Raw genomic sequence first — 44,225 nt, 5'->3', positions numbered from 1 at the left:
CTTACGAAACAGTGTTTCTCAGGACATAAGCGTCTAGCAGTAGGAATCACCCTCATTTAAGGGGGTGAGGATGTCAATTGAATCAATGGTGATCATCTCGCTACAGTATGCGTTGTAGCGATATAAAAATCATAGCGTAATATTATGCTACGTCATTTCAATAAATACAGAACATATGGGGTAGGGTAAGTTACTTTAATGTGGTGTACGCATATCAACAAACAATCCCACAAAACGGCGTACCAAAGGCAGAATGACTAAAACAATTGGAAAGGCAAACATCCATGAGACTAACCAAGCGGATAGCCAGAGTCCAAAGAAGCCATCAATAAAACCTAAGTTCTTGATCATATTAATCATGGAAATGATTGCACTCATTAAGCATGACAAGAAGAAGGGAATGAGAATGCCCGCATATTTCAATGGTAGCTTTGGAATATCACCAATAATTTTTGGGGCCTGTTTGTCCATACTGTACTTTTTTGTGTTTAAGGACGGCCAATTTTAAAGGATTTAATAGGAGATAAATAGTCTTGCTATGAGTAAAAAAGGAGTTTTAATTCTTCTCTAAGCGCTTGTCTAATATATACATTGTGTATAGTTATATGCATTGAACTGATATGAATAGATAAAAACGCTGAGCTTTGTGGTAAAAAGTAGTTTATTTTTATTGGAATCTTTACGATGTCGCAATATATGAAAAAAATGAAGATTGAAAAGAAAGCTAATTGGTTGCGTACATCATTGTTCGCAGCAGCATTATTGGGTACAACACAAATGGCTGTTGCAGGCCCAACGGTAGACCAGTTAAGTGATTGTTTGGTTAAGGCAACAACAGCCACAGATAAGACCACAGTATTACAATGGACTTTTGTTGCTTTATCAACACATCCTGATTTAAAGGCCTTTAGCCAAGTAACAGAAGAGCAGCGCGGCCAGCTAGATCAAAAATTTGCACAAGTATTACAACGTGTGATTACAGAGCAATGTGCTGTGCAAACCAAGGCTGTTATTCAGGCAGAAGGCATTCAAGCAGTGGGAGATAGTTTCCAACAACTAGGCCGTTCTACTGGTGAGGAAATTATTTCTAATCCAGAGGTGAAAAAGCAGTTACGTGGAGTGGTACGTCATCTGGACTTAAATAAACTGATAGCGACTTTTCTCACACCAGATATCTTTTCAAAATTAGGCTTATCTAAATAGCGTGTTAATTAACTTTGGTTTTTAGATGATAAGTTAAAAGCTAAACAGGTTGAGCTTTATTTAAAATGGTATTGGGCAATGAATTAAATGATACCCAGTCTTTTGTAGATATCTTTACGCTGTTTAGCATTTGCTTTGTCACGGCCAATTTTTAGATATTCTTTTTCTAGAATCATGGCGGCTTGTTGCTCAGAAAGTGGTTTTCTCATCACGATCATTGATGCTAATAAAATATTATAAATTCCATAACGGTCTTCCGAATATTCACAGCTTTCATTTAGGGTTTGGATGAGCTGCTTTTGATCAATATTCGGGTACATGGTTTTAAGCTTGGCGGTTGTTTCCCCAATACAGTGTTCATAAAGTAAGCTGCTTAGATCTGCGCCTTCATACACTTCTTTTTCAGTCAGTATATTGTTAGCTAAGTCTGCTTTTACATTTGCACCGAGTTCATGATTGGCATCAGCCCATGCATTAGGTAATGTGCTAATACTAAAAAAACTACAGAGTAAAATTTTTTTGATCATGATGATTTTATACAAGTAGAAATATTTACAAGTATCATAAATAGGTCTGATTTATAAAGTAAAAAGCAATTTCATTCTATATTTGGCTCAAATTTTTCTGATATAAAAATACTTTAAATAAAATGCAGAAGCTGTGCCGTGAAAACAATTGGTTTACTGGGTGGTATGAGTTGGGAATCAACGTCTTTGTATTATCGACAAATGAATCAATTGGTTCAGCAGCAGCTAGGTGGATTACACTCAGCTCAAATCGTGATGATAAGTGTGGATTTTGCACAAATTAGCCAGTGGCAGCAACAAGGAGATTGGCAACAGGCAGGGCGGTATTTAGCTGAGCAAGCTCAGTATCTACAACGTGCTGGAGCGGACTGCATTGTATTATGTACCAATACCATGCATAAGGTTGCAGATGAGATTGTAGCTGCAATTGATATTCCTTTTATCCATATTGCTGATGCTACTGCGCAAGTGATTCATAAACAGGAAATAAGCAAGGTTGGGTTGTTGGGAACAGCTTTTACCATGCAACAAGACTTTTATACAGGACGATTAAAGCAGCAGGGCATTGAGGTGATGGTTCCAGATTTGGCTGCTCAAGAAATCGTACATCAAGTAATATTTAATGAATTATGCAAAGGGCAGATTAGAGCTGAATCGAAACAACAGTATATTGAAATTGTAGAGTCGCTTATTCGTGATGGAGCACAAGGGATTATTTTCGGATGTACTGAAATTTGTATGCTCATTGGTGATGTACAGTTTAGCGTTCCTGTATTTGATACAACTACGATTCATGCTCAGGCAGCAGTGGAGTTTGCATTGGCTTAGATTAAATATGATCGCTGTATAGATTAAAAATAAAATATATTTTTTAGGATAGCTGATCATAAAAAAAGTCCCCGCATGTGCGGGGACTTTTTGTGTCTAATTAAAACTTAAACACGTTCAATAATGGTTGCGATACCTTGACCAAGACCAATACACATTGTGGCAAGACCAAATTGAGTGTCTTGTTGTTCCATAACGTTAAGAAGGGTCGTTGTGATACGCGCACCAGAACAACCAAGTGGATGACCCAGTGCAATTGCACCACCGTTAAGGTTGATCATGTCTTGTTTGTCGTAGATATTTAAACCTTTCATTACTGATAGGCCTTGCGCAGCAAAAGCTTCATTCAGTTCAATGGTTTGGATATCAGTCATAGATAAGCCAGCACGTTTTAATGCTTTTTGTGTAGCAGGAACTGGACCATAGCCCATAATCGCTGCGTCACAACCTGCAATCGCCATAGAGCGAATGACAGCACGTGGTTTTAGGCCAAGTGCTTGAGCACGTTCTGCTGACATGACGAGCATTGCAGATGCACCATCAGACAAAGCTGAAGATGTTGCTGCAGTTACTGTACCGCCTTTCGGATCAAATACAGGTCGTAAGGCTTTAAATGCGTCAATGTTGGCATCTGGACGAATGACTTCATCGACATCACATAAGATTTTAAAGCCATTTGCATCATGGCCTTCAATGCCAATGATTTCATTTTTAAAACGGCCTTCTTGTGTTGCAGCCCAAGCACGACGATGAGATTCAACACCAAAAGCATCTTGTTCTTCACGGCTGATTTGGTTCATACGACCCAACATTTCAGCAGTTAAGCCCATCATGTTTGATGCTTTCGCATAGTGTTTAGAAGCTTCTGGGTTAAGGTCGATACCATGCATCATACCTACATGGCCCATATGCTCTACACCACCAATGATAAAAATTTCACCTTGGTTTGTTGCAATTTGTGCTGCTGCAGTATGTAGTGCTTGCATTGAAGAACCACATAAACGGTTTACCGTCTGACCGCCAACAGTTTTTGGTAGATCTGCCAATAACACAATGTTACGGCCAATGTTCATACCTTGTTCTAGGGTTTGATTCACACAGCCCCAGATGACATCTTCAACTTCGTTAACGTCAAATTGGTTACGAGCAACTAAAGCACGTACCAACTCTGCAGACAGACTGTCGGCACGTACATTACGGAACATACCGTTTTTTGTTTTGCCCATGGCGCTACGCACACCATCAACAATCACAACGTCACGTGGATTTAAAGTAGCCATTCACGTCGCTCCTTAACCGTAGAATTTTTTGTTATTTTCAGCCATGTCACGCAACATTTGTGGCGCTTCATAAGCCTTGCCTAAGTGTGCGTACTTGTTGCAAAGTGCAACGTATTCAGCAACACCTGTTTGGTCGATGTAACGACATGGACCACCACGGAATGGAGGGAAACCAATACCCATGATCATTGCCATATCTGCTTCAGCAGGTGTAGCAACAATGTTGTCTTCTAAGCAACGTACTGTTTCGTTACAAAGAGCAAGCATCATACGATCAATGATTTCTTGTGGATCAAACTCACGTTTTTCACCAGTCACCATAGGTGCAATCACTTCATAAGCGGTTGGATCGATGGTTTTTGCTTTCTTACCTTTACGATCAAGTTCGTATTTGTAGAAACCAACATCGTTCTTTTGACCTAGGCGTTTGTTTTCGTACATGATCTCAACCGCGCCTTTAAAGCTTGGTTTCATTCGATCAGGGAAGCCTTCAGACATTACTTCAGCGCCGTGAACACCTGTATCAATACCGACAACGTCGAGTAGATAAGCAGGACCCATAGGCCAGCCGAATTTTTCCATTACTTTATCAACTTGTTGGAAGTCTGCACCATCTTTGAGTAAAAGATCGAAAGCACCAAAGTAAGGGAACAATACACGGTTTACAAGGAAGCCTGGGCAGTCGTTTACAACGATTGGCGTTTTACCCATTTTTTGTGCCAATACGACAGTCGTTGCAACAGCTTCTTCAGAACTCTGTTCGCCACGGATGACTTCAACTAGAGGCATCATGTGTACTGGGTTAAAGAAGTGCATTCCTACAAAGTTCTCTGGACGCGCCAAAGATTTTGCTAAACGAGTAATTGAAATTGTCGATGTGTTCGATGCAATGATGGTGTTGTCACGAACTTTGCTTTCAGTATCTTTAAGTACAGCTTCTTTAACTTTTGGATTTTCAGTTACTGCTTCGATGACGATATCAACTTCTTTAAACTCGTCATAGCTTAAAGTTGGGCGGATACGTGCAAGTGTGTCACCCATTTGAGCAGGTTTTAATTTTTTACGTTCAACTTGCTTAGTGAGTAATTTGTTCGCTTCAGACATACCCAATGCCAATTGAGCATTGCCGATGTCTTTCATGATGATTGGTGTACCTTTGCTGGCAGATTGGTAAGCAATACCGCCACCCATAATACCTGCTCCTAATACAGCAGCTTGGTTTACAGGATGTGCACCTTTTTCATGATGTTTAGATGTTTTTTTCACAACTTGGTCATTGAGGAATAGACCAATTAAAGCTTCAGCTTGTGGTGTTACTGCTGCTTTAGCAAAGCTTTGGGCCTCTGCTTTTAATGCCTCATCGCGGGTTAAGCTAACAGAAGCTTGCAATGAGTCGATCATTAATTTTGGTGCAGGGTATTGAGCTGGATTCGCTTTAGCGAGTACAACACCTTTTGCCGAATTAAATGCCATCATTTGCTCAAGCATATCAAGCTTAACTGGATCTAGTTTTTCTTGACGTTTTGTTTTCCAATCTAGACGACCATCAATCGCTTGTTGTACTAGATGTAATGCTGCGTCTTGTAATTTATCCGCAGTAACAACTGCATCAACTGCACCATCTTTCAGTGCTGCAGCTGGACGTTTTGGTGCAGCCATTGCGATCCATTCAATCGCATTGTCAATACCAATAATACGACTTAAACGTACAGTGCCACCAAAGCCAGGAATGATACCAAGTTTAATTTCTGGTAGGCCAACTTGTGCCGCTTCTGACATCACACGATAGTCACAAACGAGACACATTTCAAAACCACCACCTAAAGCCATGCCGTTAATTGCAGCAACTTTAGGAATTTCTAAGTCTTCAAAACTGTTGAAAATCTCATGAACAGGCATTGCCCATTCTACGATTGCATTTTCACCTAGAGCAAAATTATCACCAAACTCAGTAATGTCTGCGCCTACAATAAATGTAGATTTGGCACTAGTCACGATCAAGCCTTTAATACTTTGATCAGCTTTTACAGCTTGGATCGCAGCTTGAAAATCTTCTAATGTTGCACGGTTAAACTTATTGACCGACTCACCTTGTAAGTCAAAGCGGAATTCTGCAATTCCGTCCTTAAGCATCTGGACGGTAATGGCATTGCCAGCGTGGATCATGCCCTGATCTCCTTTTCTTGGAGGACTTGTACGTTGATGTTGTTGGTTTAGCGTGGTGCAAGTTGCGCACACAAGTATGCTTCACTCATATTACGATAACTATATCTAAAAAGAATACAACAAGTTGTATCAAGCCGTGACGCAAGGGTCACCTAAATTATTTGCTCGAAGTTTAAGTTTTGCTTGATACGACATAGTTATATAAGCATGAAAAAACTGAACACTATGTTTAAATTAGGTTTTTTCTTATGAAGTGTTGAAAAAATATATTTTTATTTGGCTTTAAAAAATTATTTTATTCTTTGAATTTTGTCAGAAATGTCAATTGATGGAAAATGAGCAGAGTACGGCACTTGGTTTTTTCACAAGCTGCACTATGTTAGAATTCAATTTACTTAAAATATATGACAGTTTGGCGAAACGGTCTTATGAATGGATCATTAGAGTCCGTGAATTGTATCTAGGTGTTAATATGGTGAAGTGGATTATTCTGGCTATTTTCGTGCTGTCTGCGATTTATGTCCAGTATCGTGGAAAAGTGCGACACTCGTTTTATCGTCAGTTTTTTGATCATTCGACTTTGTTTGCACCAGTGAACTTTATTATGTACTTGTTTTCTAAAGTACCCAATCAACCGTATATTGAGAGTCAGTATTTTAAAGACTTAAAAGTGTTGGATGAGAATTGGGAAATGATTCGTGATGAAGCCCAAGCACTTTACCAACAAGGCGGTATTAAAGCAGCCAGTAGTTATAATGATTTAGGTTTTAACTCTTTTTTTAAAACAGGCTGGAAACGTTTTTACTTGAAATGGTATGACACTGCGCATCCGTCAGCAGCAGAGTTATGTCCTAAAACCACAGCATTGTTAAAAACATTACCGAGTATTAAAGCTGCAATGTTTACTGAGCTTGCACCAGATAGTCGTTTAGTCAGTCATCGTGACCCGTATGCAGGTTCGTTACGTTATCACTTAGGTCTATTAACACCAAACGATGATCGTTGTTTTATTGATGTTGATGGACAAAAATATTCTTGGCGTGATGGACAAAGTGTAGTTTTTGATGAAACTTATATTCATTATGCAGAGAATAGAACAGATCAAAACCGTATTATTTTGTTCTGTGATGTTGAGCGTCCTTTGAGTAGCCGTATAGTACAAGGTTTTAATCGCTGGTTTGGTAAAAACGTAATGACAGCAGCAAGTTCACCAAATAGTGAAGAAGACCGCACAGGTGTATTGAATAAACTTTTTGCTTATGTGTATCAAGTTCGCTTAAAAGCCAAAGCATTGAAGAAAACCAATCGAACGCTGTACTATGTATTGAAGTGGGTTCTTATGTTGGGTGCCTTCTTTATGATCTTTATTCGTCCCTATTTAATGACAACCTAAGCAAATTGAAGTGTGAGGGGGCTAACTCACCAGATCACATCTGAATTTATATTAGAAATGCTCGATAAGACTTATCGAGCATTTTTTTTTTGAAAAGCTAAACTGGTTTTAGAAAGCGTACATAAATCTTAGGTTAATGCGCTGATCTTCTTTAAAGCCATTTTCTACATCAATGTCCCGTCCATAAGCAACAATCATATTGGTGGCAGGTGTGGGTGAGTAAGCTGCACCAAGCCAAAATTTACTTTGTTTTGTACTCGCACTTTCTACACCATTGAGTTTGGTTTTCCCTGCATCGCTGTAAGAAATCCCCGCACGCAAATCAACTTGATCATTGAGAAAATAACGCGTATTACCTTGTACTTGATAGCCAATATCTTGTTTGAGTGTACCACCCTTTGGCGCATCATCATTTTTACCATAAACAGTAAAGTCACCTGCTACATCTACAGCCCATTTAGGGGTTATATGTGTGGTATAAGCAGACTGTAATGTGAGTTTGAAGCGATTCTCACCAAGATTTATATCATCATGTTTAGAATATTGCCCTGTGGGTAAATATAAATAGGGGGTTATACCCCATTGACTCTTCGATTCAGGGTTATGGTAAAGAAAAAAGGCATTGGCCAGTATGACATCACCAATACCACTGCTAGAACCCATATTTGATAGATCTTTACCTGCTTCTAAACGACCAAAAGGGACTAAAATCTGCGGTGCAATTTGTATGCTCCCTAAATCTCTATAGTTTACATAACGCGCAATACCAATATCTGAACTTAATTCATTGTTTCCAGAAGCTTTATTGCTACCTTGATAGAGTGCATCACGATTGGCATGCTGATAATACAACAGGGCCAAATGAGTACCACTTGGGGCATAGTCATAATCGCCAGCATCAAGATCCATGGCTTGGGTAGGGCCAATGAAAAGGCCCAAGGTGCAGCTGAGTAGAGTAAAACGGTTTAATATTTTATTGGTGTACATAGATCATTCCTTGATTGTGTCACAGAGGGGCATACAACGCGTTTGTCCGTTGTATAACTTAAAAAATTGACTCCGATTGCGTTACTTAAAATCGGCAAAAAAAGGCGCTATTCGGCATTTATTTGTACAGATTCATTGCAGATCTATCCTTGATCTACCGTATTAAAAATAATCGATCTAAAAATTTATAAATTGATATTGGTTTGATTAAGGTAGGTTGATTAATGACTTATTATTTTCGAACACAGTGTAGGAGAGAGCATTTTAATAAACAGTAAGTGTAGTGATACTTTTTTTAAAGATGAGAACTCACATATTTATTTTGCTTGAAAATAACCCGATCACCTTCACATCATTCATAATGCGGTAAACCCAAATAAAAGGTTGGTTGTGAACGAGAACGCACGCGAACATATCGAAAAAATACTGTCGAATATGACCCTATTGCCTGGGGTTTATAAAATGTTAGATAAAGATGGAGAGCTTCTATACGTAGGAAAGGCAAAGAATTTAAAAAACCGTGTTTCTAGTTATTTTGTAAAAACGATTGAACACCCTAAAACTCAGGCTTTAGTTGCACGTATTTGTGATATTGAAACACTGGTGGTGCGTTCTGAAACCGAAGCTTTATTGCTTGAGCAAAATCTAATTAAGTTACATCGTCCACCATACAATATTATGCTGCGTGATGATAAATCGTATGTCTATATTTTTATTTCGGCAGATCGACCATATCCACGTATTGCGAGTGGTCGCGGTAAGGGGCGACATCAGGCAGGTAAGTTTTTTGGACCTTATCCAAGTGCTTATAATGCACGAGATACTTTATTGGTATTACAAAAACTATTTAATGTGCGTCAATGCGAAAATAGCTATTTTTCACAACGAAAGCGACCATGCTTACAGTATCAAATCAAACGTTGTTCAGCACCATGCGTTGGTTTAATTAGCCCAGAAGATTATCAGGCGGATGTTCAGAACTCGGTACGTTTTTTGCGTGGTGACACCAAAGAGCTAGACCAAGAGTTGATTGGCAAGATGGAAGCCGCAGCAGAACAATTGGCTTTTGAAAAAGCTGTTTTTTATCGTGATCGTTTAGCATTATTACGTGATATACAAGCACAGCAAGCAATTTATACCGTTAAAGGTGAGGCTGATATTTTGGCAATTGCTTATATGGCTGGAGTCACTTGTGTGCAGATTATGCATGTGCGTAATGGTAAAATGCTCGGAGGGAAATCTTATTTCCCTGATATGATTGGTGATGATCTAGAACAAATGTTAGCTGACTTTATTGCTAACTTTTATTTTCAGGTTGCGGATGAGTTACCAGCAGAGTTAATTGTTAATGTGGAATTGACTGAGCGAGTTCAATTAGAGCAAGCATTGGGTCAGCACTTTGAACAAAAGGTACAGATCAAACATAAAGTGCGTGAGACACGTGCGGAATGGCTAGAGCTGGCACAAATGAATGTGCAACATGCAATTAAGGGTAAATTAACGAATCATTTTGAGCTCAATGAGCGCTTTCATCAATTGGAGCAGGTTTTACAACGACCAATTGATCGTATTGAATGCTTCGATATTTCGCACACAATGGGAGAAGCGACCATTGCCTCTTGTGTGGTATTCGATAGTGGAGGTGCGCGAAAACGTGATTATCGCCAATTTGCAATTGAGGATATTACGGCTGGGGATGATTATGCCGCAATGCGTCAAGCACTTACTCGGCGTTATAAGAAAAATATGTTGCCAGATTTACTGTTAATTGATGGCGGAAAAGGGCAGCTTCATATGGCTATGGAAGTCATGCAAACCCTTGGACTTGACGCATATATGGTCGGGGTGTCTAAAGGAGAAGGGCGTAAGCCTGGACTTGAAACCTTACACTTTACTGATGGTACAAAAATTCAACTCGCCGAGGACCATAAAGCATTACATTTAATTCAACAGGTACGTGATGAGGCGCATCGTTTTGCGATTACTCGACATCGAGCTAAACGAGATAAACGCCGTGGTCGCTCTGTACTTGAGGTTATACCAGGGCTTGGTCCTAAACGTCGTCGAGATCTACTTACACATTTTGGTGGCATTCAAGGCGTACTCAAGGCCTCTGAAAAAGAGCTTACTTTGGTTCCTGGTCTTGGCGCAGTTATGGCACGTACTATTTATAAGATATTACATGAGTAAATCAGTACTACTGTGATTGAGCAGATAAAAGATACTTTTGCATTGGCAAAGTTGTACTTTGCTTAATTTTTGGTGACTAATACGAACATTGTGATCTGTCATATGCTGTGTAACAGTGTATTTTTACTCAGGACGAGATGTAACATGTCACTAGAAGTATTACTTACAAGTATTGAACAACAAGAATGGGTGGATATTCCTGAGGGATGGTTGCAAGGACGTACTTTATATGGCGGTTTAGTTGCAGGTATGATGTTGCATAAAGCACAACATCATATTAAAGCTGAGAATAAACAACTGCTAAGCTGTAGTATAACCTTTGTTGGCCCAGTACAAGCCAGTGCTGTTAAGCTCACAGTTGAAGTACTGAGGCAGGGTAAGTCTGTTACCAGTATAGAGGTACGTGTTTGGCAAAATGATGCGGTGCAAAGTATTTTAGTTGCAAGTTTTGGTAGCGCGCGCTCTTCTAAAATTACAGTTGCACAGCAACCAGAGGCTCCTGATTTTCTTGCAACTGAACAGCTTCCACGATTGCCCAATTTAGATTTAGCACCAGAATGCTTTACTCAGTTTGAAATCGCATGGGCTAATGGTCATGCTCCCTTTAGCGCAAGCCCTGTACCAGATTTTTCAGGTTGGTTTCGGTTTGATCCGAAAAAACATAACAATAGAGTAATGTCTGAAGCAGATTTACTGATGTTGGCTGATATCTGGCCACCTGGTGTACTGCCAATGTTTGACCAAGTTGCACCAGCAAGTTCGCTTACTTGGCACATGACATTGCTCAGACCAATGCAATACCAACTGCATGATTGGTTTAAATATCGAGTACATACAGAGTTTGCAGCCGATGGCTATAGTACAGAGCAAGCACAAATATGGGATGCTGAAAATCGTCTAATTGCACTTTCAAGACAAACAGTTACTATATTTAGCTAGTCGACAGTGCTCAGTGAATCGTTTAAAGTAAGCGCAATATATTTACCCAGAATAGAAGGGAACGACAAACGATGACGACAGGTCGTATATGGAATATTCCCAATATTTTGACGTTGGCGCGTATTGCATTGATTCCAGTGTTTTTGTTGGTTGCTTATTGGCCACCAGCAATCGGGGTGGGTGGTCATGAAGGTGGTATGACACGTCACCTTATTTTAACGGCTATTTTTGTGATTGCTGCTTTAACGGATTGGTTCGATGGTTATTTAGCACGAACTTTAAATCAGACTTCCGCTTTTGGGCGTTTCTTAGATCCCGTTGCCGATAAATTAATGGTTGCAACAGCACTTATTGTTTTAGTTCAGTGGCGTCCAAGTATTGCGATGGCATTTGCAGCAGTGGTTATTATTTCCAGAGAAATTACTGTTTCAGCGTTGCGTGAATGGATGGCTGAATTGGGAGCGCGTACCAGTGTGGCAGTTTCTGCAATTGGTAAATATAAAACAGCTTTCCAAATGATAGCAATTACGGTGTTCTTATTAAATTGGAAACCATTGGATCAATTGGCTTATGCCTTGTTATATACAGCAGTTGTATTAACTTTGTGGTCAATGTTTATTTATTTAAAAGCCGCTTGGCCATATTTAAAGCAACCCTAAATTAGTCGTTTTACTTAGATAAAAATAAGTGATTTTTATTTAAAGAGAAGCTCTGTTATTTTTAAGATAACAGAGCTTTTTTAATATTACTTCATTGTATTTGCTGAAGCAGGATTATCTACAACCGCCACGATATTGTTGTGAGTATCTAGGTTGAGCATAACGATAAGGTTGCTTCATTTCTCCATGCATTTTGTTAGACAGATTGTCTAAATCTTTAATCAAAGCTTGGCTTCTTTTATCATTTTCTTTTACACCTTGATCATAAAGTTTATTGAGCTCGGCTCTTTTCTGATCAAACTCTTGCATGATTTGAGGATCAACATTCGACATTTTCCCCATCATATAACCACCATTATGCATACCATCCATATGCATGCCGCCCATCATTGGGTGATCAGGTTGAGCATTACAGTAGGGAGCAGCAACAGAAAAGGCGGGGTAAAATAAGATAGGTAATAAAACAGCAAATTTTATTAATTTTTTCTTCATGTTATATTCTCCCACTTAGCAGTTTAAAACATCAAAATACATTAATTTAACTTCATAATAGCATAAACTGTGATCAATTTATTATATTGAATATCTAAGTTTTATACTGTTTATGCTTGAAGCGTTCATAGATTTTTCTTGAAATTTAAAAATACCAGCAAGTATTTATTTGATTAAAGTGCCGATTAAAAATTGACAATAAACCATGAGCTGATATTGTGAACGATAAAACTACCTACCGATCGGTAGTTTTATTTTTAGCACTAAATTTATCTTGAGTACATCATGAAATCGCAAACCTCTCATATCAAATTGGCAGCATCACTTGCACTAATTACGGTGCTTGGGCCTTTAGCTATTGATATGTATTTATCGTCTTTACCTGAAATTGCTATTGAATTGGGAAGTTCCTTTGCCAACGTGCAACTGACGCTTACGGTCTTTTTACTTTCTATGGGGTTGGGACAATTAATTTTTGGCCCAATTACAGATGCTTATGGAAGAAAAAGGCCCTTAATGGCTGGATTGGTTGTTTTTATATTAATGTCATTATGGGCTGCATCAGCAGATTCAATCCAAACCTTATTGTATGCACGTTTTGGGCAAGGTTTATCGGCATCATTAATATTGGTTGTGGCTTTAAGTACGGTACGTGATGTGAGTGAGGGGGCTCAAGCAGCACAGCTATTTGCATTATTAATGACGATCGAAGGTTTAGCACCTGTGTTAGCACCTGCAGTTGGTGGTGTGATTGATGGTCAATGGGGGTGGCGAGCCGTTTTTGTCGCTATGGCATTGATGGGTGTATTTGCTTTATTAAACAGTCAGCTAAACTTAAAAGAAAGCTTGGCAGCTGAGGATAGAATTGCGCTCAATAGTAAAAATGTCTTGGGTGCCTATAAAAATATTATTTGCACACGATCTTTTATATTGCCTGCCTTTTCATTATCGGCTGCTTTTTTCTTTTTATTTGCTTATATTGCTGGCGCCAGTTTGGTTTATCAAAAAACATTTTTGCTCTCAACAGAGCAGTTTGGCTTTACCTTTGGTGCAACAGGAACGGCGGTACTTTTAGGTGCTTTCTTATGTAATCGTCTTATTGGTGTATTAGGTATAGTTAAACTTAGCGTTTATGGTGCGATATTAATGGGCTTGGGTGCAGTTTGTGCAGCAGTAATGAATACTTTTGCATTCGGTGTTTATGCGATTGCTGCTAGCTTTTTTATTTCAATGATGGGGCTTGGTATTGCTGAATCGACATTTATGGCCTTGGCAATGTCTTCTCAGAAAACGGCACTTGGTTCAACAGCAGCAGTATTGGGAGCAATGCAATTGATGATTGCTTCATTTGCAACCCCTTTGGCTGGTTATATATCTGAGTTAGGCGCAATGCATTGGTTGCTATTACTCTGTATCATTGGGATTATATTAATCGCACTTACTTTATTTACTGTTGCTCGTTTGCCAAATACTGCGGATATGGCGGTAGAGCATTAATTGATGGTCTTATGAATATGTCACCTTCTACATTTGATAAAATCTGCGTAGTTGCCACTACGCACTTTGCAACGCATGGTTATGATGCTTCAAGCCTAAATACCATTGCAGAAGAGGTGGGTATTCGTAAGGCATCTTTATATAATCATTTCAAAAGTAAAAATGATTTGTTTGCTACTGTTTTTGTTAGCGCCTATCAACAAGAGCAGGTATTTATGCAGCAGTGCTTTGATGCGCAGCCTAAACAATATTTAGGGGGGGATTATTGTGCTTCACTCCCAGCACGTTTTTCGCAAGCTCAAAGTCTGGCATTGTTTTTAAAAGCGTCATTTATGGGGCCAGACTTTTTACAAACAGAGATAAAAGCAGCTTATTCAGATTATTTAACTGAGATTGGGCGGTATTTTATGCTACAGCTCAAAACAACTTTTCCTTATCTAAGTTTAGAGCAAGCCAGCACGCTTCATGAGGCCTATTTGGGAATTATTGATAGCTTACATATTGAGTTGATTTACTCAACACTCGATGCTTACGAAAAGAAAAGAACGGCAATGCTTGAAGTCCTTACCTGGGCTATTCAAGCATCAACTCATGCCTATGATCAGTCATGATGTTATTAAACGTTAAGATCAGCCATTGCTGGCATATTGATTTCTTTAACGCAACTTGCATAGCTTGTCGATAAAATAAATTTCAATGCTAACATGACATCTTGTAATGGAATGAGTTCAGCATTGCTTTGTTCAAGCACTTGTTCAATCGGCGTTGAAAGCGTAAATTCAGTTGCTAAATAACCTAGATTTAAAATGCTGACAGCGATTTTATCATCACGTAAATTTTCTCGTAGAGCATGAACCATACCACGTAAAGCATATTTACTAGTGGAGAACATGACTTCTTTACCATTATGGTTATCGAGTCCCCAAGTGGAACCGATTAAAATAATTTTAGCATTTTCAGATTGTCTTAAATTATCGAGTAGCGATTGAATTGCTAAAATACAGGCATGAATATTGGTGTTGAGCATTGCCGTAATTTCAATATCGCTACATTTTTCAAAGTCGTATGCTGGATTAAAAGCGAAGTGTTCCCAAATTCCTACGTTGTAAATAAGATAATCAATTTTTTGATTGGCAATCACGGCCTTGACTTGATCACGGGCTTGTTCTGGTTGAGAAAGATCAGCTGAAATCCAGTGTAGATTGGACTTTAAATACTGGGGCTGGCTGCGAGAAATACCATAGACCTGATCTTCTGTACCAGGGAGTGACTCTAACATGGCTTGACCAAGCCCTTTGCTTACACCATAAATTACATAAGTTTTAGACATAGTTTAACCACGTTAGCCGATTACAAAGATGTGTGTTTAAGGGGTGATGCCTGTTGGTTCACGATACCAACTTTCAATAAACAATACTGCTGCCAAGCTATCTGCAGAGAGTTTTTTAGCACGACCTTGCGATTGGTAGTGATCCAATTCATCTCGTGCTGCTCGAGTACTTAAACGTTCATCGACCATCCATGTCTTTATGTTTGTTTGATGGCGTAAACGTCGAGCGAATTTACGTGCCCGTGTCGATAGTTCTGACTCTGAGTCATCCATGTTTAGGGGTAGACCAATGAGAAATAAATTGGGTTGATGATGCTTAATGATGTCTAATAATGTTTCCCAGTGAGGTATACCATCTTTCATGGGAAATAATGCTAAAGGAGTTGCACTCTCAATTAAGCTAGACCCAATCGCCATGCCCATTTTTTGTGTGCCAAAGTCAAAGGCCATAATTAAAAGTGGGCTAGACTGAGGCTCTTTATTGATGATGTGTTGGTCTGTTTGGGTGGTAGTTATATTAGGCATGTCCAATCTCTGAGCTTAACCAAATCGGGTCTACACCTATTTTACGATAAGCAGCATCCCAGCGGTCATCGTAAGGAATATTAAAAATTAAATCCATATCGGAGTCACAGATAAGCCAATCACCACGGGCAATTTCCTGTTCAAGTTGATTCTTACTCCAACTTGCATAACCTAACGCAACTTGATATTTACCAACCCCTTGGTTGTGTGCAATCGCATCTAAAATATCTTTACTGGTGGTAATACATAAGTTTTCACCCACAGCAATGGATGAATGCCAAGTAGGTTGACCCGTATGCAATACAAAACCTGCTTCAGGACGCAGAGGCCCACCTTGTAGTACTTCATGTGGATTAACATTATCTGCTTCAATATCAAGATCATTGAGCAATTCTTTAATTTGAATCCCTGCAGGCCGATTGATGACAATTCCTTGCGCACCATCTTCGTCATGCCGAGCAAGATAAATTACTGTATTGGCGAAAAAGTTGTCGACCATATTGGGAGGGGCGATCAGGCAACGATGCGTCAAAAATTGTTTGGTCACTGAATTTCTTCTCCTTGTATCACTCAGTTGATTTAGTCATGCTGAAATTATCTTTTAATTTACCATAACTTAAATTTTGAAATTAAAGAAGAAGTTAATAAGAATAGTATATGTTTGTACTGCTCGATATTGATAATGGGCTATAAAATATACGTATGATGAATGAGTATAGCCAACTTTAGTAATTTTATCGTGTTTGCTCGCCAGCTAAAGTATGAACTTGTATTACGATCGAAAAGTTCAGTAGTCACACAGCACATCAAGTGTATTAAGTAGATACACTTGATGGAAAAAGTGTATCAGGGCATGGCTTGGAATTTAAGTTGTCTTAATTGCTTGGCATGAAGAATGGTTGTTTCATTAATTTCCACACCACCCGTCATGCGCGCTAATTCTAAAATGCGCGCCTCTTCTGCTAATTGAATAATGGTACTGCTGGCTGGATCAGTCTGTTGTTTTTTCACAAGTAAGTGCTGATCTGATTGTGCTGCGACTTGTGCTTGGTGGGTAATACACAGAACTTGTACATGCTGTGCCAAGTCTGAAAGTAAACGGCCAACCACTTCGGCTGTACCACCACTAATACCGACATCAATCTCATCAAATACAATTAATTCAGCGTCAGTTTTTTCAGCGTTCATAACCTGCATTACCAAGGCAATACGCGACAATTCACCGCCAGAAGCTACACGAGCCAAGGGCTGAGCAGGAATGCCTTTGTTAGCAGTAAAGAGTAATTGAATTGCACTTAAACCCTCAGCACTTGGTTGCTCTAAGGTTTCAAATTTAAACTCAAAATGAGCTTCTGGCAGAGCCAGTATTTTGACTTGTTCTGTTAACTGCACTGCAAGAGGTTCTGCTGCTTGGCGTCGAATTTGGTCTAGGTGTTGTGCCTGATTTAAAAATGCTTGGTGTGAGAGTTCTACTTGTTCTGCTAAGGTTTCAGGGTCTTCAAGTTGTTGAAGCTGTTCAAGTTCCTGTTGCCATTGGTGATATTGTTCAGTTAAGTGTTCAGGTTGAGTCCGATATTTTCGTGCCAAACGGTGAAAAATTTCAAGTTGACTATTGAGTTGCTCCATATGCTCAGGATCAAAGCTTTGTCGGTCGATGAATTGGCGTAGGTTGCTACTCGCATCTTGCATTTCACTTTGAGCATTGAGTAGTGAGTTGTAAATTTCACTCAGTTGTTCACTGCGTCCTGCATGCGTTTCAATGCGACGAATAATCGCAGCAATTTCTTGATTAATATTTTGCTCAGCATCATCAAGTGCATTTAGGCTATAACCGCAGTCTTGCATAATATGTTCATGATGGCTTAAACGATCAAACTCTTGTTCGATTTCACCATAGTTCATGCTGATAATTTCTTCAAGCTCTTCGAGTTGTAGTCCTAAGGTTTCCATGCGCTGTTGGCGATTGGCTTGAGCATCAATAGCTGCTTGGTGAAGGCGAATATTTTTTTGCCAACTTTGATGAGCCTGACGTACTGCTTGTGCATCTGCTGCAAAATTACTATGACGATCAATCCAGCGTCTTGGATAAGGAGGTTCTAATAATTGTTGTTGGCTATGTTGGCTATAGAGTTGAACCAATAAGCGACCGATTTCTTTGAGTTCTGAAAGACTGCTAGGACGACCATTAATCCAAGCTTTACTTCGGCCTGTTGCAAAAATTACCCGACGTAAGTGAATCTCTCCACTTTCATCATTCATTTCATGTTGCTTAAGCCAAGTTGATTCGGCACTATTTTCTTGATAACTAAATACTGCCGTAATATCGGCTTTTTCTGCACCATAACGCACATAGTTTGTATCTGTGCGTTCACCTAAACATGCGGAAAGGGCATCAAGTAATAATGATTTGCCCGCACCTGTTTCACCTGTTAAAACATTAAAACCTGTTTCGATATCCACAGCTAAATTATCAGCGAGCGCAAAATTAATAAGATTTAAATGTGTCAGCATAAACGCTTCCGAGGCACAAGAGTAATAGGGAATAGGTGTTTGACCGAATGACTCATGATAAATTTATCCTTACTGAGCACAGGCCATCTGATTTTGTTTTAGTACAATACAAGATTTGTTTCAACCGTGAATTTTGAATTATAACGATATCGCGCAGGACAAAAAAGGTGAATGCTGCAAAATTCATAACAATGTCACCTTGGGGTGTTGATCTTCTGCTAGCATTTTATTGAGACAACAAGTAATTTGTTTTTTCGCCTGAATTGATGGGCTATAAGGCAATGATAAATGTAGATTGTGACAGGCATTGAGCTAATCAATTAAATCTGATAAAAAACATAGATCAGAGATAGATTGATTCGATGATCGGGCACAATGTAAACTAGCCCGACAGTCATTTATATAAGTGCGCATTATCTGGAGTATACGCATGTCATCACAATTTGATCATGTTTCCGTTATAAAAAAATCAAATGTTTATTTTGGTGGTTTATGCATCAGCCATACCGTGCAATTTGAAGATGGTACAAAAAAAACATTAGGGGTGATTTTGCCATCTGAGCAAGCATTAACTTTTGAAACTCATGTACCTGAACGTATGGAAATTATATCGGGTGAGTGTCGTGTGACGATTGCGGATAGTGAAGCACATGAGTTGTTTCGTGCAGGACAATCATTTTATGTGCCTGGTAATAGCCGCTTCAAAATTGAAACTGATGATGTGCTTGATTATGTTTGCCATCTAGAAGGCTAAAGTTAGCATCTACTGATTTTCACGGAAATTTAAAAAGAATTTTATAGTGAAATCAGGTAAAATGGGCAGCATGGATTGATCCTGTAAAGTTGGCTTTGCAGGATTTTTCGTTTTTATCTTTGTTTGAATTACAGTTATCGAGGTTAAGCATGGCAAAGGCGGAACATTATTATGGCGTACATGCCGTAGAGTCATTATTGGAGCTTGAGCCAGAACGCGTCCTCACTTTATTTACGCTTAAAGGCCGAGATGATCAACGTTTGCAGCGGATTTTACAGCTAGCAGAGCCTTTTGGAATTAGTGTACAAAAAGCAAGTCGAGATACTCTAGAAAAATTAGCAGGTTTGCCTTTTCATCAAGGTGTGGTTGCAGCAGTACGTCCACATCCAACTTTAAATGAAAAAGATTTAGACCAACTTTTACAAACTCAGCCACAAGCAATGTTGTTGGCTCTTGATCACATTACTGATCCACATAATTTGGGCGCTTGTATTCGTTCAGCAGCAGCTATGGGTGTGAGTGCGGTCATTGTGCCACGCGATCGCTCAGCAACGCTTACTCCAACTGCACGTAAAGTTGCAGCGGGTGGGGCTGAAAAAGTGAAGTTTGTTCAAGTGACTAATTTAGCGCGTACGTTGGCACATATTAAAGAAGAGTTTAATGTACGTGTTATTGGGACAATGTTAGACGAACAGGCACTACCTTTACACCAATGTGATTTAAAGGGTGCAATTACCATTGTTATGGGGGCAGAAGATGTTGGTTTACGACCAATCACCCAAGCCCAATGTGATCAAACTGTTTATATTCCTATGGCAGGTAATTTACAGAGTTTAAACGTTAGTGTCGCCACGGGAATGGCGTTATATGAAGCAAACCGTCAGCGTCAGGGCTTTTAAATAGGATATTTAAATATGCGCTACCTTTGTAGCGCTTTGCCCTGATCAATGAGTGAAATTTCATGATGAGTTCTCGCACGCAAGGATATCTCTTTGTCGTGATTACCATGTGCATTTGGGGTGGTTTTACCATTACATCACGCCTTAATGCTGCTTGGCATATTAGTCCTTGGGATATAACCGCATTTCGATTTGGTTTAGCCTTTTTAATTTTATTTCCAATTCTCTTGATAAAAAAAGATACAGCTTTTCTATGGCGTAAAGAACCTTTTATCTTGGCCATGATTGGTGGTGTCTGTTATTGCTTAGTATCTTACAGTGCCTTTCATTATGCACCCGCAGCACACGCAGCTATTTTCTTAAATGGTTTTTTACCACTTTGTACTGCTGTTGCAGCATATGTCTTATTTAGAGAACCCTTTGAGCGTGATACTTGGATTAGTGTCGCGATTATGCTGAGTGCAATCGTGATCATGAGTTTTCTCATGTATCAAACGACCGGTAAAGCGTTTGGCTTGGGCGATTTATTGTTTTTTATTAGTGCTGTACTTTGGGCTATATTTACAGTTCTGTTACGGCATTGGAAGTTATCTGCTTGGCATTCAATGACTGCAGTGGCTATTTGGTCAGCAATTATTTATATCCCTATTTATCTATTGTTTTTGCCTCATCAATACAATCAAGTGCAGCCAATGCATATGCTGATGCAAACTCTATTTCACGGTATTTTTGTGGTCATGATTGCAACGATGGCTTATGTGGAGGCCATTAAGCGTTTAGGGGCATTCAAGACCGGAAGTATTGTGACATTAGCACCATTTATTGCTGCTGTGGTTGCAGTCCCTTTATTGAATGAGCCGTTAAGCCCTGCAATCATGTTTGGTCTTGTTGGTATGGGTATTGGGGCTTTACAACCTTGGCGTTGGTGGGGCCGAAAAAGTGCTTTAGATCAGGCACTAGCACAGCAGAAAGCCCAACAACGCAACATAGATTAATTGAATCAATTGATCAATTAGCTTTGTATTTGTTGTGCAAATTGAAGATAGTCTTGATGTAAAGGCAAAAGCTGGCCATGCAAATGAGACAGTAAGCCATCATTGAGTACAATATCATCCGCCAGCTGTTGCTTCTGCTGGCGTGACATTTGCGCAGCCATAATTTGTTTAATCTGTTCGATGTTTTGCAGATCACGTTCACTGGCGCGTTGGATTTGCAGCTGTTCGGATGCATCAATGAGTAATGTACGTTGAGTTAACTGGTGTTGATTGGTTTCGAAAAGTAGTGGCGAAACTAAAATCGCATAAGGGCTTTGCGCTGCATTTAATTGTTCAATAATAGAATGACGAATAGCAGGATGGGTGATGCTTTCTAAGGCTTTACGTGCTTCTGGGTATTTGAAAATATGTTCCCTTAAAGCACGTCGATTTAACTCACCCTCTGAATTAAGCACCCAAGCACCAAAATATTGTTCAATCGCAAGTAATGCAGCTTGTCCTTTCTCTACAACCTCACGTGCAACAATATCAGCATCTACAACGACGATTCCCTGTGATTCAAACCATTGACTTGCAGCCGATTTGCCACTTCCAATACCGCCCGTTAGACCTAATGTAAATTGTTGCATTGTGACTCCATATGCTTGTGATGTGTTTAGGGCAGTGTATAACCCCAGTAATAGTCCATTATCTTTTCTCCCCATAGAAATGCAATCCACCCTGCAATTGCTAAATAGGGACCAAAGGCAAAGGGCTGACTTTCTTTGTGAATTTTTAATAAAATAATGCCGATGATTGCACCTAGACTAGAGGAAAGCAAGATAATCAAGGCTAACATAGAAGGGCCCATCCAAGCGCCCAAGGCTGCCAGTAACTTAAAGTCACCATAGCCCATGCCTTCTTTACCTGTAAAATACTTAAAGCCTTGATAGACCAACCATAAGCTCAAGAAGCCAATAAGATAACCCCAAATTGCTTGCTGGGGAGAGGTATAGAGTGACCAGCTATTGAGTAATAGTCCTGCCATGGCAAGTGGAATCGTATAACTATCGGGTAAAAATTGGCTGTCAAAGTCAATAAAGGTGAGTGCGATCAAAGTCCAGGTTAATCCAAAACCAGCCAGCATTTCGAGACTTGGCCCATATACGTATGCAACAATCACTGTACAGCACATACTGATCAGTTCGACCAGTGGGTAACGTAGAGCAATTGACTGTTTACAATAAGCACAACGTCCGTTGAGGATTAACCAGCTGAATAATGGAATATTGTGATACCACTTAAGCTTATGTTGGCATTGGGGGCAATGAGAGGCAGGTAGACTTAAATTAAATTTCTGCTGTGGTTCTGGTTGGAAATTGGGGTCTAAATATTGTTTGCATTCATGAGTCCAACGCTGTTTTAAAATCAGAGGAGTACGGTAAATAACAACATTTAAAAAACTACCCATACATAAACCAAGTATGGCAATAATCAGATAAAACAACGTAGGAGAAGTTGTAAATAAAATAACAAGACTTTGCATCAGATGATTGAACCCATTTTGAATATTGGTAAATACATCGCAATCACTAAACTGCCTACAATGAGGCTTAAAAAAATTAAAAGACAGGGCTCAAGTAAGTTGCTGAGCCCTTCCGCTGTCAGTGTTACATCCGTTTCGAAGCGTTCTGCAACATGGTTAAACATCTCTGTGAGTGCTCCTGATTCTTCACCAATTGCTATCATCTGTATAGCGATATGTGGAAACAATTGTGTGTTTTGCATAGCAAGGTGAAGCTGTTGGCCACTGGCTATATCATCGTGGATCTTTATGACAGCTTTTTGATAGATTGAATTATGACTGAGCGCTGCAGCATATTTTAGGGCGGTCAGTAGAGGAACGCCAGCAGCAAAAGTAGTCGCTAAAGTACGATGGAAGCGAGCAAGAAGCGACTTTTTACAGAGTGAACCAAAAATAGGAAAGCTCAAGCAATATCGATCAACCTGATACTGTGCTTGAGGGCAATGTCGATAACCATAATAAATAACGATCGCAGTTATGACGCAGCTACACAGAAGAAAGAGATAACTATCTTGCAACCATTGTGAAAGTAGTAAGACCCATTGTGTAAATAGGGGGAGTTCGACTGCAAAAGAAGTAAAAAGCTCATGGAAAATTGGTACAACCTTTAGAATGAGAATCAAACTAATGCCACAAGCAACAATAAGGACTAATATTGGATACCAAAGGGCTTTTTTAATTTTCTGCTTAAGCCTTAGAGCTTTTTCTAGATCATTCGCAATACGCTCTAACATAATCTCTAAAGTACCAGACAATTCGCCCGTTCGGATAAGGGCAATGTATAAAGAATCAAAATGGGGTGTGTGTTGAGCTAATGCTTGGCTAAAAGCCTGACCTGATTCAATTTGAGTACTTAGTCTATGCACTAGATTGTGCATGCCTGGGTGCTGTAACCCTGACTGAATAAGAGTTAATGCCTGTAATAGCGGGATATTCGCGTTGAGTAAGGTGGCAAGTTGGCGTGTAAAGAGACAAATTTCTACTGCGGTGATGGATCTTGTAGCGCAATGTTTAAATTGCAACCATAGGGATTTTTTTTGGATTCGTTCTAAACGAATACCTTGTCGTTTCAATTGGATTTTGGCTAATTGTAATGAAGGGCTGTCAAGTTCACCTGATATGTATTGTCCTTGTGTATTATAGCCTCGGTAGTAATAACGATGAGATGGAATAGGTTTGGTTGGGGCCATTGAGGGGTCCTTGATTTCATCTTAGAGACCAGTGATTTATTTTTTATTGAAAACAAGGGTCTTGGATTTATGTTTTTCTTATTCTTTGATGTAGATTGTTTTTTTTCAATTAAAGTGGCTCAGGTGGATTATTTGAATCGTTAAACCTCCTTAATGATCTAAGTTAAATTCGATAAAAAAGCATTGTGCTTACTGAAAGAATTTTATAATGCTTAATTTCCGTGTAGAATGGGCGCATTTTCGATAAAAGGTTAGATGTATGTCGGGTTCGACTATAACTCCTTGGGTTGTCGGCAATTGGAAAATGAACCCAATGCAATCTGATTCACAACAACTCATACAAACACTCAAACAATATTTGCAGGCAGGGCCAATCGACACAGCTCAATGTCGTATTGCTGTTGCGCCTACTTCAATTGCTTTGCTTTCAGTACAACAACAACTTCAAGATGCTGCAGTTGAAGTGCTTACAGTTGCACAGGATGTCTCTCGTGTTGCTGGAACTGGGGCTTACACTGGTGAAGTGAGTGCTGAGCTATTAAAAGATAGTTCAATCAATTATGTTTTGATTGGACATTCTGAGCGCCGTGAACTTTTTGGTGATGATGTTGCACAGATTACAGCTAAAGTAACGAATGCTTTAAGTGCTGGACTTAAAATCATTTATTGTGTTGGTGAAAGTTTAGAGCAACGTGAACAAGGTTTAGCTGAGCAAGTTGTGTTACAACAAATTTGTGATTTAGCAAGTGTGGTTAAAGCTGAGCAGTGGCAGAATATCTTAATTGCCTATGAGCCAATTTGGGCGATTGGTACAGGTAAAACTGCTTCTCCAGAAGATGCTCAAGCGATGCATGAAAAAATTCGTGCTGGTTTAAATCAGCTTACGGGTTATGGTCAGCAAATAGCAATTTTGTATGGGGGCAGTGTAAAAGCAGATAATGCAGAGGCATTAGCCGCATGTCCTGATATTAATGGCGCTTTAGTTGGCGGCGCTTCTCTACAAGCTGAGTCGTTTTATCAGATTGCTCAAGCCTTTGCGCAAACAAAACACTAAGGAATTCTAAATGCAAAACTTTGTGCTTGTGATCCATATTATTCTCGCTGTTTTAATGATTGTCTTGATTTTGGTACAACACGGTAAGGGTGCAGATGCAGGTGCCTCATTTGGTGGTGGCGGTGCTGCAACTGTATTTGGTGCATCAGGTTCGGCAAACTTCCTTACACGTTTAACTGCGATATTAACTGCTTTGTTTTTTGTAACGAGTATTAGTTTGGCCGTTTTCGCAAAAAAACATGCAGAAGATCCGTTAGGTTTGAAGAAGATGGCGGTAACTCAACCCGTTGAACAAACTGCACCTCAATCGCCTGAAACTTCACCAAATAAACCTGAAACTACGCAATAATTGAAAAAATAGCTTTCATTTTGTAGGTGAACCCACTAGAATGCGTGCAGCTGCGGTGGTGGTGGAATTGGTAGACACGCTACCTTGAGGTGGTAGTGCTTTCGGGCGTGGGGGTTCAAGTCCCCCCTTCCGCACCAACGATAAACCAGATCGTTGATGCAAGCAGCTTTTGATGCGGGATGGAGCAGTCTGGTAGCTCGTCGGGCTCATAACCCGAAGGTCGTTGGTTCAAATCCAGCTCCCGCTACCATTTGATTTAAGGTGCAACTTAAATCAGGAAGAAATTAAAATTCGATTGATTTTTTTTATTCTTCAGTTACAATATTGCACGTTGATGCGGGATGGAGCAGTCTGGTAGCTCGTCGGGCTCATAACCCGAAGGTCGTTGGTTCAAATCCAGCTCCCGCTACCAAGTTTCTAAGAGGGCTCACAAATAGGTGGGCCTTTTTGCACAGTTGGATTTGTAATTCTGTGCAATAATAGGGGCGATTGGCGCCCTTTTTTTATTGGCTATCGTGTAGTGTAGACATCAGTTGGTCAAAAAGTCATGCTTCACTATAGTAAATCGGTATTGGTCTACATGACCAATTGCATTGTGGGAAAATGACGAGAGCAAATGAAGTTATCAAATAAAACTCAAGTATTACAAGATTTGATTGCACCTGCAGTAAATGCTTGTGATGTCGACCTTTGGGGTATTGAATTTATTCCTCAAGGCAAACGTTCTTTACTACGTATCTATATTGACCGTGACGTTGATGAAGCGGCTGAGCCAGTAATAAATGAAGATGGCGAAGTTGAGCTTGGTCGTGGCATTGGTGTACAAGACTGCGTACGTGTTACTCAACAAGTCGGTGCGATACTCGACGTTCATGACCCAATCTCAGGTGAGTACGCGCTAGAAGTTTCTTCACCAGGATGGGATCGCCCATTTTTCCAACTTGCACAAATGCAAAACTATGTTGGCCAAACAGTAGCATTACGTTTGATTGCTGCGGTAGAAAATCGCCGTAAGTTCCAAGCTAAACTTGTTGCCGTGGATGTAGAGAAAGAGTTAATTCAGGTTGAAGTCGAAAAGCAACAGGTGTTGGAAATTGATAGTAACAACATCGATAAAGCAAATTTGATTTTCCAAGATAACGTTTAATTTAAAAGAATTTGAATAGCAGGTGACTTATGGGCCGTGAAATTCTTACCGTCGCTGAAACGGTTAGTAATGAGAAAGGTGTTAGTCGAGAGGCAATCTTCGAAGCGCTTGAACAAGCGTTAGTTGCAGCGACGAAGAAAAAATTCTACGAAGGCACAAATTCTGAAGAAGCACAGCTTCGCGTGGAAATTGATCGTAAAACTGGTGAATATCGAACTTTCCGTCAATGGACAGTTGTTGCTGATGAAGATCATGAAATGCCAGCTTGCCAAGATGCCATTTCCGACCTTGACCCAGCGAAGTGGTCAATCGGTGATGTACGTGAGCTTGAAGTTGAATCAATTGAGTTTGGTCGTATTGCTGCGCAGATTGCAAAACAAGTAATTGTGCAAAAAATTCGTGAAGCTGAACGTGCATTGATTGCTGATGCTTATGAAGCTAAAGTGGGCGAGCTCATCTACGGTGAAGTTAAAAAACAAACTAAAGATGGCTTTATCATTGATTTAGGTGATAATGCTGAAGCATATTTAGCACGTGAAGAAATGATTGCAAAAGAAATTTTGCGTCCAAAACAGCGTATTAATGCAATTTTGTATAGTGTTAACCGTGAAGGTCGTGGAGCACAATTGTTGCTATCACGTGCTAAGCCGGAAATGCTCATTGCACTAATGAAAAAAGAGATTCCAGAAATCTCTGAAGAAATTATTGAAATTAAAGCTGCTGCTCGTCAAGCAGGGGTACGTGCGAAAATCGCTGTTAAAACCAATGATCACCGTATTGACCCAGTGGGTGCATGTATTGGTATGCGTGGTACACGTATTCAGGCTGTACAGCAAGAGCTAAATGGCGAGCGTATTGATGTCGTTGTTTGGTCTGACGATCCAGCTCAGTACATTGCAAGTGCTTTAGAGCCTGCTGATGTATCGGGTATTGTGATTGACGAAGATATGAAAACAGCAGATATTATTTTTGCTACAAGTGATCAGTTGGCTCGTGCGATTGGTTCACAAGGGCAAAATGTTCGCCTTGCATCAGAGCTTACGGGTTATAAACTCGATATGATGCTGGAAGAAGAATATCGTGCACGTCAACAAAACGAAGCACAACAATATCTAGATATGTTTGTTACACGTTTAGATATTGAAGAGGACTTAGCGATCGCATTGGTTGAAATGGGCTTTACTTCTCTTGAAGAAATTGCTTATGTACCTGCAGAAACATTCGATGAAATTGAGCTTGATGCTGACTTAGTTGAAATGTTGCAAAGCCGTGCGAAAGAAGCTGCGCTAGCTGATGCGTTACAACAGCAAGAAAATACACAAGCTCCGAGTGAAGAACTCCTTGCTATGCCAGGAATGAGCTCAGAGGTTGCGAATGCACTCGCCCAGCGTGGTGTGGTTACTGTAGACGACTTAGCTGATCAAGCCACTGATGATATCTCAGATATCGAAGGTTTAGATGCTGAGAAAGCAGGACAGCTCATCATGAAGGCACGCGAATCATGGTTTAACTAACTAGGAGGTAATACATGACGGATAAGTCAATTCAAGAGTTAGCGGTCAAGGTAGGACTCCCAGTTGAAAAGCTTCTAGATCAAGTGCGTGAAGCAGGGCTACCCCAACTAAATGCTAATGATCAAATTAGCACTGAACAGCAAGATCGTTTGATGGCGCATTTGACTCGCAGTCAGAGCCAAGCCAGCGGCAATGCAGGAAAAATCACGTTGAAACGCAAAACCACCAGTACAGCAAAAGTCGCGAGTACCTCAGGAAAAGCAAAGACTATTAACGTAGAAGTACGTAAAAAACATACTTTTACTAAGCCAGATCCTGAACAGATTAAAGCAGAAGCGTTAGCGAAAGCTGATGCAGAAGCTAAAGTGGCTACGGCACAAAAAGAGCAACTTGCAGCAGAGCAACAAGAACGTGCTCAGGCTGAAAATAAGGCACGTGCAACGCTTGATGCGATGCGTGCAGCACAAAAGAAAGAAACTGCTAAAGTAACGCAAAAAGCTGAGGTCGTGGTAAAACGTCGCTCTACCAATAAGCCAATTACTAAAGCAAATGTAAAAACAATCGAGACACCAGAGCAAAAACGTTTACGTGAAGCTCAAGCTGCACAGTTAAAAGCAACTGAAGAAGCAGCACGTCGTCAAGCTGCTGAAGATGCGCAACAACGTACTTTAGAGCAAATGCGTCGTATGGCATCGAAATATTCAAGTGAAGATAATACAACGACGATTCGTGTTGTTGATGACTCTCCACTTGCTGCTGGTTTGGTGGGTCAGGCTTATGAAGACTCATTTAATCAAGAAGACCGTGAAATCAAACGTGGTGGTAATACCAAAGATACACGTGGTCAGAAGAAAGGTGGTCGTCGTGGTCAAGAAGAGCAAAACTTCAGCCACAACCAACATAAACGTGGTCTAAAAACGAGCCAGTCTAACAAACATGGTTTTGAAAAACCTGTTAAGAAACAAGTTTATGATGTTGAAATCGGTGCAACGATTGTTGTAGGTGATTTAGCACAAAAAATGGCGGTTAAAGTCCGTGAAGTTATTAAGTCACTCATGAAAATGGGTGAGTTAGTAACGCAAAACCAAAGCATTGATCAAGAGATCGCTGCATTGGTAGTAGAAGAAATGGGTCATAATCCGATCTTAGTTTCTGATACTCAAGCGGAAGATAACTTACTTGTTGCTGCTGAAGAAGCGCGTGGTGAACAAACAACTCGTCCACCAGTAGTGACAATTATGGGTCACGTTGACCATGGTAAAACATCTCTACTTGACCGCATCCGTCGTGCGAAAGTAGCTGCCGGTGAAGCTGGTGGTATTACACAGCACATTGGTGCATACCATGTACAAACTGAGAAAGGCATTATTACTTTCCTTGATACTCCGGGACACGCAGCATTTACTGCAATGCGTTCACGTGGTGCGAAGGCAACTGATATTGTCGTGCTAGTTGTTGCAGCTGATGATGGTGTAATGCCGCAAACTGCTGAAGCAATTGATCATGCACGTGCAGCAGGTACACCAATTATTGTTGCAATCAATAAGATGGATAAAGAATCTGCTGATCCAGATCGCGTTCTGAACGAATTGACTGCTAAAGAGATCGTACCTGAGCAATGGGGCGGTGATGTACCTGTAGCAATGGTTTCAGCGCATAGTGGTCAAGGTATTGATGAATTACTTGATTTGATTTCAATTCAAGCTGAATTAATGGAACTTAAAGCATCTGCTGAAGGTGCTGCACAGGGTGTAGTGATCGAGTCTCGCGTAGATAAAGGTCGTGGTCCTGTAACTTCTATTTTGGTTCAAAACGGAACACTACACGTTGGTGATCTTGTACTTGCTGGTTCTGCACATGGTCGCGTCCGTGCGATGTCTGATGAAAACGGTAACCGTATTCAATCTGCAGGCCCATCAATTCCTGTTGAGATTTTGGGTCTACCAGAAGCACCAATGGCAGGCGATGAAGTTCTTGTTGTAAATGATGAGAAGAAAGCGCGTGAAGTTGCTGATGCACGTTCTGATCGTGAACGTCAAAAACGTCTTGAACGTCAAAGTTCAATGCGTCTTGAAAACATCATGGCCTCTATGGGCAAAAAAGATGTACCAACCGTCAATATCGTCTTGAAAACAGACGTCCGTGGTACGCTTGAAGCGCTTAACGTTGCATTAAACGAACTTTCTACTGATGAAGTTAAAGTACGTATTATTGGTTCTGGTGTCGGTGCGATTACTGAATCTGACGTAACTTTAGCGGAATCTTCTGATGGCGTATTGCTCGGCTTTAACGTTCGTGCTGATGCTACTGCACGTCAAAAATCAGATGCAGATGGTATCGATATTCGTTATTACAGCATCATTTATGAATTGATTGATGACGTTAAAGATGCGATGAGTGGTAAGCTTGCTCCTGAACATCGTGAAACAATCTTGGGTGTTGCTCAAGTACGTGAAGTGTTCCGTTCAAGTAAGTTTGGTGCTGCTGCTGGCTGTATGGTGATGGAAGGTACAATCTACCGTAACAAACCAATTCGTGTACTACGTGATGATGTTGTAGTATTCCAAGGTGAACTCGAATCTCTCCGTCGTTATAAAGATGTAGTTGATGAAGTTCGTGCTGGTATCGAATGTGGCCTTGCAGTAAAAGGTTATAACGACATTAAAGAACTCGATAAGATCGAAGTTTATAGTGTCCAATTGGTGAAACGGAGTCTTTAATGGCTGGAAGTCAGCGTTTGAAGCGAATGGGTGATACAGTACAACGTGAGTTGTCTGAGCTTATTCGCCAAGAGCTCAAAGATCCTCGCTTAGGTGGTCTAGTGACCATCTCTGCGGTCAAAGTTAGTCCTGATCTTGGTTACGCTGATGTCTATGTGACAGTAATGGGGCGTGAACTCGAAAATGACCAAAATGAAGATGCTCATAAAGATACGCTTGATATCTTGAACAAAGCATCTGGCTTTTTACGTCAAGAGTTAAGTCGTCGCATTAAAACACGTGTGACACCACGTTTGCGTTTTCACTACGACAAAACCAATGCTTATGGTAACTATATGTTCGGTCTGATTGCTGAAGCAGTGAAAGATTTACCTGCTGAGCAGGATGAAGAGAAATAGATATAGAAATTTTATGAACAGCCACCTTCGGGTGGCTGTTTTTTTAGGTTGATTTTAAATATAAATAAGCTATGAATATTTTAAAGTTATAGAGAAACAGTTGTATTCGAATTTTATTCTAAACTCGTGATTGTGAGGCTTACAGGGCATTTGAAAGATGTCATCAAGGGCTTAATAGCATAAATTCTACACAGGCCTTGAAAATAGTGTTTAAAATCATTTTAATTTGAAAAATACCAATAAATACTTGGGGAAACGAGATGAACCTACTGAAGAAAATGTTTTTAGTGACAACACTTGTAGGAAGTATGAGTTTAACAGGCTGTGGTTATAACACATTGCAAGCTAAAGATGAGGCTGTGAGTGCCTCTTGGTCTGAGGTGCAGAACCAATATCAACGTCGTGCTGATTTGGTACCGAACCTAGTTAATGTGGTGAAAGGCTATGCAAAACATGAACAAAGTGTTTTAACTGAAGTCACTCAGGCACGTGCTAATGTTGCAGGACTTAAGGTTGATAAAGAAGTACTGGAAAACCCTGAGTTATTTGAAAAATATCAGCAGGCACAGTCTCAAATGACAGGTGCGCTATCACGTCTTTTGGCAGTAAGCGAAAACTATCCAGATCTAAAGGCTAATGAACAATTCCGTGATCTACAGGTACAACTTGAAGGTACTGAAAATCGTATTGGTGTAGCACGTAATCGCTATATTACTACCGTACAGGACTACAATACCTATGTACGCCAATTCCCACAGGCAATGACAGCTAAAGTGATTGGCATGAAGCCTAAGCCTAACTTTTCAGCAGAGGCTGGTGCAGATAAGGCACCTACAGTCAATTTCTAAGTCCTGAATGATTCAGTCAAACTGAGGAGGTGCTGCGAATGCGAACTATCAAGCAACAGGTTATATTGCCTTGCATTTTTTGGTTATACAGTTGTGTTGTTTGCTTGAGCTTGGTATTGGGTTCTATTAATGCATTTGCTGAATCTCCACCAGTAGGTGCGGAGTCCAGTTTTGTACCGACACAGGTGCAAGATGAAGAAAAAAGAATGGCTGCAACAAAAAGTGCATTACCTGCTTCTGAAACAATAATCAGTATTCCAGAATTAAATGCTCCGGTTATTGATCTAGCGCAAGTATTGAAACCAGAAGAAAAACAAGCACTTGAACAAAAAATCAGATCAATCTATGGTCAAGCTAAAGCACAAATAGCAATCGTTATTGTACCTACAACAGGGCAAGAGAGCATTTTTGACTTTGCTATGCGTGTTGCAGAAAAGGGGCAATGGGGTTCGGCTAAACAAGACAATGGCTTATTGATTACGGTGGCGGTAAATGATCATCGTGTAAATATTTCAACAGGTTATGGTTTAGAGGGTGTACTTCCAGATATCTTGGCGAATCAAATTATTCGTGAGCAGATTACACCAGCATTTCAGCAACAAGCTTATGCTCAAGGCTTGATGGCTGCATTAAATCAGATTGAATTTCGCTTAAATCAAGACCCTGAAATTGTTCAGAAGGCAGCGGAAGAATTAAAGCAACGTCAACAAGATGCTTTAAAAGCTCAGGCAAGTCGAGAGCATAGTTTCAATGCGGCAATCATTATTTTTATTGTTGCTGCTTTTGCTTCTATGTTTGTCGGGAGAGGTGTTAGTGCGGCAACAGCTGGGGTTACTGGTTTTGCTGCTGGATTATTTTATGGTGCTGGTTTGCTTACAAGTTTATTAATGGCTGGTGTACTGTTTTTGCTTTTGGTTACTCCCTTGGCTCAGTTGATATTACAAGTCTTGGCTTCTGGTGGAGGGAGAGGTGGTGGTAAGGGCGGTGGTGGAGGCTCATATCGTGGTGGTGGAGGTGGTTTTGGTGGTGGAGGAGCATCGGGATCATGGTAAGTCAAAATTCAAATACAGTCTATGTTGCTAAGCGGATAGAAACAAAGCCCAGTTTGAAGCGATGGTTTAAACATGCGTGTAGTATTTTGCAAGTAAAACATTATTTTAATCAACACGCGCAAAATGCAATTGCTGACGCAGTCCAACAAGCTGAACAAGGCCATGCAGGTGAAATTCAAGTTGTAATTGAAGGTCATATTCCAGCGAGTGTGGCTTATTTTTCAGATTCTCGGCAGCGAGCATACCAGTTATTTGCTGAACTTGGGGTATGGGATACTGAACATAATAGCGGTGTAATGTTGTATCTAAATCTTTGTGACAGAACAGTAGAAATTGTGCTCGATAGAGGCATACAACGTGCTACTGATGCAAGCAAATGGCAGCAAATTTGTGAGCAAATGCTACCTTCATTAAAAGCGAAAAATTATCTTGAAGCAGTTTTATTTGCAATAGAGCATATTAGGCTCATCCTTGAAGATTTTCAGCAAGAAATGGGTGATAAAGACCAAGATGAATTATCAAATCAACCAATTATCTTAAAGTAACAGTTGTAACTATAGGAAAAATATAAGTTTTATTAAGGTAATTTATTACATAAGTGTTAGTGATCGAGAAGTGATTGTCTCTTTGTTTTTGATTAACCAATATGCAGAAGGTGTGGTTACAATCAAATATTCAAGGGACAGTTATGCAAATCAGACAACATGGTTTTTCACTTATAGAGCTTATGATCGTTATTGTGATTATTGGAATTCTAGCCATTATCGCAATTCCAAGTTATCGCGATTATATTGCTCGTGCACAAATGACCGAAGCATTTACGTTAACTAGTGGATTAAAAATCATTGTGTCTGAATCTTTTGCAGAAGAAGGTGGATGTTTAGATAACAACAGTGAAAATAATACTGCTGTTCCGCCTCCTATTGAAATTAAAGGACAATATGTTGTTTCTGTGACTACTCAAGATTCAGGTGAAGCATGCAATATTATTGCTCGTTTTAAAACAGAACAAGTCGCTGATGCCATTAAAGATAAAACCGTTACGTTAAGCATGGATAAAGTAAGTCAAGTTTGGTCTTGTCATTCAGATGTTGATGCAAAATATTTACCACGAAGCTGTACAAGCAAAGAGACAACCACTCAAACTGTAACATGATAACTGACCGTGGATGCGTATTAGCCATTTAGAAAAACTGTGAAGACTGTATAATGAACATCATTTTCATTGTTTGCTTTTATGCGTGTTTTTTTCTTTATCCTTGCTGCATTATTTATGTCTGCAGCATGGCTTTCTCCTGTCCATCGAATGCCATGGACAACTTTTAGTAGTGAGATTTTGACGTTTTCTGCGGCATTGTCTCTTTGTATGTGCTTTATTCGACAAGCCCCTAAAATTGCTAAACCACAATGGATTGCAGCAGGTATTATTGTTGTTCCGCTACTGCAATGGGCTGCAGGCCTCATTATTTATTTTAGTACAGCATTATTGGCTAGTGCCTATTTGTTGATGTTTTGGTTAATGGTGGTGGTGGGCTATAACTTAGCACCAAATCAACAGGCACGAGAACGAGTATTTACCTGTTTTTCTCTATTAGTTCTTGTCATTTCAACACTATCAGCAGTTATTGCTGTATTGCAGTGGTTGAACCTTACTGGTTATTTACCTGGTCTTGTTACAGTACTTAAGGGCAATCGTCCCTATGCAAACTTCGCCCAGCCCAATAATCTTGCAACCTTTCTAACATTAGGGGTATTTGCGTGTTTGTATTTGTTTGAACAACGAGTATTGGCAAAACGAATTTTAGTTCCTACTGCGTTACTACTCATCTTTGCTGTTGCATTAACACAATCACGTACGTCTTGGGTTGTGTGTTTATTTGTGCCTGTATATTGGTTGATTAAGCATTATTGGAAAGTCAAACAACACAATCATCGCATTAGCTTTCCTTGGTTGTTATTCTGGGTGGTTAGCTTTGTTGCGGCCGTTATACTGTTGCCTTCCTTGAATATTTGGATCGCAGCGTGGAGTACTCAAGATCCCATTACTACAATTAATGTAGTTGACCGTGCTTCATCTGGTTATCTACGTTTTGATATGTGGGCACAAGCATTAATTGCGTTAGGGCAACATCCTTGGTTTGGTTATGGTTGGAACCAAACAGGTATGGCTCAAATAGCAGCTTTTGATTTGTATCCTTCACATGAATGGTATAAAAGTGCACATAACATGATCTTCGATCTGTTACTTTGGAATGGTTTGGTCATTGGTACTTTTATAGTGGGATATTTGCTTTGTTGGCTTTATTGGCTTAATAAAGGTGCAAAAGAAAACGTATCCATTATTGCTGGATTGATGGTCGCTGCAATTTTGATTCATGCGATGTTGGAATATCCAATTCATTATGCATATTTTTTATTGCCTATGGGATTTTTACTTGGTCTGGTTCAATCACAGTATCCACGTTTACCAAGTGTAAAATTACCTGTGATTTTTATTCAATTAATTATACTGGCTGGTGTTGTACTTGGCACCATGATGGTTCGTGACTTTGAGCTTTATAAAAATCAGTCTTATTTGGTGACTCAAAAGAACTTAAGTATTGAAGATGAAAAAGATCTGCAAAAAAATATCTGGGTACTAACACAATTTAAAGAACGTGTTTGGTGGATTGAATTATCCCCCCAAACACAATTGACCGATGCTGAGCTGGCTTATATTGGTCGTATGGTTTCAAATACTGCATCAAGTTATGACTTACATAAATATGCTCAATTATTGGCATTCAATGGTAAGCGTAGTGAAGCAGAGCATCAGCTATGGATTATTCAACAATTACATGGCAAAACGTATCAATACGATGAATTGGTTTCTACAGTAAAAGCAAACTAATTTCTGGTAAAAAAAATCCCCATCAATAGATGGGGATTTTTTTTAGATTTGGCTTTGAATGTAGTTTTCAATACCTACAGACTCAGTTAGATCAATTTGTGTAGTTAACCAGTCCCAGTACTCTTCTTCTTTTTCCAGTATCTCTTGAAGTAAGTCACGTGTAACATAGTCAAGTTTAACTTCGGCTAGAGCAACGGCTTCTTTAATCGCTTCTATGTTTTCCATAACCTTGCGTACATCACAAGTTAAAACTTCAGCAGTATGTTGGCCAATATATAATTTACCAAGATGCTGAAGATTTGGTAAACCTTCTAAAAATAAAATACGTTCAATAACTTTATCTGCATGCTTCATTTGGCGAATTGACTCTTTATATTCAGCAGAGCCTAATTGTTCAATTCCCCAATCATTAAACATACGTGAATGTAAAAAATATTGATTAATTGCGGTCAGGTGATGATACAGCACCTTATTGAGTTGATTGACTACGTCACGATCGCCTTTCATTATTTTTACTCCCAGACCCAATAAATGATGTCTTACTAAACTGACATTATAAAGTTGCTAGATTCTAACTGACTCTTAGTTTTTGTTCGAGTTATTTACAGAACGGCAAATGAAAATCGTAATCAAAATTCATAAGAAATAACTTGAATATGAGATGCTTATAAAAAAATAAGCCCGCTGTCTGGTGCTCGGCGGGCTGAGGAAATCAACATCAGATTGTTATTGTTATTTAGGTAAATCAAGTAATGAGTTTAAGCCGCAATTGAAATTTTTGCTGCGATGGCTGCAAGTTCAGCATTAATGACAGCGCGAGCTTCTGGTACACAGCGTCCGCAGCAGGTTCCAAGATCCAGTGAGTCACGAATTTCACGAAAGCTTTCACTGCCTTCAGCAACTGCATTTTTGATATCTTGATCTGTAATTCCACGACATAAGCATACGTACATTGTTAAAGACCATTGCTAAACTATATACGTAGTATTATTGATAATTATTATCGTTTGTCAATATAAATCATTTATCTCTGCGTGAAATTTAAATTGAATTTTTGAATGAATATATTGAAATCGATCTGTTTTTCATCAAATTGTATTTTCATACACATTTTGGTGGCGCATTTTTAGATTATAAAATATTCAACTGTGGATAAGTTTAATGTTATCCATAAGCTTAAAATTGCACTTCGAAAGTCGTGTGATTGTCATTGAAAGGGTGGGGAATTGTTCCGTATATGATACTGTGTGTAGCGTTAGATAACTCGTGAATAGCGCCTAAAGTGACTACGATGTTCAGTATTGTAGTCATTGAAGCATGGGGTTCTAAAATGAAAAAAATTAATGGCGTTTATCGTAATCAACAAATGCATTGGGTTGGTGATGGCTTTCCAGTAAAAAACTTGTTTTCTTATGATCGTTTAGGACAAATGATTAGTCCATTTTTATTATTAGATTATGCTGCACCTTATACATTCTCTGCCACTCAAGAACAGCGTGGGGTGGGGTCTCATCCACATCGTGGTTTTGAAACAGTAACAATCGCCTATCAGGGTGAGGTTGAACACAAAGATTCACATGGCGGTGGAGGTGTTATTAAAGCAGGTGATGTGCAATGGATGACTGCTGGGGCAGGCTTGGTGCATCAAGAGTTTCACTCTAGCGCATATGCCCAACGCGGTGGCGTGTTTGAGATGGTACAATTGTGGGTCAATCTACCTGCAAAAGATAAAATGACAACACCACGATATCAAGCGTTAAATGCTACTGATATTGCAGTGCATTATTTTGATGATCAGGGTAGTCAGCTACGTGTGATTGCGGGTGAATACCAACACTACAAAGGTGTTGCAGCAACATTTAGTCCCATTAATGTTTGGGATGTTACTATGCAAAAGGGTGTAGTACAGCATTTTGAAGTGCCTGCACAGCACAATACGATAGTTGTGGTTTTGCATGGAAATATACGAGTGAATACCACCCATGAAATTAAAGATCATTCAATTGTACTGTTTGCCAAAGATGGTGAAACAGAGATTGTTATAGAAGCGACTGAGGCTGCTAAATTCTTAGTATTGACTGGTGAAGCATTAAATGAACCTATTGAAGGCTATGGTCCATTTGTGATGAATAATCAAGCGGAAATTATGACAGCATTTGCTGATTTCAACCAAGGTAAATTCGGTCAAATTGCAGCTGAAATTATGTAAATATAGAGAATGTTTAAGTCGGCAACCCTACCACTGTGTAGGGTTGGCTATATTTGAATACTTAAAGATTCGGAGTAACTATTGTTGTTCTCTAGTGATCAAGAAATGAGAGTTGATCTGGGGGATGGAATTAAACTGTAGAAAAAGTCAGTAGTAAGGGAAAAATAAATTAAAAATCTGGAACTTTTTAATAGGGTGTTTTTTTGTAGCTTGATACATAATTGGAAAAATTGTCAACGCATGGATAACAACTGTGAAAATAGCAGTGATTGGTAGTGGGATGGCTGGTCTAGCAGCAGCAAGAATTCTCAAGGATGCTGGGCATGACATTACCATTTTTGAAGCGCTTGCTGGGCGAGGGATGGATAGTCATAGCGTGACTTTCGAAGACGGACTTGTAGATGCGCCTTTGCGTGTAATGAATCCACATCTTTGGAAAAATACTTTAAGTTTAGCAGCCTATCTAGGCATTTCAACTTTCCCTGTGCGTACATACATGGCGTGTAGTTGGTTGTTTGGAGATAAGACGGAAACTTGGTTGACGACAACACGTAGTCGTATTGGTAATTTTCCAATTATTAATAACCGCAAAGGTATTAAGCAATATGGTTGGCGTCTAGTTAAAGGGATGCTGCAGCTAAAAACAGCGATTCATCAATTCTTTAAATCTAAAAACCAAGATATTACGCTGGCTGAATTTATTAATAATAATGATATTGAAGAAGTATTTTGGCATGGTGCAGTCATGCCAGTGTTATATACAATTTGTACTTGTGATCCTAAAACGATTGGGGAATGGCCAGCTAAACCATTATTAGTATTCTTAAAACAGTTAACTGATGGAGATGCTTTACTCCGAATTCAAGGTGGAACACCGGCTTTGGTTGATAAGCTCATTGAGAATATTGATATTCATAGTGGTGCTTCGATTACGCGTGTTGCTGAAGAGGGGCAAAAAGTTTTAGTTGAAAATGAAGCAGGTGAAATTAGTCATTTTGATCGCGTTGTAGTCGCAACACCAACAACAAAAATTGAAGATTTTTTAGATACAAAGCAATTTGCTGATGATATTGCATTGTTGAAGCAATTTCGTTTTGAGCAAGGTGATTTAGTTGTTCATACAGATAGTTCAGTTATGCCACCAAAACGTAAGGATTGGTCTGTGCTTAATTATTTGATGGAGCGTAATTTTAGTCGCCAACAATTTAGCGTTTGGTTGAACTCAATTGAACCAAGCTTGGTTGGTAAAACACCTGTTTTCCAAACGTGGCGTCCAATTACAGAGATTGATCCGAAGAAAATTATTTCGACAGTAACTTTGACGCGAGCGGTTGTAGATGCTCAAACTGTAGCTTTAAACAAGGAATTACAACAGCGTCATTTAAATCCTGACCGTAAAGTATTTTTCTGTGGTTCTTGGTCTTGTGATGGATTACCAATTTTAGAGTCAGCAGTGACTTCAGCAATGCATATTGCCGAAATTTTTGGTGCATCATTACCTTTTGTGGGCTTGAAACCTCATGTAGAGGTTGCACCGCAACTTGGTTACTAAAATTTGAAACAGTGGCCGTGGTTTAAGTCTTTACGGATTAAACATAAGTATGCGATTAACAGCCAATATTTGGGTGATAATCGCATTCTGGCTTGGAGTAACTTGGGCTATTGGGATCAATATTGTACAAGCTATGTACAGGCCTGCGGTCATTTAGCTGACCGATTGGCAAAAGCAGTACATCTTTGTGCTGATGATCGTTTACTCGATTTGGGCTGTGGACAGGGAGCCAGTTTAGTTCATTGGCAGAAACAGTATCAGATACACGATTTAAGTGCTGTAGAGCTACAAACAGCTTGTATTCAACAGATTCAGCAGTATCTTGATTCGGTTCATCTATATCAAATATCATTTTTACAACTTGATCAGTTGGATTTAACTGAGAAATTTGACGTTGTATTATGTATTGATGCTGCTTATCACAGTCCATTGGCTCTCTTTCTGGACGCAATTCTTTCTGTTCTCAATATTAATGGTCGCATTGGTTTCCATTATTTAGTTTTATCTGACCAATTTCAGCAATTAAGCCAGCTAAAGCAGCAATATTATCGTTATTTACTCAGAGCTGTAGATGTAGATTTAGATCAGCTAGGTACCAGATGCGCTATTCAACAGCGTATGTATGATATGGGTTTTAGGCAAGTGGAAATAACCGATATTTCTCAGCCTGTTCTAGCGGGTTTTGCTCAGTATATTCAACAGATTAAATCGGAAAAACAACACAATAGATTAAATATCGACTATTTGAAAATCACTATGACAGCACATTTGTGTCAGCTGCTTTATAGACAAGGCATGTTACGTTATGTAGAGGTTGCTGCTCAGCGCCAAGCTTAATGTATTAAGAATAATTTTTATTGAAAAGTTGATATAAAAATAGACCGTTTACTCTAGTTAAAAATTATCATCCATGCCTGTATATTTTTTTCATTTTAGTACTATGTCTATGGATTTTGAGCAAACGGTCTAATTTGAGATTGAATCTAAAAACCTAACTGCTTCTTCCAATACGACAGTAGACTGGTTGTGTCGGAGTCATTAGGGTGAAAAGATGGTCTAAAATAAGAGGCCATTTCACCTGCCATGCCAATAACAATTCCTCTCCCTGGTCGATACGCAAAATTATAAACTTCTGCTATGGTTTTTAAATTCAACTTTTTATCTTTATAGAGCAGCAAGCCCAAGAAGTGATTGTGTGCAACAAAAAGAAATGCCATTGCTACGAGTAATGCACTGGTCCGAGCCATATAGGCTTTAAAGCCCTTCCCAAAGATATTTTCAAAGACATCAAAAGCAACAGCTTTATGTTCATTCTCTTCAATCGCATGCCAAAACCATAGATAGGCCATAGTTTCGTTTGTTGTAATGACGGATTTAAAATTTTCATTTTCTAAAAGCTGAACTGCTAAAGATGCAGTAAAATGCTCCAAGGCTGTTGTTCCCATTAGGTCTAACATTTCTTGTTTAATACCAAACATTTTAAAGGGTATAGCAGCATATTTACGGCCTGCTTCAATATATCGAATGGTAAGTTTTTCAAGTAAAGCAACATCATGTCCGTATTTTTGTGCAGAAGCATTAAAACCAATATGTTCATGAGTATGCATGGCTTCTTGTCCAATAAAAGCACTAATTTCTTTTTGGAGTTCTGCATTATCTTTAATGGAAGGGTGGTATCGAACAGCACGAACACTATCTATGAACAGTTTTTCTCCTGCTGGAAATAAAGACGATAAAGCTGTCATAAAGTGAGTCAATGCTGCTGAATTGTCAGCCCAATATTCAGGTACAGCATCATAATCGATACTTAAACGACGTACTGGAAATGTAGCTCCAGCACGATTTGAAATACTTACTTTAGCATTCATTGTCTTTATTCCTAACCAAACTTGAATATCCTTATATTTTTATAATTGAAAGTATGATGTTGTTTAACGGCTATTAAGGTCTAAAAATGTCACTTTAGGACGAGTGTATAAATATTTTGCCGATGAAACCTGATCCAATATTGTAATGTTGGTACTTGTCCATAACGAACTGTATGTTTACGGCTTAATTGAAAAGTTATAACTAAGTTGGCCTAAGGTTTATCGTTATTTAATATGGCTAAATTTGTTAGGTCATTAATGTTAAATTTTTAAATATCACCTGCACTGTATTACTATGCGTAGAGGTTTTGTTGTTTGAACTTTATTTAATATTTAACAATGCAAGAAAAATATTATTTAATATTTAATGTCATATTTTATATGGTATTAATTGGAGTATTTGTGTCTGATAAATATTTTATATTGATTGTTTTGAGTGTTGGTATATTTTTAATAATATTTGTTGGCTGCTTTTTGTGTTGTAGCTTTTATTTTTAAAATTGAGACAAATTTATTTCATTACTATGTGTTTGAACTTGTATTTTATAATCATTTAAATTCTTCATTTAAAAAATTAATACGGCATTGGTATATTATCTTTAATAATAACTTAATAAATTCTTAAAAACTTTTAAGGGCATGCTGGGGCTGTAGCTATTAAAACTATTTTCTATGATATATAGTTTTAATAAGATTAAGTTCTATAGAGTGATTCAAAAGGCAAGGGTAATTGATGGAATTTGTGAGGAATAATAATTTATTATGACTATAACTATATTTTTATATTTATGATCGAGAATGATGTTACTAAGATTTAAATTCAAAATAAATGATTTAACTTATTGTAATATATTGAATTATTTTTTATAAACTAATGTTTTAATTATTTGGTTGTATGATAAACACCTAAAAAAAATAATGGATTCTTCCTAGAAATAATAAAAATAAAATCTATGATCGAGATTAATTTTTGTAAATTTTTATTAAATCATTTCCATAAGTATTAATTTGATTTTGATCATATATTGATCAATGATAGGCTACAATATTTCTTTTAAATGAAGATGATTGTTGTTGGTAACTTGAATAATTGTTTTATTTAATTTAAGAAAATGTTTGTCACAATGATTAAATTTATCCGAGTAAAATGATCGGGTTTGGGTGTGATTTTGCTTAATTGAGAGATGGTTTTTGGGGCTTTTGTGCATTTTATTTATTTATTGGATTAAGTTTTAAATTGTTTATATGGTGAAAATTTATAATATTTATTAATGTAGTTTATATATTTTATTTTAAAGTTGATTTGTTGGATTTAAATATTGATTAATATTAATTCGTGCTTGGTTTTGTGATTAAAGTGCTATGAAATGCATTGAATCGTTATGCTCTTTGTAATATTAATGTGTATTAATTCGCATTGACTGTAAGTGGTATATGGTCGGGTGTTTTAGTCTGGGTCTAATTAAAAAATACTAAAGGTTGTAGCCTTTACGATAATTAATTTGATCTATATGCAGTAAAAATATTTAAAATAGCTAGGATTATTAGTCATGAATAAAATATACAAATGCATTTGGAATAGTAGTTTGTCTGTATGGATTGCAGTATCTGAAAATTCTAAGGGGAAATCAAAAAGTAAATGCTCTTCAGTAACTCGGTTAAATAATATTGCTGAGCCAGATAGTAATAAAAAAGCAGTAAAACTTTTAATATTGTCAACAATTATTACGCTACCAAGCATGGTACATGCAGCACCAGGTCTTTGGATAAATGATGGTACAGACAGTGGCTGTACCTTGATTGGTGATCCATACTCAGAAACTGGTGCAATGTCTGGTAAGGCGAACTGCGTTCCAAGTAATGTAAATACACAATCCACTTCAACTATTTTTTTTGGTAATAATGATGGTTCTGGATCTCGTCATTTAACTATAGCTGGTTCAGTTTATGCAAACGCAGGGAACCTAGGGCTTGGTGGTGCACAAACTGGTCTGACGAATACTTCTAATGCTAAAGGCTCAATTCGAATCGGTGGCGGTGTAGCTAATAATGGAAATGGTACTTCTACGGCAGCAGGAACATTAGCGCAAAATTCAGGACAATACGCAATTGCAATTGGTGGTGGAGAAACTACAGCTAATGCAACTCAAGCTGCTGCGAATGATAGTATATCTGTGGGGACATTTGCAAAAGTCACTACAGCTGGTACAGGTGGTGTTTCAATAGGTCGACAGTCTAGTGTAAATGTGGCTACAGGGGTCGCATTAGGTGATAGCTCAACTGCAACAACAGCAGCCGGTATTGATGGATATACAGGTACAGGATCAGCTGCAGATAAAGCTGCAATTGGATCAACTAAAAGTAGTTTAGGGGCAATGTCAGTTGGTGATATTACTAACAAAAAATTTCGTCAAATTACTGGTGTAGCAGCAGGGACAGCTGATTATGATGTGGTTAACGTTGCTCAGCTAAAGGCATTAAATAATAATGTGGTAACGAATGCGCAGACTATTTCTCAAGCTTTGGGTGGTGGTTCTACAGTTGATGCTGATGGCAAAGTGACTGCACCAAGCTATAGCGTTGATGGTAAAACAGTGACCAATGTTGGTGATGCCATCAGCAATGTTGATGCTCGTGTGACTGACAATACCAGCAATATTAGTAACTTGACGCAAACCCTCAACGACGGTGCGTT

42 protein-coding genes and 3 tRNA genes are annotated in these 44,225 nt (G+C 39.0%); 29 read left to right on the top strand and 16 right to left on the bottom strand.

Features of this window, described 5'->3' with window-relative positions:
• Positions 1-195: 195 nt before the first annotated feature.
• Positions 196-471: a DUF2798 domain-containing protein gene (locus RFH42_RS15240; protein ID WP_308976665.1), complete on the bottom strand. Its 276-nt coding sequence runs from the start codon at positions 469-471 to the stop codon at positions 196-198.
• A gap of 225 nt (positions 472-696) precedes the next feature.
• Here RFH42_RS15240 and RFH42_RS15235 point away from each other — a divergent pair, with 225 nt between their 5' ends.
• A complete protein-coding gene (locus RFH42_RS15235) occupies positions 697-1,203 on the top strand; it encodes a hypothetical protein (protein WP_308976673.1) in 507 nt (168 codons plus the stop codon).
• An 83-nt stretch (positions 1,204-1,286) separates the two neighbouring features.
• Here RFH42_RS15235 and RFH42_RS15230 read toward each other — a convergent pair whose 3' ends face one another.
• A complete protein-coding gene (locus RFH42_RS15230) occupies positions 1,287-1,730 on the bottom strand; it encodes a hypothetical protein (RefSeq protein ID WP_308976664.1) in 444 nt (147 codons plus the stop codon).
• A 138-nt stretch (positions 1,731-1,868) separates the two neighbouring features.
• Between RFH42_RS15230 and RFH42_RS15225 the strand changes: the two genes are divergently transcribed.
• Positions 1,869-2,558, top strand: a complete 690-nt coding sequence (locus tag RFH42_RS15225; protein WP_308976663.1) for an aspartate/glutamate racemase family protein — start codon at positions 1,869-1,871, stop codon at positions 2,556-2,558.
• 107 nt (positions 2,559-2,665) lie between these two features.
• Here the strand turns inward: RFH42_RS15225 and fadA are convergent, their stop codons facing one another.
• Together fadA and fadB are read right to left on the bottom strand one after the other, a co-directional pair.
• Positions 2,666-3,838: an acetyl-CoA C-acyltransferase FadA gene (gene fadA / locus RFH42_RS15220; protein WP_308976661.1), complete on the bottom strand. Its 1,173-nt coding sequence runs from the start codon at positions 3,836-3,838 to the stop codon at positions 2,666-2,668.
• Positions 3,839-3,850: 12 nt separating this feature from the next.
• A complete protein-coding gene (gene fadB, locus RFH42_RS15215) occupies positions 3,851-6,004 on the bottom strand; it encodes a fatty acid oxidation complex subunit alpha FadB (protein ID WP_308976672.1) in 2,154 nt (717 codons plus the stop codon).
• 472 nt (positions 6,005-6,476) lie between these two features.
• Here fadB and lpxO point away from each other — a divergent pair, with 472 nt between their 5' ends.
• A complete protein-coding gene (gene lpxO / locus RFH42_RS15210; protein WP_308976671.1) occupies positions 6,477-7,397 on the top strand; it encodes a lipid A hydroxylase LpxO in 921 nt (306 codons plus the stop codon).
• A 108-nt stretch (positions 7,398-7,505) separates the two neighbouring features.
• Here lpxO and RFH42_RS15205 read toward each other — a convergent pair whose 3' ends face one another.
• Positions 7,506-8,384 carry a transporter gene (locus RFH42_RS15205; protein WP_308976660.1) on the bottom strand — a complete coding sequence of 293 codons (879 nt, stop codon included), beginning with the start codon at positions 8,382-8,384 and terminating at the stop codon, positions 7,506-7,508.
• A 390-nt stretch (positions 8,385-8,774) separates the two neighbouring features.
• Here RFH42_RS15205 and uvrC point away from each other — a divergent pair, with 390 nt between their 5' ends.
• The 3 genes from uvrC to pgsA all read left to right on the top strand — a co-directional run bounded on the left by uvrC (position 8,775) and on the right by pgsA (position 12,172).
• A complete protein-coding gene (uvrC, locus tag RFH42_RS15200; protein WP_308976658.1) occupies positions 8,775-10,574 on the top strand; it encodes an excinuclease ABC subunit UvrC in 1,800 nt (599 codons plus the stop codon).
• 144 nt (positions 10,575-10,718) lie between these two features.
• Positions 10,719-11,513 (top strand): acyl-CoA thioesterase, encoded by a 795-nt coding sequence (locus RFH42_RS15195; RefSeq protein ID WP_308976657.1) that lies wholly within the window; start codon positions 10,719-10,721, stop codon positions 11,511-11,513.
• Between the two features lie 71 nt (positions 11,514-11,584).
• Positions 11,585-12,172, top strand: coding sequence for a CDP-diacylglycerol--glycerol-3-phosphate 3-phosphatidyltransferase (pgsA, locus tag RFH42_RS15190; RefSeq protein ID WP_308976656.1), 588 nt, complete (start codon positions 11,585-11,587; stop codon positions 12,170-12,172).
• 114 nt (positions 12,173-12,286) lie between these two features.
• Here the strand turns inward: pgsA and RFH42_RS15185 are convergent, their stop codons facing one another.
• Positions 12,287-12,664, bottom strand: a complete 378-nt coding sequence (locus RFH42_RS15185) for a hypothetical protein (protein WP_308976655.1) — start codon at positions 12,662-12,664, stop codon at positions 12,287-12,289.
• Positions 12,665-12,949: 285 nt separating this feature from the next.
• On the opposite strand from RFH42_RS15185, the gene RFH42_RS15180 reads away from it, so the two are divergent.
• Together RFH42_RS15180 and RFH42_RS15175 are read left to right on the top strand one after the other, a co-directional pair.
• Positions 12,950-14,161, top strand: a complete 1,212-nt coding sequence (locus RFH42_RS15180; RefSeq protein ID WP_308976654.1) for a multidrug effflux MFS transporter — start codon at positions 12,950-12,952, stop codon at positions 14,159-14,161.
• 17 nt (positions 14,162-14,178) lie between these two features.
• A complete protein-coding gene (locus RFH42_RS15175) occupies positions 14,179-14,772 on the top strand; it encodes a TetR/AcrR family transcriptional regulator (protein WP_308976653.1) in 594 nt (197 codons plus the stop codon).
• Between the two features lie 5 nt (positions 14,773-14,777).
• Here RFH42_RS15175 and RFH42_RS15170 read toward each other — a convergent pair whose 3' ends face one another.
• From RFH42_RS15170 to recN, 4 genes are all read right to left on the bottom strand, one after another.
• Entirely contained in the window at positions 14,778-15,491 is a 714-nt protein-coding gene (locus RFH42_RS15170; protein ID WP_308976652.1) for an SDR family NAD(P)-dependent oxidoreductase, read from the bottom strand.
• Positions 15,492-15,527: 36 nt separating this feature from the next.
• Complete coding sequence (gene ruvX / locus RFH42_RS15165; protein ID WP_308976669.1) at positions 15,528-15,941, bottom strand: Holliday junction resolvase RuvX; 414 nt, start codon at positions 15,939-15,941, stop codon at positions 15,528-15,530.
• Positions 15,942-16,008: 67 nt separating this feature from the next.
• A complete protein-coding gene (locus tag RFH42_RS15160; protein ID WP_308976650.1) occupies positions 16,009-16,563 on the bottom strand; it encodes a YqgE/AlgH family protein in 555 nt (184 codons plus the stop codon).
• Positions 16,564-16,862: 299 nt separating this feature from the next.
• Positions 16,863-18,527, bottom strand: coding sequence for a DNA repair protein RecN (gene recN / locus RFH42_RS15155; RefSeq protein WP_308976649.1), 1,665 nt, complete (start codon positions 18,525-18,527; stop codon positions 16,863-16,865).
• Positions 18,528-18,957: 430 nt separating this feature from the next.
• On the opposite strand from recN, the gene ppnP reads away from it, so the two are divergent.
• The 3 genes from ppnP to RFH42_RS15140 all read left to right on the top strand — a co-directional run bounded on the left by ppnP (position 18,958) and on the right by RFH42_RS15140 (position 21,175).
• The gene (gene ppnP / locus RFH42_RS15150) at positions 18,958-19,281 is read left to right on the top strand and encodes a pyrimidine/purine nucleoside phosphorylase (RefSeq protein WP_016657806.1); all 324 of its coding nucleotides are present in this window, start codon (positions 18,958-18,960) and stop codon (positions 19,279-19,281) included.
• A 149-nt stretch (positions 19,282-19,430) separates the two neighbouring features.
• Entirely contained in the window at positions 19,431-20,180 is a 750-nt protein-coding gene (rlmB, locus tag RFH42_RS15145) for a 23S rRNA (guanosine(2251)-2'-O)-methyltransferase RlmB (protein WP_308976647.1), read from the top strand.
• A 62-nt stretch (positions 20,181-20,242) separates the two neighbouring features.
• Positions 20,243-21,175, top strand: a complete 933-nt coding sequence (locus RFH42_RS15140) for a DMT family transporter (RefSeq protein ID WP_308976645.1) — start codon at positions 20,243-20,245, stop codon at positions 21,173-21,175.
• A 17-nt stretch (positions 21,176-21,192) separates the two neighbouring features.
• Here RFH42_RS15140 and coaE read toward each other — a convergent pair whose 3' ends face one another.
• The 3 genes from coaE to RFH42_RS15125 are packed head-to-tail and all read right to left on the bottom strand — an operon-like array spanning position 21,193 to position 23,929.
• A complete protein-coding gene (gene coaE / locus RFH42_RS15135) occupies positions 21,193-21,804 on the bottom strand; it encodes a dephospho-CoA kinase (protein ID WP_308976644.1) in 612 nt (203 codons plus the stop codon).
• A gap of 26 nt (positions 21,805-21,830) precedes the next feature.
• Positions 21,831-22,700, bottom strand: coding sequence for a prepilin peptidase (locus tag RFH42_RS15130; protein ID WP_308976643.1), 870 nt, complete (start codon positions 22,698-22,700; stop codon positions 21,831-21,833).
• On the bottom strand, positions 22,700-23,929 hold the full coding sequence (locus tag RFH42_RS15125) for a type II secretion system F family protein (RefSeq protein WP_308976642.1): 1,230 nt from the start codon (positions 23,927-23,929) through the stop codon (positions 22,700-22,702). Before RFH42_RS15125 ends, RFH42_RS15130 begins: the two co-directional genes overlap by 1 nt.
• A gap of 259 nt (positions 23,930-24,188) precedes the next feature.
• Here RFH42_RS15125 and tpiA point away from each other — a divergent pair, with 259 nt between their 5' ends.
• From tpiA to RFH42_RS15055, 14 genes are all read left to right on the top strand, one after another.
• Complete coding sequence (gene tpiA / locus RFH42_RS15120) at positions 24,189-24,983, top strand: triose-phosphate isomerase (protein ID WP_308976641.1); 795 nt, start codon at positions 24,189-24,191, stop codon at positions 24,981-24,983.
• Positions 24,984-24,993: 10 nt separating this feature from the next.
• The gene (gene secG, locus RFH42_RS15115; protein ID WP_308976640.1) at positions 24,994-25,332 is read left to right on the top strand and encodes a preprotein translocase subunit SecG; all 339 of its coding nucleotides are present in this window, start codon (positions 24,994-24,996) and stop codon (positions 25,330-25,332) included.
• 52 nt (positions 25,333-25,384) lie between these two features.
• Positions 25,385-25,469, top strand: a tRNA-Leu gene (locus RFH42_RS15110).
• Positions 25,470-25,505: 36 nt separating this feature from the next.
• Positions 25,506-25,582 (top strand) — tRNA-Met (locus RFH42_RS15105).
• A gap of 85 nt (positions 25,583-25,667) precedes the next feature.
• Positions 25,668-25,744: transfer RNA gene (locus RFH42_RS15100), tRNA-Met, on the top strand.
• A 204-nt stretch (positions 25,745-25,948) separates the two neighbouring features.
• Positions 25,949-26,479, top strand: a complete 531-nt coding sequence (gene rimP / locus RFH42_RS15095) for a ribosome maturation factor RimP (protein WP_308976639.1) — start codon at positions 25,949-25,951, stop codon at positions 26,477-26,479.
• Between the two features lie 29 nt (positions 26,480-26,508).
• On the top strand, positions 26,509-27,993 hold the full coding sequence (gene nusA / locus RFH42_RS15090) for a transcription termination factor NusA (protein ID WP_308976637.1): 1,485 nt from the start codon (positions 26,509-26,511) through the stop codon (positions 27,991-27,993).
• Positions 27,994-28,007: 14 nt separating this feature from the next.
• A complete protein-coding gene (gene infB, locus RFH42_RS15085; protein WP_308976636.1) occupies positions 28,008-30,713 on the top strand; it encodes a translation initiation factor IF-2 in 2,706 nt (901 codons plus the stop codon).
• On the top strand, positions 30,713-31,111 hold the full coding sequence (locus tag RFH42_RS15080; protein ID WP_308976634.1) for a ribosome-binding factor A: 399 nt from the start codon (positions 30,713-30,715) through the stop codon (positions 31,109-31,111). The genes infB and RFH42_RS15080 overlap by 1 nt, the downstream gene beginning before the upstream one ends.
• A 260-nt stretch (positions 31,112-31,371) precedes the next feature.
• Entirely contained in the window at positions 31,372-31,959 is a 588-nt protein-coding gene (locus RFH42_RS15075) for a LemA family protein (RefSeq protein WP_308976632.1), read from the top strand.
• Between the two features lie 38 nt (positions 31,960-31,997).
• Positions 31,998-33,011: a TPM domain-containing protein gene (locus RFH42_RS15070; protein WP_308976631.1), complete on the top strand. Its 1,014-nt coding sequence runs from the start codon at positions 31,998-32,000 to the stop codon at positions 33,009-33,011.
• Positions 33,005-33,556 carry a TPM domain-containing protein gene (locus RFH42_RS15065; RefSeq protein ID WP_308976630.1) on the top strand — a complete coding sequence of 184 codons (552 nt, stop codon included), beginning with the start codon at positions 33,005-33,007 and terminating at the stop codon, positions 33,554-33,556. Before RFH42_RS15070 ends, RFH42_RS15065 begins: the two co-directional genes overlap by 7 nt.
• Before the next feature lie 143 nt (positions 33,557-33,699).
• Positions 33,700-34,167 (top strand): pilin, encoded by a 468-nt coding sequence (locus tag RFH42_RS15060; RefSeq protein ID WP_308976629.1) that lies wholly within the window; start codon positions 33,700-33,702, stop codon positions 34,165-34,167.
• Positions 34,168-34,248: 81 nt separating this feature from the next.
• On the top strand, positions 34,249-35,901 hold the full coding sequence (locus RFH42_RS15055; RefSeq protein WP_308976628.1) for a PglL family O-oligosaccharyltransferase: 1,653 nt from the start codon (positions 34,249-34,251) through the stop codon (positions 35,899-35,901).
• A gap of 42 nt (positions 35,902-35,943) precedes the next feature.
• Here RFH42_RS15055 and bfr read toward each other — a convergent pair whose 3' ends face one another.
• Together bfr and RFH42_RS15045 are read right to left on the bottom strand one after the other, a co-directional pair.
• On the bottom strand, positions 35,944-36,408 hold the full coding sequence (bfr, locus tag RFH42_RS15050) for a heteropolymeric bacterioferritin subunit Bfr (RefSeq protein ID WP_308976626.1): 465 nt from the start codon (positions 36,406-36,408) through the stop codon (positions 35,944-35,946).
• 251 nt (positions 36,409-36,659) lie between these two features.
• Complete coding sequence (locus RFH42_RS15045) at positions 36,660-36,854, bottom strand: bacterioferritin-associated ferredoxin (RefSeq protein WP_308976625.1); 195 nt, start codon at positions 36,852-36,854, stop codon at positions 36,660-36,662.
• A 377-nt stretch (positions 36,855-37,231) separates the two neighbouring features.
• Between RFH42_RS15045 and RFH42_RS15040 the strand changes: the two genes are divergently transcribed.
• From RFH42_RS15040 to RFH42_RS15030, 3 genes are all read left to right on the top strand, one after another.
• Entirely contained in the window at positions 37,232-38,110 is an 879-nt protein-coding gene (locus tag RFH42_RS15040) for a pirin family protein (protein ID WP_308976667.1), read from the top strand.
• 253 nt (positions 38,111-38,363) lie between these two features.
• Complete coding sequence (locus RFH42_RS15035; protein ID WP_308976624.1) at positions 38,364-39,662, top strand: FAD-dependent oxidoreductase; 1,299 nt, start codon at positions 38,364-38,366, stop codon at positions 39,660-39,662.
• A gap of 3 nt (positions 39,663-39,665) precedes the next feature.
• Complete coding sequence (locus RFH42_RS15030; protein WP_308976623.1) at positions 39,666-40,499, top strand: SAM-dependent methyltransferase; 834 nt, start codon at positions 39,666-39,668, stop codon at positions 40,497-40,499.
• A 146-nt stretch (positions 40,500-40,645) separates the two neighbouring features.
• On the opposite strand, the gene RFH42_RS15025 is transcribed toward RFH42_RS15030, so the two are convergent.
• Positions 40,646-41,530 carry a metal-dependent hydrolase gene (locus tag RFH42_RS15025; RefSeq protein ID WP_308976622.1) on the bottom strand — a complete coding sequence of 295 codons (885 nt, stop codon included), beginning with the start codon at positions 41,528-41,530 and terminating at the stop codon, positions 40,646-40,648.
• 1,550 nt (positions 41,531-43,080) lie between these two features.
• On the opposite strand from RFH42_RS15025, the gene RFH42_RS15020 reads away from it, so the two are divergent.
• A partial coding sequence (locus tag RFH42_RS15020) for an ESPR-type extended signal peptide-containing protein (RefSeq protein ID WP_308976621.1) occupies positions 43,081-44,225 on the top strand: 1,145 nt, incomplete at its 3' end.

The organism is Acinetobacter rudis, assembly GCF_031157835.1.
GTDB lineage: Bacteria > Pseudomonadota > Gammaproteobacteria > Pseudomonadales > Moraxellaceae > Acinetobacter > Acinetobacter rudis_A.
The sequence above is the reverse complement of the archived record's forward strand: the minus strand, read 5'-3'. Positions and strand labels throughout refer to the sequence as shown.

Coding starts and splice junctions, on each gene's coding strand:
- RFH42_RS15240 (WP_308976665.1), bottom strand. CDS start 471: ATGGACAAACAGGCCCCAAAAATTATTGGTGATATTCCAAAGCTACCA.
- RFH42_RS15235 (WP_308976673.1), top strand. CDS start 697: ATGAAAAAAATGAAGATTGAAAAGAAAGCTAATTGGTTGCGTACATCA.
- RFH42_RS15230 (WP_308976664.1), bottom strand. CDS start 1,730: ATGATCAAAAAAATTTTACTCTGTAGTTTTTTTAGTATTAGCACATTA.
- fadA (WP_308976661.1), bottom strand. CDS start 3,838: ATGGCTACTTTAAATCCACGTGACGTTGTGATTGTTGATGGTGTGCGT.
- fadB (WP_308976672.1), bottom strand. CDS start 6,004: ATGATCCACGCTGGCAATGCCATTACCGTCCAGATGCTTAAGGACGGA.
- lpxO (WP_308976671.1), top strand. CDS start 6,477: ATGGTGAAGTGGATTATTCTGGCTATTTTCGTGCTGTCTGCGATTTAT.
- RFH42_RS15205 (WP_308976660.1), bottom strand. CDS start 8,384: ATGTACACCAATAAAATATTAAACCGTTTTACTCTACTCAGCTGCACC.
- RFH42_RS15195 (WP_308976657.1), top strand. CDS start 10,719: ATGTCACTAGAAGTATTACTTACAAGTATTGAACAACAAGAATGGGTG.
- pgsA (WP_308976656.1), top strand. CDS start 11,585: ATGACGACAGGTCGTATATGGAATATTCCCAATATTTTGACGTTGGCG.
- RFH42_RS15185 (WP_308976655.1), bottom strand. CDS start 12,664: ATGAAGAAAAAATTAATAAAATTTGCTGTTTTATTACCTATCTTATTT.
- RFH42_RS15180 (WP_308976654.1), top strand. CDS start 12,950: ATGAAATCGCAAACCTCTCATATCAAATTGGCAGCATCACTTGCACTA.
- RFH42_RS15175 (WP_308976653.1), top strand. CDS start 14,179: ATGTCACCTTCTACATTTGATAAAATCTGCGTAGTTGCCACTACGCAC.
- RFH42_RS15170 (WP_308976652.1), bottom strand. CDS start 15,491: ATGTCTAAAACTTATGTAATTTATGGTGTAAGCAAAGGGCTTGGTCAA.
- ruvX (WP_308976669.1), bottom strand. CDS start 15,941: ATGGCCTTTGACTTTGGCACACAAAAAATGGGCATGGCGATTGGGTCT.
- recN (WP_308976649.1), bottom strand. CDS start 18,527: ATGCTGACACATTTAAATCTTATTAATTTTGCGCTCGCTGATAATTTA.
- ppnP (WP_016657806.1), top strand. CDS start 18,958: ATGTCATCACAATTTGATCATGTTTCCGTTATAAAAAAATCAAATGTT.
- rlmB (WP_308976647.1), top strand. CDS start 19,431: ATGGCAAAGGCGGAACATTATTATGGCGTACATGCCGTAGAGTCATTA.
- RFH42_RS15140 (WP_308976645.1), top strand. CDS start 20,243: ATGATGAGTTCTCGCACGCAAGGATATCTCTTTGTCGTGATTACCATG.
- coaE (WP_308976644.1), bottom strand. CDS start 21,804: ATGCAACAATTTACATTAGGTCTAACGGGCGGTATTGGAAGTGGCAAA.
- RFH42_RS15130 (WP_308976643.1), bottom strand. CDS start 22,700: ATGCAAAGTCTTGTTATTTTATTTACAACTTCTCCTACGTTGTTTTAT.
- RFH42_RS15125 (WP_308976642.1), bottom strand. CDS start 23,929: ATGGCCCCAACCAAACCTATTCCATCTCATCGTTATTACTACCGAGGC.
- tpiA (WP_308976641.1), top strand. CDS start 24,189: ATGTCGGGTTCGACTATAACTCCTTGGGTTGTCGGCAATTGGAAAATG.
- secG (WP_308976640.1), top strand. CDS start 24,994: ATGCAAAACTTTGTGCTTGTGATCCATATTATTCTCGCTGTTTTAATG.
- rimP (WP_308976639.1), top strand. CDS start 25,949: ATGAAGTTATCAAATAAAACTCAAGTATTACAAGATTTGATTGCACCT.
- nusA (WP_308976637.1), top strand. CDS start 26,509: ATGGGCCGTGAAATTCTTACCGTCGCTGAAACGGTTAGTAATGAGAAA.
- infB (WP_308976636.1), top strand. CDS start 28,008: ATGACGGATAAGTCAATTCAAGAGTTAGCGGTCAAGGTAGGACTCCCA.
- RFH42_RS15080 (WP_308976634.1), top strand. CDS start 30,713: ATGGCTGGAAGTCAGCGTTTGAAGCGAATGGGTGATACAGTACAACGT.
- RFH42_RS15075 (WP_308976632.1), top strand. CDS start 31,372: ATGAACCTACTGAAGAAAATGTTTTTAGTGACAACACTTGTAGGAAGT.
- RFH42_RS15070 (WP_308976631.1), top strand. CDS start 31,998: ATGCGAACTATCAAGCAACAGGTTATATTGCCTTGCATTTTTTGGTTA.
- RFH42_RS15065 (WP_308976630.1), top strand. CDS start 33,005: ATGGTAAGTCAAAATTCAAATACAGTCTATGTTGCTAAGCGGATAGAA.
- RFH42_RS15060 (WP_308976629.1), top strand. CDS start 33,700: ATGCAAATCAGACAACATGGTTTTTCACTTATAGAGCTTATGATCGTT.
- RFH42_RS15055 (WP_308976628.1), top strand. CDS start 34,249: ATGCGTGTTTTTTTCTTTATCCTTGCTGCATTATTTATGTCTGCAGCA.
- bfr (WP_308976626.1), bottom strand. CDS start 36,408: ATGAAAGGCGATCGTGACGTAGTCAATCAACTCAATAAGGTGCTGTAT.
- RFH42_RS15045 (WP_308976625.1), bottom strand. CDS start 36,854: ATGTACGTATGCTTATGTCGTGGAATTACAGATCAAGATATCAAAAAT.
- RFH42_RS15040 (WP_308976667.1), top strand. CDS start 37,232: ATGAAAAAAATTAATGGCGTTTATCGTAATCAACAAATGCATTGGGTT.
- RFH42_RS15025 (WP_308976622.1), bottom strand. CDS start 41,530: ATGAATGCTAAAGTAAGTATTTCAAATCGTGCTGGAGCTACATTTCCA.